At 64.9% G+C, this 54922-nt stretch carries 57 protein-coding genes (1 of these 57 cut by a window edge); 22 read left to right on the forward strand and 35 right to left on the reverse strand.

The genetic code is table 11. The annotated features are described in order from the left end of the window. The first annotated feature begins 145 nt into the window (after nt 1–145). The 4 genes from JQ627_RS23870 (at nt 146) to JQ627_RS23885 (ending at nt 5274) form a co-directional block, all read left to right on the forward strand. Nucleotides 146–922 (forward strand): phosphatase PAP2 family protein, encoded by a 777-nt coding sequence (locus tag JQ627_RS23870; protein ID WP_212486550.1) that lies wholly within the window; start codon nt 146–148, stop codon nt 920–922. A gap of 93 nt (nt 923–1015) precedes the next feature. Next, nucleotides 1016–2353, forward strand: coding sequence for an argininosuccinate synthase (gene argG / locus JQ627_RS23875; protein WP_212486551.1), 1338 nt, complete (start codon nt 1016–1018; stop codon nt 2351–2353). 102 nt (nt 2354–2455) lie between these two features. Further along, nucleotides 2456–4213, forward strand: a complete 1758-nt coding sequence (locus JQ627_RS23880) for an alkaline phosphatase (protein ID WP_212486552.1) — start codon at nt 2456–2458, stop codon at nt 4211–4213. A 104-nt stretch (nt 4214–4317) separates the two neighbouring features. Next, nucleotides 4318–5274: a homocysteine S-methyltransferase family protein gene (locus JQ627_RS23885; protein WP_212486553.1), complete on the forward strand. Its 957-nt coding sequence runs from the start codon at nt 4318–4320 to the stop codon at nt 5272–5274. Between the two features lie 54 nt (nt 5275–5328). Here JQ627_RS23885 and JQ627_RS23890 read toward each other — a convergent pair whose 3' ends face one another. The 10 genes from JQ627_RS23890 to sdhC all read right to left on the reverse strand — a co-directional run bounded on the left by JQ627_RS23890 (nt 5329) and on the right by sdhC (nt 17219). Continuing rightward, nucleotides 5329–7437, reverse strand: a complete 2109-nt coding sequence (locus JQ627_RS23890; protein WP_212486554.1) for an OmpA family protein — start codon at nt 7435–7437, stop codon at nt 5329–5331. A 186-nt stretch (nt 7438–7623) separates the two neighbouring features. Next, nucleotides 7624–7866 (reverse strand): hypothetical protein, encoded by a 243-nt coding sequence (locus JQ627_RS23895; RefSeq protein WP_212486555.1) that lies wholly within the window; start codon nt 7864–7866, stop codon nt 7624–7626. Between the two features lie 84 nt (nt 7867–7950). Beyond that, entirely contained in the window at nt 7951–8337 is a 387-nt protein-coding gene (locus tag JQ627_RS23900; protein WP_212486556.1) for a VOC family protein, read from the reverse strand. Between the two features lie 16 nt (nt 8338–8353). Further along, entirely contained in the window at nt 8354–9184 is an 831-nt protein-coding gene (locus JQ627_RS23905) for an FkbM family methyltransferase (RefSeq protein WP_212486557.1), read from the reverse strand. Between the two features lie 212 nt (nt 9185–9396). Beyond that, nucleotides 9397–11355 (reverse strand): ABC transporter ATP-binding protein/permease, encoded by a 1959-nt coding sequence (locus tag JQ627_RS23910; RefSeq protein ID WP_212486558.1) that lies wholly within the window; start codon nt 11353–11355, stop codon nt 9397–9399. Between the two features lie 52 nt (nt 11356–11407). Then, the gene (locus JQ627_RS23915) at nt 11408–13564 is read right to left on the reverse strand and encodes a hybrid sensor histidine kinase/response regulator (protein WP_212486559.1); all 2157 of its coding nucleotides are present in this window, start codon (nt 13562–13564) and stop codon (nt 11408–11410) included. Between the two features lie 191 nt (nt 13565–13755). Then, nucleotides 13756–14538, reverse strand: a complete 783-nt coding sequence (locus JQ627_RS23920) for a succinate dehydrogenase iron-sulfur subunit (protein WP_008138003.1) — start codon at nt 14536–14538, stop codon at nt 13756–13758. Between the two features lie 42 nt (nt 14539–14580). After that, complete coding sequence (gene sdhA, locus JQ627_RS23925; RefSeq protein ID WP_212486560.1) at nt 14581–16416, reverse strand: succinate dehydrogenase flavoprotein subunit; 1836 nt, start codon at nt 16414–16416, stop codon at nt 14581–14583. Nucleotides 16417–16419: 3 nt separating this feature from the next. Next, on the reverse strand, nt 16420–16824 hold the full coding sequence (gene sdhD, locus JQ627_RS23930; protein ID WP_212486561.1) for a succinate dehydrogenase, hydrophobic membrane anchor protein: 405 nt from the start codon (nt 16822–16824) through the stop codon (nt 16420–16422). Then, nucleotides 16821–17219, reverse strand: a complete 399-nt coding sequence (gene sdhC / locus JQ627_RS23935) for a succinate dehydrogenase, cytochrome b556 subunit (protein WP_212486562.1) — start codon at nt 17217–17219, stop codon at nt 16821–16823. The genes sdhD and sdhC overlap by 4 nt, the downstream gene beginning before the upstream one ends. Nucleotides 17220–17706: 487 nt before the next feature. On the opposite strand from sdhC, the gene JQ627_RS23940 reads away from it, so the two are divergent. Next, nucleotides 17707–18567, forward strand: a complete 861-nt coding sequence (locus JQ627_RS23940; RefSeq protein ID WP_212486563.1) for a sulfite exporter TauE/SafE family protein — start codon at nt 17707–17709, stop codon at nt 18565–18567. Nucleotides 18568–18737: 170 nt separating this feature from the next. Here the strand turns inward: JQ627_RS23940 and JQ627_RS23945 are convergent, their stop codons facing one another. Further along, complete coding sequence (locus JQ627_RS23945; RefSeq protein WP_212486564.1) at nt 18738–20267, reverse strand: malonyl-CoA synthase; 1530 nt, start codon at nt 20265–20267, stop codon at nt 18738–18740. A 95-nt stretch (nt 20268–20362) separates the two neighbouring features. Between JQ627_RS23945 and JQ627_RS23950 the strand changes: the two genes are divergently transcribed. The 4 genes from JQ627_RS23950 (at nt 20363) to JQ627_RS23965 (ending at nt 23697) form a co-directional block, all read left to right on the forward strand. Further along, entirely contained in the window at nt 20363–21124 is a 762-nt protein-coding gene (locus tag JQ627_RS23950) for an SDR family oxidoreductase (RefSeq protein ID WP_212486565.1), read from the forward strand. 351 nt (nt 21125–21475) lie between these two features. Further along, complete coding sequence (locus tag JQ627_RS23955; RefSeq protein ID WP_014490676.1) at nt 21476–22030, forward strand: fasciclin domain-containing protein; 555 nt, start codon at nt 21476–21478, stop codon at nt 22028–22030. A 183-nt stretch (nt 22031–22213) separates the two neighbouring features. Further along, a complete protein-coding gene (locus tag JQ627_RS23960; protein ID WP_212486566.1) occupies nt 22214–22843 on the forward strand; it encodes a cytochrome b/b6 domain-containing protein in 630 nt (209 codons plus the stop codon). Between the two features lie 71 nt (nt 22844–22914). Next, nucleotides 22915–23697 carry a molybdopterin-dependent oxidoreductase gene (locus JQ627_RS23965; RefSeq protein WP_212486567.1) on the forward strand — a complete coding sequence of 261 codons (783 nt, stop codon included), beginning with the start codon at nt 22915–22917 and terminating at the stop codon, nt 23695–23697. A gap of 96 nt (nt 23698–23793) precedes the next feature. On the opposite strand, the gene JQ627_RS23970 is transcribed toward JQ627_RS23965, so the two are convergent. Continuing rightward, a complete protein-coding gene (locus tag JQ627_RS23970) occupies nt 23794–24996 on the reverse strand; it encodes a YbfB/YjiJ family MFS transporter (protein WP_212486568.1) in 1203 nt (400 codons plus the stop codon). Nucleotides 24997–25296: 300 nt separating this feature from the next. On the opposite strand from JQ627_RS23970, the gene leuB reads away from it, so the two are divergent. Further along, the gene (gene leuB / locus JQ627_RS23975; RefSeq protein ID WP_212486569.1) at nt 25297–26409 is read left to right on the forward strand and encodes a 3-isopropylmalate dehydrogenase; all 1113 of its coding nucleotides are present in this window, start codon (nt 25297–25299) and stop codon (nt 26407–26409) included. A gap of 133 nt (nt 26410–26542) precedes the next feature. After that, the gene (locus JQ627_RS23980; protein WP_212486570.1) at nt 26543–27178 is read left to right on the forward strand and encodes a DapH/DapD/GlmU-related protein; all 636 of its coding nucleotides are present in this window, start codon (nt 26543–26545) and stop codon (nt 27176–27178) included. A gap of 75 nt (nt 27179–27253) precedes the next feature. On the opposite strand, the gene JQ627_RS23985 is transcribed toward JQ627_RS23980, so the two are convergent. Next, nucleotides 27254–27640 (reverse strand): hypothetical protein, encoded by a 387-nt coding sequence (locus tag JQ627_RS23985; protein WP_028158592.1) that lies wholly within the window; start codon nt 27638–27640, stop codon nt 27254–27256. Nucleotides 27641–27797: 157 nt separating this feature from the next. Then, entirely contained in the window at nt 27798–28586 is a 789-nt protein-coding gene (locus JQ627_RS23990) for a hypothetical protein (RefSeq protein ID WP_212486571.1), read from the reverse strand. Nucleotides 28587–28702: 116 nt separating this feature from the next. On the opposite strand from JQ627_RS23990, the gene JQ627_RS23995 reads away from it, so the two are divergent. Next, nucleotides 28703–29737 carry an aspartate-semialdehyde dehydrogenase gene (locus tag JQ627_RS23995; RefSeq protein WP_212486572.1) on the forward strand — a complete coding sequence of 345 codons (1035 nt, stop codon included), beginning with the start codon at nt 28703–28705 and terminating at the stop codon, nt 29735–29737. A 217-nt stretch (nt 29738–29954) separates the two neighbouring features. Here the strand turns inward: JQ627_RS23995 and JQ627_RS24000 are convergent, their stop codons facing one another. Beyond that, a complete protein-coding gene (locus JQ627_RS24000; protein ID WP_212486573.1) occupies nt 29955–30599 on the reverse strand; it encodes a carbonic anhydrase in 645 nt (214 codons plus the stop codon). 110 nt (nt 30600–30709) lie between these two features. Here JQ627_RS24000 and JQ627_RS24005 point away from each other — a divergent pair, with 110 nt between their 5' ends. Further along, on the forward strand, nt 30710–31591 hold the full coding sequence (locus tag JQ627_RS24005; RefSeq protein WP_212486574.1) for a CoA ester lyase: 882 nt from the start codon (nt 30710–30712) through the stop codon (nt 31589–31591). Between the two features lie 95 nt (nt 31592–31686). On the opposite strand, the gene JQ627_RS24010 is transcribed toward JQ627_RS24005, so the two are convergent. The 5 genes from JQ627_RS24010 to JQ627_RS24030 form a co-directional block, all read right to left on the reverse strand. Continuing rightward, the gene (locus JQ627_RS24010) at nt 31687–32499 is read right to left on the reverse strand and encodes a Crp/Fnr family transcriptional regulator (protein ID WP_212486575.1); all 813 of its coding nucleotides are present in this window, start codon (nt 32497–32499) and stop codon (nt 31687–31689) included. Between the two features lie 471 nt (nt 32500–32970). After that, the gene (locus tag JQ627_RS24015; protein ID WP_212486576.1) at nt 32971–33390 is read right to left on the reverse strand and encodes a DUF6455 family protein; all 420 of its coding nucleotides are present in this window, start codon (nt 33388–33390) and stop codon (nt 32971–32973) included. Between the two features lie 170 nt (nt 33391–33560). Further along, nucleotides 33561–34346 carry a hypothetical protein gene (locus JQ627_RS24020; RefSeq protein WP_212486577.1) on the reverse strand — a complete coding sequence of 262 codons (786 nt, stop codon included), beginning with the start codon at nt 34344–34346 and terminating at the stop codon, nt 33561–33563. An 80-nt stretch (nt 34347–34426) separates the two neighbouring features. Further along, nucleotides 34427–35032 carry a 3-isopropylmalate dehydratase small subunit gene (gene leuD, locus JQ627_RS24025; protein WP_212486578.1) on the reverse strand — a complete coding sequence of 202 codons (606 nt, stop codon included), beginning with the start codon at nt 35030–35032 and terminating at the stop codon, nt 34427–34429. A gap of 106 nt (nt 35033–35138) precedes the next feature. Next, nucleotides 35139–35708: a pyridoxamine 5'-phosphate oxidase family protein gene (locus tag JQ627_RS24030; RefSeq protein ID WP_212486579.1), complete on the reverse strand. Its 570-nt coding sequence runs from the start codon at nt 35706–35708 to the stop codon at nt 35139–35141. Nucleotides 35709–35809: 101 nt separating this feature from the next. Between JQ627_RS24030 and JQ627_RS24035 the strand changes: the two genes are divergently transcribed. Beyond that, the gene (locus JQ627_RS24035) at nt 35810–36613 is read left to right on the forward strand and encodes a helix-turn-helix transcriptional regulator (protein ID WP_212486580.1); all 804 of its coding nucleotides are present in this window, start codon (nt 35810–35812) and stop codon (nt 36611–36613) included. A gap of 4 nt (nt 36614–36617) precedes the next feature. Here the strand turns inward: JQ627_RS24035 and JQ627_RS24040 are convergent, their stop codons facing one another. After that, a complete protein-coding gene (locus tag JQ627_RS24040) occupies nt 36618–37016 on the reverse strand; it encodes a metallopeptidase family protein (protein WP_212486581.1) in 399 nt (132 codons plus the stop codon). 166 nt (nt 37017–37182) lie between these two features. Here JQ627_RS24040 and JQ627_RS24045 point away from each other — a divergent pair, with 166 nt between their 5' ends. Both JQ627_RS24045 and JQ627_RS24050 read left to right on the forward strand, forming a co-directional pair. After that, nucleotides 37183–37470: a hypothetical protein gene (locus JQ627_RS24045; protein ID WP_212486582.1), complete on the forward strand. Its 288-nt coding sequence runs from the start codon at nt 37183–37185 to the stop codon at nt 37468–37470. 58 nt (nt 37471–37528) lie between these two features. Next, entirely contained in the window at nt 37529–37789 is a 261-nt protein-coding gene (locus tag JQ627_RS24050; RefSeq protein ID WP_212486583.1) for a hypothetical protein, read from the forward strand. Nucleotides 37790–37793: 4 nt separating this feature from the next. On the opposite strand, the gene JQ627_RS24055 is transcribed toward JQ627_RS24050, so the two are convergent. Next, a complete protein-coding gene (locus tag JQ627_RS24055; RefSeq protein WP_212486584.1) occupies nt 37794–38093 on the reverse strand; it encodes a DUF1330 domain-containing protein in 300 nt (99 codons plus the stop codon). A gap of 191 nt (nt 38094–38284) precedes the next feature. On the opposite strand from JQ627_RS24055, the gene JQ627_RS24060 reads away from it, so the two are divergent. Then, nucleotides 38285–38821, forward strand: coding sequence for a hypothetical protein (locus JQ627_RS24060; RefSeq protein WP_212486585.1), 537 nt, complete (start codon nt 38285–38287; stop codon nt 38819–38821). 116 nt (nt 38822–38937) lie between these two features. On the opposite strand, the gene JQ627_RS24065 is transcribed toward JQ627_RS24060, so the two are convergent. The 7 genes from JQ627_RS24065 to ffh all read right to left on the reverse strand — a co-directional run bounded on the left by JQ627_RS24065 (nt 38938) and on the right by ffh (nt 44882). Continuing rightward, on the reverse strand, nt 38938–39147 hold the full coding sequence (locus JQ627_RS24065; protein ID WP_212486586.1) for a hypothetical protein: 210 nt from the start codon (nt 39145–39147) through the stop codon (nt 38938–38940). Between the two features lie 93 nt (nt 39148–39240). Then, on the reverse strand, nt 39241–40647 hold the full coding sequence (leuC, locus tag JQ627_RS24070) for a 3-isopropylmalate dehydratase large subunit (RefSeq protein ID WP_212486587.1): 1407 nt from the start codon (nt 40645–40647) through the stop codon (nt 39241–39243). A gap of 326 nt (nt 40648–40973) precedes the next feature. Beyond that, nucleotides 40974–41354, reverse strand: coding sequence for a 50S ribosomal protein L19 (rplS, locus tag JQ627_RS24075; RefSeq protein WP_212486588.1), 381 nt, complete (start codon nt 41352–41354; stop codon nt 40974–40976). A gap of 108 nt (nt 41355–41462) precedes the next feature. Continuing rightward, nucleotides 41463–42218, reverse strand: a complete 756-nt coding sequence (gene trmD / locus JQ627_RS24080; protein ID WP_212486589.1) for a tRNA (guanosine(37)-N1)-methyltransferase TrmD — start codon at nt 42216–42218, stop codon at nt 41463–41465. A gap of 116 nt (nt 42219–42334) precedes the next feature. Continuing rightward, the gene (gene rimM, locus JQ627_RS24085) at nt 42335–42910 is read right to left on the reverse strand and encodes a ribosome maturation factor RimM (RefSeq protein ID WP_212486590.1); all 576 of its coding nucleotides are present in this window, start codon (nt 42908–42910) and stop codon (nt 42335–42337) included. 9 nt (nt 42911–42919) lie between these two features. Continuing rightward, nucleotides 42920–43252 (reverse strand): 30S ribosomal protein S16, encoded by a 333-nt coding sequence (rpsP, locus tag JQ627_RS24090; protein WP_212486591.1) that lies wholly within the window; start codon nt 43250–43252, stop codon nt 42920–42922. 85 nt (nt 43253–43337) lie between these two features. Further along, the gene (ffh, locus tag JQ627_RS24095) at nt 43338–44882 is read right to left on the reverse strand and encodes a signal recognition particle protein (RefSeq protein WP_212486592.1); all 1545 of its coding nucleotides are present in this window, start codon (nt 44880–44882) and stop codon (nt 43338–43340) included. A gap of 316 nt (nt 44883–45198) precedes the next feature. On the opposite strand from ffh, the gene JQ627_RS24100 reads away from it, so the two are divergent. Further along, a complete protein-coding gene (locus JQ627_RS24100; protein ID WP_212486593.1) occupies nt 45199–46263 on the forward strand; it encodes an MBL fold metallo-hydrolase in 1065 nt (354 codons plus the stop codon). A gap of 80 nt (nt 46264–46343) precedes the next feature. On the opposite strand, the gene JQ627_RS24105 is transcribed toward JQ627_RS24100, so the two are convergent. Further along, nucleotides 46344–47051, reverse strand: coding sequence for an SIMPL domain-containing protein (locus JQ627_RS24105; protein WP_212486594.1), 708 nt, complete (start codon nt 47049–47051; stop codon nt 46344–46346). 5 nt (nt 47052–47056) lie between these two features. After that, on the reverse strand, nt 47057–47794 hold the full coding sequence (locus JQ627_RS24110; protein ID WP_212486595.1) for a GyrI-like domain-containing protein: 738 nt from the start codon (nt 47792–47794) through the stop codon (nt 47057–47059). A gap of 206 nt (nt 47795–48000) precedes the next feature. Here JQ627_RS24110 and dapF point away from each other — a divergent pair, with 206 nt between their 5' ends. Next, nucleotides 48001–48876, forward strand: coding sequence for a diaminopimelate epimerase (gene dapF / locus JQ627_RS24115; protein WP_212486596.1), 876 nt, complete (start codon nt 48001–48003; stop codon nt 48874–48876). Next, the gene (gene mtaB / locus JQ627_RS24120) at nt 48876–50129 is read left to right on the forward strand and encodes a tRNA (N(6)-L-threonylcarbamoyladenosine(37)-C(2))-methylthiotransferase MtaB (RefSeq protein ID WP_212486597.1); all 1254 of its coding nucleotides are present in this window, start codon (nt 48876–48878) and stop codon (nt 50127–50129) included. Before dapF ends, mtaB begins: the two co-directional genes overlap by 1 nt. Nucleotides 50130–50262: 133 nt before the next feature. Here mtaB and JQ627_RS24125 read toward each other — a convergent pair whose 3' ends face one another. Then, entirely contained in the window at nt 50263–51372 is a 1110-nt protein-coding gene (locus JQ627_RS24125) for a DUF2336 domain-containing protein (RefSeq protein WP_212486598.1), read from the reverse strand. Between the two features lie 254 nt (nt 51373–51626). Next, on the reverse strand, nt 51627–52328 hold the full coding sequence (locus tag JQ627_RS24130) for an RluA family pseudouridine synthase (RefSeq protein WP_212486599.1): 702 nt from the start codon (nt 52326–52328) through the stop codon (nt 51627–51629). Between the two features lie 60 nt (nt 52329–52388). Here JQ627_RS24130 and ftsY point away from each other — a divergent pair, with 60 nt between their 5' ends. Both ftsY and JQ627_RS24140 read left to right on the forward strand, forming a co-directional pair. Beyond that, entirely contained in the window at nt 52389–53336 is a 948-nt protein-coding gene (ftsY, locus tag JQ627_RS24135; RefSeq protein ID WP_212486600.1) for a signal recognition particle-docking protein FtsY, read from the forward strand. A gap of 2 nt (nt 53337–53338) precedes the next feature. Further along, on the forward strand, nt 53339–53941 hold the full coding sequence (locus tag JQ627_RS24140; protein WP_028150498.1) for a septation protein A: 603 nt from the start codon (nt 53339–53341) through the stop codon (nt 53939–53941). Between the two features lie 228 nt (nt 53942–54169). On the opposite strand, the gene JQ627_RS24145 is transcribed toward JQ627_RS24140, so the two are convergent. Further along, nucleotides 54170–54763, reverse strand: a complete 594-nt coding sequence (locus JQ627_RS24145; RefSeq protein ID WP_212486601.1) for a DsbE family thiol:disulfide interchange protein — start codon at nt 54761–54763, stop codon at nt 54170–54172. Continuing rightward, nucleotides 54760–54922 carry the 3' portion of a heme exporter protein CcmD gene (ccmD, locus tag JQ627_RS24150; RefSeq protein ID WP_212486686.1) on the reverse strand. It continues 23 nt past the right edge of the window, so 163 of the gene's 186 nt are visible here — the last part of the coding sequence; its start codon lies beyond the right edge, outside the window — the gene reads right to left on this strand; its stop codon occupies nt 54760–54762. Before ccmD ends, JQ627_RS24145 begins: the two co-directional genes overlap by 4 nt.

The following is a 54922-nucleotide window of genomic DNA, read 5'->3' on the forward strand; positions in this document are numbered from 1 at the left end:
CAGCCACAAAATGCTCCAGGCGAGGTGGAATAACGACTTTCTCCTCTCCGTCCTTGCCCATATGCGATAGCCCTACCCCTCCAGGGGAGGATGGGTACTTCCGGTGGGGTTTCCATCCCCCTCCTACTCCGCTAAACCGCGCGCCATGAACCGGACTGGACTCTTCATTGCCCTGGCGCTGTGGCTCGTGATCGGCGTCGTTTTCGGCCTCTATCCCGAGCTCGATCTCAAGCTCGCCGCCCTGTTCTTCGACCCCGAGACGAAGACGTTTCCACTCAAGCTGAACGAATGGGCCGGCTTCGCGCGTGACGCTGCGATGTGGGTCGCCTGGGCCTTCGTGCTGCCGCCGCTGGTCGCGCTCGTGGTCAAGATGATCCGGCCCGACCGTCCCTTGATGGTGTCGGGGCGCGCGATCGTGTTCCTGCTGGTCACGATCATCCTGTCGGCCGGCATCCTCACCAATCTCACCTTCAAGACTTATTGGGGCCGGCCGCGCCCGGTGGTGGTGACGCAGTTTGCCGGCGACCAGCAGTTCGTGCCGTGGTGGGATCCGCGCGGCGGCTGCGCGCGCAACTGCTCGTTCTTCTCGGGCGAGGGCGCGACCGCGTTCTGGACGCTGGCGCCGGCCGCGCTGGCCCCGCCTGCGTGGCGCCCGCTCGCCTATGCCGGCGCGGTCATATTCGGCGCGGTCACCAGCGGGCTGCGGATGGCCTTCGGCGGCCACTTCTTCACCGATGTCTCGATTGCCGGCCTGGTCACCTTCGTCGTGATCTGGTTCGCCTATGCGCTGATCTACCGCTGGCCGCGGACCCGGTTTTCGGACGCGGCGGTCGATGTCGCCCTGACCCGGCTGAACATGCCCGCCTATCGCCTCCGCCAGCGCCTGTTCGGCCGCAAGACGGGGCCAGAGCCTTCGGTTTGAGCCATTAAATGCGTGCCGATCCCTGCGAAATTTGATATTCGCGCGGTCAAGCCCGCCATGACATCAGCCCTTTGAGACCCGATTGGAAGCGCCATGACCACGATCCTGAAAAGCCTGCCCAAGGGTGAGAAAGTCGGCATCGCTTTTTCGGGCGGCCTCGATACCTCCGCAGCGCTGCTCTGGATGAAACAGAAGGGCGCGCGCTGCTACGCCTATACCGCCAATCTCGGCCAGCCCGATGAGGCCGACTACAACGAGATCCCGCGCAAGGCGGAAGCGTTCGGCGCCGAGAAGGCCGTGCTGGTCGATTGCCGCACGCAGCTCGTTCACGAAGGCATCGCCGCGATCCAGTCCGGCGCCTTCCACATCTCGACCGGCGGCATCACCTATTTCAACACCACGCCGCTCGGCCGCGCCGTCACCGGCACGATGCTGGTCGCGGCGATGAAGGAAGACGGCGTCAACATCTGGGGCGACGGCTCGACCTTCAAGGGCAACGACATCGAGCGCTTCTACCGCTACGGCCTGCTGACCAATCCATCCTTGCGCATCTACAAGCCCTGGCTCGACCAGCAGTTCATCGACGAGCTCGGTGGCCGCGCCGAAATGTCGGCATTCATGACCGCGCAGGGTTTTGCCTACAAGATGAGCGCCGAGAAGGCGTATTCGACCGACAGCAACCTGCTCGGCGCCACGCACGAAGCCAAGGACCTCGAAAGCCTCGACAGCGGCATCAAGATCGTCAACCCGATCATGGGCGTGCCGTTCTGGCGCGATGACTGCGCCGTCAAGGCCGAGAAGGTCGTCGTGCGTTTCGAGGAAGGCCAGCCGGTCGCGTTGAACGGCCAGACCTTCTCCGATCCCGTCGCGCTGTTCCTCGAAGCCAATGCGATTGGCGGCCGCCACGGCCTCGGCATGAGCGACCAGATCGAGAACCGCATCATCGAGGCCAAGAGCCGCGGCATCTATGAAGCGCCGGGCATGGCGCTGTTGCACATCGCCTATGAGCGCCTCGTCACGGGCATTCACAACGAGGATACGATCGAGCAATACCGCATCAGCGGTATGCGTCTCGGTCGCCTGCTCTATCAGGGCCGCTGGTTCGACTCGCAGGCCCTGATGCTGCGCGAGACCGCGCAGCGCTGGGTCGCGCGCGCCGTCACCGGCGAGGTGACGCTGGAGCTGCGGCGGGGCAACGACTATTCGATCCTCAACACCGAGAGCCCGAACCTCACCTATGCGCCGGAGCGGCTCAGCATGGAGAAGGTTGAGGACGCAGCCTTCACGCCGGCCGACCGCATCGGCCAGCTCACCATGCGCAATCTCGACATCGCGGACACGCGGACGAAGCTCGGTCTCTATTCGAAGACCGGTTTGCTGTCGGGCAGCGAAGGCTCGCAGATCTTCCGGCTGGAGAGCGACAAGAGCTGAGGCCTTTTGTCGCCCGACCGGGCGACGCGCGACTTAATGACGGTGTCATTCTCGATCGCTAGCTTTCCGTTCCTGTTGGGAACGGATCGCGGAGCATCGCGCATGGTCAAGGGATCGGCACTCGCCTCTTTCATCGTCCTTTGTTGGACATCGTCGCTGTCGGCGCAGACGATCTATCCGATCGATCGTGCCGAAATCCTGGCCGGTGCCCAGTTCGACTTCAAGGTCGAGTTTCCCGGCCCCGTCGATCCGGCCAAGTTGAAGGTGACGGTAAACGGCGCGGACTATGCTGCCGCGTTCGGCCGTGCCGGAACGTTCGTCGATCGCGAGGACGGCAAGGACCAGTCGGCGCTGATCTTGCGCGATGTCACGCTGACGAAGCCGGGCAGCGTCGCGGTTGAGGTGAGCGATGGCACGCATCAGCGCAGCATCGCATGGACGGTCTACGACACGGGGCCACGCAAGGCGAAGAACGTCATCCTGTTCATCGGCGACGGCATGTCGCCGGCGCATCGGGTCGCGGCGCGAATCCTGTCGAAGGGGATTACGGAAGGCAAGAGCCGCGGCAAGCTCGCGATCGACGACATGCCCCAAATGGCGCTGGTGGCGACAGCGGGCTCGGACTCGATCATCACGGACTCCGCGAACTCGGCCAGCGCTTATGCGACCGGCCACAAGAGCGCCGTCAACGCCCTGGGCGTCTATGCTGACCGCACCGCGACTCCGTTCGACGATCCTCGCGTCGAGACCATTACCAGTCTTGCCAGGCGGCGGCACGGCATGGCGATCGGTGTCGTCACCAACACCGAGATCGAAGACGCCACGCCGGCCGCGATGGTTGCGCACACCCGCCGGCGCGCCGCCTATGACGAGATCGTCGAACAGTTCTTCGCGGCGAAGCCGGATGTGCTGATGGGCGGCGGCAGCGCGAATTTTCTGCCGAAGTCCGCGGCCGGCTCCAAACGCAAGGACGAAGCCGACTACATCGCGAAGTTCCGCGACGCAGGCTATCAGGTCGCGACGACCGCGAGCGAGCTCGGCGCTTCTGCCGCAAAGCCGGAGACGAGCAAGCTGCTCGGCCTGTTCGCGACCGGCAACATGGACGGCGTGCTTGACCGCAAATTCCTCAAGGGCGGCGGCGTGAAGAAATTTCCTGAGCAGCCTGATCTGACCGAGCAGGTGCAGGCCGCGCTGAAACTGCTCTCGAAGACCGAGACCGGCTTCTTCCTGATGGTCGAATCCGGACTGATCGACAAATACGCGCACGTCCTCGACATGGAGCGGGCGGTCTACGACACGATCATGCTCGACAATGCGGTGCGCCAGACGCGCGAATGGGCGAAGGCGCGCGGCGACGACACGCTCATCCTGGTGCTGGCGGACCACAATCATCCCAACAGCCTTGTCGGCACGGTGAATGACGACATGGGCACCGTGCCCAACGTGCCGCTGCGCGAGCGCGTCGGCGTCTACGAGCAGGCCGGATTTCCCAACTATCCGGCACCGGATACAGAAGGCTATCCGTCACGCGTCGATGTGAGCCGCCGGCTCGCCATCTTCTCGGCCAGCCTGCCGGACCACTACGAGACGTTCCGGCCGAAGCTCGACAATCCCAACGAGCCGACCGTCAAGGCCGGTGACGACGGGACCTTCAAGGCCAACGATAAATACAAGGACGTCCCCGGCGCGGTGCTGCGCCCGGGCAATCTGTCGGCGATGATCGGCGCCAGCGTGCATTCGGGCGAAGACGTCATCCTGACGGCGGCCGGGCCGGGCAGCGAGCGCGTGCACGGCTCGATGGACAATACCGAGGTGTTTCGCGTGATGGTCGATGCGCTTGGACTCGCCGCAGCGCAGTAGGAGCAGTCGCGTACCGCGCGACATTATGCGGCACCATCTCGCAAGAGACCGGAAGGAGGTTGAAACGACGGAATGAGTGGGGGCTCGCAGCGACGGAGCGACCAATGGCGAAATACAGAGAAAATCTGCCTCAGCGCCGCGGCGGCATCTTCCTGACCGACGGCGGCATGGAGACCACCCTGATCTTTCACAAAGGGCTGGAACTGCCGCACTTCGCGGCCTTCGTGCTGCTCGACCGGGCCGAGGGCCGCGAGCATTTGAAGCAATATTACGAAACCTATCTCGCCATCGCACGGCAGCATGGGCTCGGCTTCGTGCTTGACAGTCCGACCTGGCGCGCCAATCCCGACTGGGGCGCCAAGCTCGGTTACGATGCAGACGGGCTCAAGGCGATCAACATGCACTCTATCCATTTCCTCGAGGAGTTGCGGAGCGCATGGGAGATTTCCGGCCAGTCCTGCGTGATCAACGGTGCGATCGGTCCGCGTGGCGACGGCTATAAGGCCGGCAACATGGACGCGGCGGAGGCGGAAACCTATCACGCCGCCCAGATCGCGGCCTTCGCCGAGGCTGATGCCGACATGGTGACCGCGTTCACGATGAACAGCATCAACGAGGCCATCGGTGTCGTGCGAGCGGCGAAAGGGCAGGCTATTCCTGTCGCCATCTCTTTCACGGTCGAAACCGACGGTCGTCTTGTCAGGGGTGAGACCTTGCGGGATGCGATCGAAGCAGTCGACGGCGCAACGGACAGCGCTTGCGAATACTTCCTGATCAACTGTGCTCATCCGGCGCATTTCGAGAATGCTCTCGGAGTCGGCGAGGCGTGGGTCGAGCGCATCCATGGCGTCAGGGCCAATGCATCGATCAAGAGCCATGCCGAGCTTGACGAGTCCGAGACGCTCGACAGTGGCGATCCCGCCGATCTCGGCCGCCGCTACCAGTCGCTCAGGCGCGCGCTCCCCCGGATGCGCATTCTCGGCGGTTGCTGCGGCACCGATCACCGGCATGTTGCAGCCATCTGCGATGCCTGCATGCCGTTTCAGGCAGTGAGCGCATGATCCAAATGAAATGGCCGGGATCGCTCCCGGCCATTTACGTTCGTGCGTTTCGCCTCAGCGCGGCGGAGGCGGTGCCGCGTTGGCCTGGCCGCCGTTCAGCAGCGGCGTGATGCGGCGGACGGTGACGCGCCGGTTGATCAGGCTCGGCCCCTGCGACTGCTCCTTCAGGTACTGCTCGCCGTAACCTTGCGACGTCAGGTTCTCCGCGGGCACGTTGAACTGCTGCGTCAGCAATTCGGCTGCAGCCTGCGCGCGGCGATCCGACAGCGACAGATTGTCGACGTCGTTGCCGACCGCATCGGTGTGGCCTTCGATCAGGAACACCTCCTGCGGACTGGCCTGGATCGCCTGGTTGATGCCGTCGGCAATCACCTGGAGCCGTGCCGCCTGGTCCGGCGGAATGGTCCACGATCCCGTCTCGAAGTTGATCGTGTTGACGTCGATGCTCGGCATCTGCATGCGAACATTGGGGCTGTAGCGGATCTCGTCGAGCGAGTAGCGGCGATCGATTCGCTGCACCGGCGGGGCACGCATCGTGTCGTAGATCACCTGCGGCGACGCTTCCTGGGCGTCGACGATGTAGCGATCGTAGGGGATGCTCACCACCGGCGGGGGCACGTCGACATAGAAGCCGCCGACCGCCCGCGGATCGCGATAGCTGTTGTCGATGATCACGATCTCGCGTCCGCGCGGGTCCCTGCGGATTCGACGCAGCAGCGAACCGTCCGGACCGACCACGGTGATCACCTCGCTGCCATCGGGACGGACCACGACGGTGCGGGTTTCGCCGCCGACGGTGTCGGTGCGGATGTCGCGGGCGCCGTAGCGGAAGCGATAGAGGTCGTTGCCGCGGACGTAAGCCTGCCCGCCCGGATCGCGGATGATGATGCGGTCCGGCTCGGTGTAGACGGTGCGGCCGCCTTCGACGACTTCGCGCCGCTGGCTGTGCATGTCGGCGATGGTGGCGCCGATCACTGCGCCGGCCACCACGCCCGCACCGATCGCAAGCGGGGTCAGGTCACGCTGCTGCGGACGCGGCGGTGGCGGCAGCGGTGCTGCGACCGTCGGCGCGGCACGGAAGGCCGGTGCAACCGTCGGCGGCGCGTATTGCGCCCTGTTGGGCGGCGGTGCTGCGGCCGGCGTACCGGGGACGACAGTCGGCGCCGCGGCGCCGGCGGGAGGAGCTGGCGGCCGGGGCGGGAGACCGGCCTGGGGCGGTGCAGCCGGGGCTCCGGCAGCGGGCGCGCCGGCCGGAGGCGTTCCACCCTGTTGGCCCGGGGTCGGAGCTGCGCCTGGGGTGGGCGCCGGTCCCGCACCGGGACGTCCGGGCGATGGCGTCGGAGCACCGGGGGCCGGCGTGGCCGTCGGAGCGGGCGCGGCACCGGGGGCCGGTGTCGGTGATCCTGCAGCCGGAGGCGTGCCGGGACGTCCGCCGGGCGGCGGGGCGCCCGGGCGTCCAGTCGGCGGTGCGCCGGGCGTTGCGCCCGGTGCTGGCGTTGCCGTCGGCGCAGGTGTCGCGGTCGGAGCAGGCGTGGCGGTCGGTGCAGCCGCGCCAGGGCGGGCCGCAGGCGCGGCTGGTGAAGGCGTAGCCGCAGGTGCCGGACGTGCGGGTGCCGCTGCGGGCGGCGTTGCTGCTGCCGGCGGAGTCGGCGCGGGACGCGCGGCAGGCGGAGCTGCGGCGGGAGGCGGCGTCGGCGTGTGCTGCTGCGCGGCCGGGGGCGGCGGAGTTGGCGCAGGCGCATGCTGCTGGGGTGCCGCAGCCGGAGGCGGCGACGGCTGCTTGGGAGCTGCCGGCGGAGGCGGAGGTGCCGGACGTGCCGCAGGCGGAGGAGGCGGTGGCGGAGTCGGGCGCGACGGCGCGGCAGCCGGCGGCGGCGCAGCGGGAGGATGTGGAGGTGCTGCCGCGGGCGGCGGCGCCGTGGGGCGCGCGGGAGCTGCGGGCGGTGCTGCGGCAGGAGGAGGTGGCGCGGCAGGACGTGCGCCAGGCGGCGGTCCCTTCGGCGCTTCCTTCGGAGGCTGCTTCGATTTGTCGGTCTCTGGTGGTTGTGTCTGCGCCTGCGCGACCACGAGCGGCGGCGCGCTTTGCGCATGCGATGCGGAGCTTGCGAATTGCATCGCGGTCAGAGCCGTCGTTGCAAGCAGCACGAAACGAAGGTTGGTCATATGGTGGAACTTCCCCGGAAGGTTCTTTGACGAAGTGTCGGGATGAACGGCTACGCGTTAGGCCGGAATGTGGCGGGCGAAGAGGTCGCGGCCCGATTTATTTCTGCACGCAATTCACCTCACTATGGTGACGTTCATTGCGCATTCAGACGCAGGTTGCAATTGCCTCACATGTGATGCTTCGCCTCACATGTGATCGCGCAGCGAACTTGCATCCGTCGCGGGATTCGGCGTGAGCGGTCCGTTCGGTCCGCGCGATGGAATCTCTTCCGGCATGTGGCCGGGCAATTCATCGGGCCGCGGTGGCGCGCCGGGCTCGCGCACCGGCGGCGTGATTTCAGGCTGCGGATTGCCCGGCGGAATTCCTGGCGGCGGCTCGGAGGGGGTGCCCGGTGTTGCCGGCGGAATCTCGGGCGGTTCGATCGGCATCGGCATCATCGAGATCAGTTGTCTGGAGAATGACAACGATAATGCCGCGCCGATGTTCCTTGTCGTGTCGTGCCTGAACGCGCGCTATTCCGGCGCGTGGCAGACCGCCTCGATGTTGTGTCCGTCAGGATCGAGCACGAACGCGCCATAGTAGTTCGCATGATAATGCGGGCGGATGCCGGGCGCGCCGTTGTCGCGGCCGCCGGCCGCAATCGCTGCCTTGTAGAAGGCATCGACCGTGGCGCGGTCCTTGGCGAGAATCGCGATGTGCACCGGCTTGTTCATCGCGCCTTCGGCACCGAACCAGAGGTCCGGCTTGCCGTTGGCGCCAAAGCCTGCGGCTGCAGCGTGGCCGGTCTGCTCCGCATTCACTTCCATGATCAGGCTGTAGTCGAGCGGTGCCAGCGCCTTGGCATAGAACGCTTTCGCGCGCTCGTAGTCGGAGACCGAAAAACCAAGATGGTCGATCATCGCAAATCTCCCTCGCTCACGGTTGGCGCGACAGGAACGTATTGCTCCGCGTCTTGCGCACGATCGCAAAGCCGCGTGCGACCATGTCCGCAATACAATCCTGCTGCCATTCGTTTTGTGACAGATGCTCGATCACCACCGCGCGCGGCCACAACGCTTGCGGCGCGTCGCGGAAGAAGCCGATCAGCACGCGGTCCTCAAACCCTTCGACGTCGATCTTGAGTGAATCGACCTGCGCGACGCTGGCCTCGTCGAGAATGCGCGTCAGCCGCAGCGATGGCACCTTGATCGCCTCGGCGCTGGCCGTGCCGGTGACGACGTGCGTGGCGCCGAGATTGCCGCCGCCGCTCTCGATCATCAGCTCGCCGTCGCTGTCGCCCGCGGCGGCCTGCACCAGGCGCACCTGCGTCGCCTTCGATGCGGCGTGGTTGAACGCGAGCCGTCCAAACGTCAGCGGATGCGGCTCGATCGCGACCACTTTGCCTTTGGTGCCGACCTGCTGCGCCATCACCAGCGCAAAGGTGCCAACATTGGCACCGACGTCGACGAATGTACCGCCTGCGGGCGTGTGCCGGCGCAGGAAGTCGAGCTCGTCGAGATTGTAGTCGGGGTTGAACAGCGCGCCGCGCTCGGTCGCGCTGCCCTGATGGTAGAAGCGGAACGAGGCGCCCTGGTACTGCACGTCGACAGGGCCGCCGCGCAGCAGGTTGACCAGCCGCGACATCCAAGGGCGGAACGCACCGCGCTTCAGCCCCGACTGTTGCGCAAGGCGGATGATCGCAGCCTGCGCCGCGTTCGGCGCAAACGCGCCGAACGGCGCGGATGAAGGGGCGTTGTCGGGCGTCAAGCAGGCGGTCCTCGTTGCAAGCGGCGCATGCATAGCCGGTTTTGCCGGGGACTCCAATCTCGCTGTCGTCCCGGGGCGCGAAGCGAGCCCGGGACCCATAACCACAGGGAGGAGTGTAGCGCGAGATCCCCACTCCGAGTCTTCGCCAAACTCAATCCTGTGGGTATGGGTCCGGATCTGTGCTTCGCTTGTCCGGGACGACAACGCGTGCCTCACGCCGCCTTTTTCGGCGCGGCCTTGCGCTGGCGCAGGAAGCGGCCGAGCAGCTTGCGCTTGCCCTTGCGCGGGATCAGGTCGATGTCGCTGACGAGTTTTGCGCCGCCCTTGCGACGTTCCAGCACGATCTTGCGGCTGTGGAAGGCTTCCAGCTCGACGCGATGGGCGACGCTGACGATGGTCGCCTTCGGCAGCTCGTCGGTAACCATCTTCATCATCTTGTCCTGGCTCTTCTCGTCGAGCGCGGAGGTGGCTTCATCGAGCACGACGATGTCGGGGTTGTGCAGCAGCAGCCGCGCGAAGGCGAGGCGCTGCTTCTCGCCGCCGGACAGCGTCTGGTCCCACGGTCCCTCTTCCTCGATCTTCTCCTTGAGATGATCGAGGCCGACCTTGTGCAGGGCTTCGCCGATCTCCTCGACGGTCCAGTCCTCTTCGGCGCCGGGATAAGCGACAGCGCGGCGCAAGCTGCCAGAGGGCACGTAGGGCCGCTGCGGCAGCATGAACAGCCGTCGGTCCGGATGGAAATTGACGCTGCCGCCGCCCCATGGCCATAGCCCGGCGATGGCGCGCACCAGCGTGCTCTTGCCGGTACCGGATTCACCGGCGACCAGCAGCCGCTCGCCCGGCTCGATCACCACCTCGGTCTCGCCGACCACGGCCGTGCCGTCGTCGAGCGTGACCGAGAGATCCTTCATCTCCAGCATGGCCTCGTTGCTGGTCTCGCCGCGCTTGATGCGGCCGAGGCCGTCGCCCTGCTCGGCGCGCTCGAGGCCGTCGAGCGACATCATCAGCGAGGCGATGCGGCGCGCGCAGGCGTTCCAGTCGGCCAGCCGCGGATAATTGTCGACCAGCCAGCCGAACGCGCTCTGCACGATGGTGAAGGCGGAGGCCGCCTGCATCACCTGTCCGAGCGTCATGCTGCCGTCGAGGAATTTTGGCGCGCAAAGCAAGAGAGGGACCACGGGCGCCACAAGGCTCGATCCCTGCGACACCAGCGTCGTGCGCATATGCTGTCCGGCAAGCCGCGCCCATTGCCGCAGCACGTTGGTAAAATTGCGGTCGATGCCGCCGCGTTCTTCTTCCTCACCGCCGAGCAGCGCGATGCTCTCGCCGTTCTCGCGCACGCGCGTCAGCGTGTAGCGAAAATCAGCCTCGGCCTGATTCTTGTCCTCGGAGACCTGCACGAATTGACGCCCGATCACCAGGATCGAGCCGGAGGCAATCGCAGCATAAAGCATCGCGGCGATGACGAGGAAGCCGGGGATGGTAATAGTCGATCCCGCAAGCGTGACCGTGAGCGCGCCGCCGATGGTCCAGAGCACGACGATGAAAGTGACGGCCGACAACAGCGCCGAGGTCACGCCGGCGAGAAAATCGACCGGGGAATCGGTCGCCACGCGGAGATCCTCGGCGATGCGGTATTCCGGGTTCTTGTGATCGCCGCCGACCAGGTTGAGCTGATAATAACGCCCGTTGGCAAGCCAGCGCGTCAGCACGCTTGCCGTGAGCCAGGCCCGCCAGCGCCGCTGAATGCCCATGCGCGCAAACACCTGGACCACACCGAGTACGATGCTGCCGATCGCGAGCGGGAAGAACACGGCCGTGAGATGGAAGACGGTGCTCGCCTCGCGCTTCTCGATGGCGTCGAAGATCGCGCGATTCCAGACGTTGATGCCGTACTGGAAGCCGACGGTCAGGATGATCAGCACGCCGAGTCCGATCGAGAATGGCCAGGCGAGTCGGTCGCCGTTGCGGCCCCAGAAGCCGCGTGCGCTGATCCAGAAGCGCGTCAGCAGATAGTCCTTGCGAGCCTGTTCGGCCTCTTCGGGTGAGAGCTCGAGGTCGGGTTCGACCAGCTCGGGCGGCGGCGGTGCGATCTCATCGCCGTTCTCGCCGGTGATCTCGACGATGGGCGGCTCTTTGCCCTGTTCGCGCTTTGCGGCCGGCTTGTGCATGCGCGGGTAACGCGAACCAAATCAATCGGTTCCCGTTGGTTCCGTGCCGGCCTCACTCGGCGGCGCCGTCGCGGACCGGCCGGAGCCTCGCGGCCCGATGGAGAACGCGCGACAATTCCTCGATCGAATAGGGCTTTTGCACGAGATCGAAGCCGGCGACGCCATCTTGTGACAGGGCCTGACTGTAGCCCGTGGTCAGCACGATCGGCACGCGGATGCCGCGGTCGCGGATCGCCTGCGCCAGATCCAGCCCGGTCATCCCGGGCATCACCACGTCGGAGAACACGACGTCGAAGCGATCTGCGTCCGCGATGAGATCGGCGAGCGCATCGGTGGCGTTGTCCACCAAAGTGATGCTGTAACCGAGCTCGGTGAGGCCGTCGGCAGCGAAATTGGCGAGCTCGATATTGTCCTCGACCAAGAGCACCGACATGCCGCTGCCGGCCACCGCCGGCGCGGTGTTGGGCGCCTGCCGCTGCGGCAGCAGGTCCGCCGGCACGCGCGGCAGATAGAGCGAGAAGGTACTGCCCTGGCCGACCTCGCTCTCGACCGTCACTTCGCCGCCGGATTGCCGGGCGAAGCCGAACACCTGCGACAGGCCGAGACCGGTGCCCTGGCCGACCTGCTTGGTGGTGAAGAACGGCTCGAAGATGCGTCCCAATCGTGCAGCGGGGATGCCGATGCCGGTGTCGCTGACGGCGACGCTGACGAAGCCATGGCTGCCTGCAAGCTCACGGCTGCCCGAGAGGTGCGCGGGCGCATCAGGCACGGTCGCCGCAGCCTGCACGGCGAAGGTGATCCTGCCTTTGCCCTGCATGGCGTCGCGCGCATTGGTCGCCATGTTGATCAGAGCCGTCTCGAACTGGCCGGCATCGGCCTTGACGAGGCAGGGCTCGGCCGGCAGCCGGATTCCGATCTCGATCGCCGGCCCGAGCAACGTGGCGAGCATGTCGTGCAGCGACTGCATCCGCTCCCCGACGTCGAACACTTCCGGTTTCAGCGTCTGACGCCGCGCAAACGCCAGAAGCTGCGAGGTCAGCTTGCCGGCGCGCGCGACCGCGTCCGCAATGGCCGTGACGTAGCGCTGCCGCCGCTCCTCGGTCAGTTGCGGCCGGTTCAGCAGGTCGACCGAGGCGCGGATCACAGTGAGGAGATTGTTGAAATCGTGCGCGACGCCGCCGGTGAGCTGCCCGAGTGCTTCGAGCCGCTGGCTGTGCTTGAGCGCCTCCTCGGCCTCGCGCCGCGCCGTGGCCTCGGCGTGGAGATGCTGGGTGCGCCGGAACGCGAACGCGAGCAGCAGGAACAGGAGCGCCGTGGCGGGAATGCCGAACACCAGATGCTGGCCCATGGTGGCGAACCAGCGGGCGCGGATCGCCGAGGTCTCGAGCCCGGCGCTGACATAGATCGGATATTCGGCGACGCGCCTGTAGCCGACGCGCCGCTCGATTCCATCCGAAGGCCAGGCGATGGTGATGAGGCCGTGCTCGGGGTGAGCGGCGATCTGCTGCCCGACCGGCCCGGTCGGATCGAGCCGGAAGTCGCGGTCGAGCCGGGGAAAATGGGTGAGCACCACGCCGTCCGTGCGTCCCATGGCGAAGAAGCTGCCGGGATCGGAGCCGATCCTGGCGTAAAAGCTCTCGAAATATTCCGGCAGGACGGAGGCCTGGATGACGCCGATGAAGCTGCCATCGTCGGTTTCGCGACGCCTGCTCACGCTGAAGAAGCGTGCACCCTGATAGGGCGGACGCGGCGTCAGGGCCGTGCCGACGAACGTGCCGATGTTCTGGTCGACATGGGCGTAGAAGTAATCGCGGTCCGCAAAACTCAGATCCTGCGGTGGCGAGGCGAGGCTGTTGACCAGCGATTTTCCGTTCGCGTCGAAGATCCAGGCCGATTTGAGCTGCGGCAACGAATCGGTGAGCCGCTTCAGGCGGCGGTGCAGCGCCGGTTCGCGCGAGCGGATGACCTCGTCGGGAAGGCCGCGCACGACCTCGTTGAGCTCGGCAAGGCTGCGGTCGATGGTCTCGAACACCTTGAGCGCATGTTCATGCGCGACGTCGAGCGTGCGCTCGATCTCGCGATCGGCGATGTCCCTTGTCGATGTGTACGAGATCGCGGAGGTGAAGACGAACAGTGCAATCGGCAGCGCCAGGGATGCCGCCATCATCCACTGCAGCAGTCTCAGCGAGTTGCGTTGCGCGCCCTGCACGGTCGCTCCCGGTCCCCCGACCGGAAGCTTAGCTGAATTTCCCGCCAGGAAGGAAGCGGCTTATGGCGGTAATCTTCGGTTGTACCTGGAAGGCTCACCCGCGGCGCAGGTTTTGGCAAATTCTACTCAAACTGAGGTCGATCGTAGAACGCCCCGGCCGCGGTGGCCGGGGGCCGTAGCATGAAGAGGGCCTAAATCTGGCGCTCGACCATCTTGAGCTTCAGCTCGGCGATGGCTTCGGCAGGGTTGAGGCCCTTCGGGCAGGCCTTGGCGCAGTTCATGATGGTGTGGCAGCGGTAGAGGCGGAACGGATCCTCGAGATTGTCGAGGCGCTCGCCGGTCGCCTCGTCGCGGGAGTCGGAGACCCAGCGGTTGGCCTGGAGCAGCGCGGCGGGACCGAGATAGCGGTCGCTGTTCCACCAATAGCTCGGGCAGGAAGTCGAGCAGCAGGCGCACAGGATGCACTCGTAGAGGCCGTCGAGCTTCTCGCGGTCCTCGTGGCTCTGGCGCCATTCCTTCTGCGGCGTCGGCGAGGTCGTCTTCAGCCACGGCTCGACCGAGGCGTACTGCGCGTAGAAGTTGGTGAGGTCGGGAACGAGGTCCTTCACGACAGGCTGGTGCGGCAGCGGGTTGATCTTCACCGCGCCGTCCTTCACGTCGTGCATCGAGCGGGTGCAGGCCAGCGTGTTCTGGCCGTCGATGTTCATGGCGCAGGAGCCGCAGACACCTTCGCGGCAGGAGCGGCGGAAGGTCAGCGACGGGTCGATGTGGTTCTTGATCCAGATCAGGCCGTCCAGCACCATCGGACCGCAATCATTGGTGTCGACGTAATAGGTGTCGACGCTCGGATTCTTGCCGTCGTCTGGATTCCAGCGATAGACGCGGAATTCGCGAGTTTCAGTCGCGCCCGCGGGCTTCGGCCAGGTCTTGCCGCCGCTGATCTTCGAGTTCTTCGGAAGTGCGAATTCAACCATTTCGATAAAGCTTTCGCTGTTCGCTCAGTACACGCGCGACGTTTAGTAAACGCGAGCTTTGGGCGGGATGTACTGCACGTCGTTGGTCATGGTGTAGTCGTGAACCGGGCGGTACTCGATCTTGACCTTGCCGGTGTCGTCCAGCCAGGCCAGCGTGTGCTTCATCCAGTTCTTGTCGTCGCGCTCGGAGAAGTCTTCGCGGGCGTGCGCGCCGCGGCTCTCGGTGCGGTTGGCGGCCGAGTTCATCGTGACCACCGCCTGCGAGATCAGATTGTCGAACTCCAGCGTCTCGACGAGGTCCGAATTCCACACCAGCGAGCGGTCGGAGACGGCGATGTCGGTGATGCCGCTGTGGACCTTCTCGATCAGGTTCTGGCCTTCGTTCAGGATTTCGCCGGTGCGGAACACCGCGCAATTGTTCTGCATCACGTGCTGCATGCCTTCGCGCAGCTTCGCGGTCGGCGTGCCGCCGGAGGCGTAGCGGTAATGGTCGAGGCGGCCGAGCGCCAGCTCGGACGAGTTCGCCGGCAGCTCGGGCTGCGTGGCGTTCGGCGTCAGCTTCTCGGCGAGACGGAGCGCCGCGGCGCGGCCGAACACGACGAGGTCGATCAGCGAGTTGGAGCCGAGGCGGTTGGCGCCGTGCACGGAGACGCAGGCGGCTTCGCCGATCGCCATCAGGCCGGGGATGACCGCGTTGTCGTCGCCGTCCTTCTTGGTCAGGACCTCGCCGTGATAGTTCGTGGGGATGCCGCCCATGTTGTAGTGCACGGTCGGCACGATCGGGATCGGCTCGCGCGTCACGTCGACATTGGCGAAGATTTTTGCGGATTCGGAGATGCCCGGCAGGCGTTCGGCCAGCACCGCGGGATCGAGATGGTCGAGATGAAGGAAGATGTGGTCCTTCTTCTTGCCGACGCCGCGGCCTTCGCGGATCTCGATGGTCATCGCACGCGAGACGACGTCGCGCGAGGCGAGGTCCTTCGCGGACGGCGCATAGCGCTCCATGAAGCGCTCGCCCTCGGAGTTGACGAGATAGCCGCCTTCGCCGCGCGCACCTTCGGTGACGAGACAGCCCGAACCGTAAATGCCGGTCGGGTGGAACTGCACGAACTCCATGTCCTGCATCGGCAGGCCGGCGCGCAGCACCATGCCGCCGCCGTCGCCGGTGCAGGTGTGCGCCGAGGTGCAGGAGGCGTAGGCGCGGCCATAGCCGCCGGTCGCGAGGATCACGGTCTGGGCGCGGAAGCGGTGCAGCGTGCCGTCGTCGAGCTTGAGCGCGATGACGCCGCGGCAGGTGCCCTGGTCGTCCATGATCAGGTCGATGGCGAAGAATTCGATGAAGAACTCGGCCGCGTGACGCAGCGACTGGCCGTACATCGTGTGCAGCATGGCGTGACCGGTGCGGTCGGCGGCGGCGCAGGTGCGCTGCGCCTGGCCCTTGCCGTAGTCCATGGTCATGCCGCCGAACGGACGCTGGTAGATCTTGCCGTCCTCGGTGCGCGAGAAGGGCACGCCCCAATGCTCGAGTTCGTAGACGGCCTCGGGCGCGTTGCGCACCATGTATTCGATCGCGTCCTGGTCGCCGAGCCAGTCCGACCCCTTCACGGTGTCGTACATGTGCCAGCGCCAGTCATCCTTGTGCATGTTGCCGAGCGAAGCGGAGATACCGCCCTGCGCCGCGACGGTATGCGAGCGGGTCGGAAACACCTTGGTGATGCAGGCTGTGCGCAGGCCGGCCTCGCTGCAACCGACCACGGCGCGCAGGCCCGCGCCGCCGGCGCCGACCACGACGACGTCATAGGTGTGGTCTTCGATCGGGTAGGCTTTTCCGTTGGTGGCGGGAGCGCCGTTGCCCTTGCCATTCGTCTCTGTGGCCATGGGTTACACTCCCGATGAAAGTTGGAGAAGCGCGTAGATGGAGGCGAGCGCAACCGCGGCTGCGAAGAAATTGTTGAGCATGATCGAAACGAGCTTCAGCTTCTCGTTGTGAACGTAGTCCTCGATCACGACCTGCATGCCGATCTTCATGTGCCAGGCGCTGGCGACGATGAAGAGCACCATGATGATGGCGACCGGCAGCGAGCCGAGGATCTGCTTGGCGCCGGCCTGGTTGCTGCCGAGCAGCATCATGATGATCACCAGTACCGGAATCATCAGCAGCGTCATGGCGACGGCCGTGATGCGCTGGCGCCAGAAATCGGACGTGCCGGAATGGGCTGCGCCGAGATTGCGGACGCGGCCGAGCGGGGTGCGCATGCTGCGCTTCGGCGTGTCGGCCGTGCTCATCGTCCACCTCCGATCGCATAGGCGATGATCCAGATCAGGACCGTGAGCACGATACCGCCGATCAGCGCGCCCCAGGTCAGGGCTTCGCGCTCATTGGCCTTGAAGCCGTAGCCGAGGTCCCACACGAAGTGCCGGATACCGCTCAGCATATGGTGCATCAGCGCCCAGGTGTAGCCGAACACGATCAGCCGGCCGATGATGCTGCCGGTGAAGGCCTGGACGTGGCCATAGGCGGCGGGGCCGGAGGCCGCCGCGATCAGCCACCAGGCCAGCAGCAGGGTGCCGACGTAGAGGGCGATACCGGTGGCGCGATGAACGATGGACAGCGCCATCGTCAGCGTCCAGCGGTAGACTTGCATGTGGGGGGAAAGCGGTCGTTCGATCCGTGCGGTCATGGGCTTTTGATGTTTTATTGCGGCCCAGCATGGGGCGCGCGGGGATCGCGAAAGGTCGGCTCTATTTACGGAGTCGATTCCGCCTGCGCAATCTCCAAATCGCCATAAATCGAACGGTGGTTCAGCCTTAGAGCGTTGATGAAACAAGGCCAATCAGGGGCTTGGTATACCAGGGCGTCGGTCCGCCAACGAAAGATTGAATATTAATTCATAAATTGTCTGCTCGCTCCGGTGCATTGAAATTGCTATTGGAACGCCTCTAAACGGACCATGCCGTCCAAACTCTCCAAGGCGTCGGTCAGCCCGGCGCAGGTGTGCTTCCCGGGCCTTTCATGCGGTCCGCTTCGGATATGCGCAGCCTGCATTCCACCCCAGCCGGGAGGCGCAGCGTGTCGACCGCGGGAATCAGATCGCCTAAAGCTCCGAACACAGCTTTCCGAACGGACGTCTCGGAGAAGTTGCGACCAGTCGCCGGGGCAGGTCAGGGGTGATTGCAGGTCTTGATATCAAGGAGATCGTCGAGCTCGCGCTGTTGCTGATCGCAACCGGCGCGCTCTCCGGTTTTTTGGCCGGCGTGTTCGGCATCGGCGGCGGTGCGATCCTCGTGCCGGTGTTCTACGAATGCTTCCGCATCGCAGGCGTGCCGCTCGAGGTACGCATGCCGCTCTGCATCGGCACGTCGCTCGCGGTGATCATCCCGACCTCGATCCGCTCGTTCCAGGCGCACTACAAGCGCGGCGCCGTGGACATGACGATCCTGCGCGTGTGGTGGCTGCCGATCGTGATCGGCGTCGTCGCCGGCAGCGTGATCGCCCGCTACGCGCCGGAGCGGCTGTTCAAGATCGTGTTCGTCTGCGTCGCCTATTCGGCCGCGGCGCGTCTCATCTTCGCGCGCGAAGGCTGGAAGTTCGGCGATGATCTGCCGAAGGGGCCGTTGATGCGCGTCTACGGCTTCTGCGTCGGCATTCTCTCGACGTTGATGGGCATCGGCGGCGGCCTGTTCTCGAACCTGCTGATGACGTTCTACGGCCGGCCAATCCACCAGGCAGTTGCGACCTCGTCGGCGCTCGCGGTGCTGATCTCGATTCCCGGCGCGCTCGGCTACATCTATGCCGGCTGGCCGGCGGCTGCGACCTATCCGGCCGTCGCCGCGCTGCAAATCCCGTTCGCGCTCGGTTACGTCTCGCTGATCGGCGCGGTGCTGGTGATGCCGATGAGCCTCGTCACCGCGCCGCTCGGCGTGAGAGCCGCGCATGCGATGTCGAAGCGGACGTTGGAGGTGGCGTTCGGCTGCTACCTGTTTATCGTCGGCAGCCGGTTTGTGATGAGCCTGGTGGGCGGGCAGTGACAGGTTTGGGGCACGCGCGTCCTACACCCTCAGGGTCATTGCCCGCGAAGGCGGGGAATCCAGTACGCCGCGGCCTCTCGGTTCTATCATAGCCGTCACTGGAATACTGGATGCCCCGCCTTCGCGGGGCATGACAGCGCGTCGTATGGTGGCCCTCGACGGGTCCACCCCTATTTCTTCGCGTAAATATCCTTGTAGGTATCGCGCAGCACGTTCTTCTGCACCTTGCCCATGGTGTTGCGCGGCAGCTCGTCGACGACGAAGACGCGCTTGGGCATCTTGAATTTGGCGAGCCTCCCGTCGAGCGCCTTGAGCACCGCGGTTTCGGTGACGTCGGCGCCCTTGTTGCAAACCAGAACCGCCGTGACGCCCTCGCCAAAGTCGGCATGCGGCACGCCGATGACGGCGGACTCGATCACGCCGGGCATGGCGTCGATCTCGCTCTCGATCTCTTTCGGATAGACGTTGAAGCCGCCGGAAATCACGAGATCCTTGCCGCGGCCGAGGATGTGGACGTAGCCCTTGTCGTCGATCTTGCCGAGGTCGCCGGTGATGAAGAACCCATCGGGCCGGAATTCCGACTTGGTCTTCTCCGGCATGCGCCAATAACCCCTGAACACGTTCGGGCCCTTGACCTCGATCATGCCGATCTCCTCGCGCGGCAATTCCTTGCCCGTGTCGGGCTCGGTCACGCGCACGGAGACGCCGGGGAGAGGAAAGCCGACCGCGCCGGGCACGCGCTCGCCGTCGTAAGGATTCGACGTGTTCATGTTGGTCTCGGTCATGCCGTAGCGCTCGAGCACCGCATGCCCCGTGCGCGCCGACCATTCCCGGTGGGTTTCTGCCAGCAGCGGCGCCGAGCCCGAGATGAACAGGCGCATGTGCTTTGTGGTGTCGCGCGACAGCGCGGAGTTCTGGAGCAGACGGGTATAGAACGTCGGTACGCCCATCAGCACCGTAGCGCGCGTCATCAGCTTGATGATCAGGTCCGGATCGAGCTTCGGCAGGAAGATCATCGACGCCCGCGAGAACAGCGTCACGTTGGTCGCCACGAACAGGCCGTGCGTATGGTAGATCGGCAGCGCGTGGATCAGCACGTCCTTGTCGGTGAAGCGCCAGTAGCCGACGAGGCTCAGCGAATTCGACGCGAGATTGTCGTGCGTCAGCATCGCGCCCTTGGAGCGGCCGGTGGTGCCCGACGTGTAGAGGATCGCGGCGAGGTCATCGTTCGCCCGCGCGACGGTCGTGAAGTCGCTGCTGGCCTTGTCGGCGGCTTCCGTCAGCGAGCCCTTGCCGTCGGGCCCGAGCGTCTCGACCCTGGCCTTCACCTTGGCGGCGATCGGCGCGAGACCCTCGGCCTTGGAGGGATCACAGACCACCAGCGACGGCTCGGCGTCGCCGATGAAGTAATCGAGCTCGTTCAGCGTATAGGCGGTGTTGAGTGGCAGATAGACCGCGCCGGCCCGCACCGTGGCGAGATACAGCACGATATTGGTGACCGATTTCTCCACCTGCACCGCGACGCGGTCGCCGGGCTTCACACCGCGCGCGACCAGCACGTTCGCCATCTGCCCGGCCCGCGCGATCAGATCGCCATAGCTGATGTGGCCGCCATCCTGCGTCTCGATCGCGAGGCGCTTGGGGTCGTCGAGGCCGTCGAACAGGCGGGAAAACAGATTGGCGTTGGCTGCTTGGTTCATGCAAGATTTCCTCGACCGCAAGGCAAACAAGGCCGGTCAAAACCGAGGGCTGGATTAGCAAAAACCGCCCCAATGAAGCAACGGAGACAGTTTGCATGACCAAAAACGGGAAACGCGTGGCCTGGGTGACGGGCGGAGGCAGTGGGATCGGGGAGGCCGGCGCCGAGGCGCTGGCGGCCGACGGCTGGATCGTCGTGGTCTCCGGCCGCCGCAAGGATGCCCTGGATACCGTGGTTGCCAAGATCACTGGGGCGGGCGGGGTGGCCGAGGCCATCGCGCTGGATGTGGCCAACGCGGACCAGGCCCGGAAGGCGGCCGATCAAATCGTCGCGAAGCACGGCCGGATCGACCTGCTCGTGAACAATGCCGGCATCAATGTCCCCAAGCGGAGCTGGAAGGACATGGAACTGGACGGCTGGGACAAGCTGGTCCAGGTCAACCTCAACGGCGTGCTCTATTGCATGCGCGCGGTGCTGCCGGCGATGCGCAAGCAGCAGGATGGCTCGATCATCAATGTCTCGTCCTGGGCGGGCCGCCACGTCTCGAAGATGCCGGGCCCGGCCTACACCACCACCAAGCATGCGGTGCTGGCGCTGACCCATTCCTTCAACATGGATGAATGCGTCAATGGCTTGCGCGCCTGCTGCCTGATGCCGGGCGAGGTGGCAACGCCGATCCTGAAGCTGCGACCGGTGGTGCCGAGCGAAGAAGAGCAGGCGAAGATGCTGCAATCCGAAGATCTCGGCCGCACCATCGCGTTCATCGCGGCGATGCCGCCGCGCGTCTGCATCAACGAGCTCCTGATCAGCCCGACGCACAATCGCGGGTTTATCCAGACGCCGCACAATAGGGATTAGTGCGGGGACACCGCCTTAACGGGCACGCTGCCGCAACGGGCACACTGCTGTAGGGTGGGCAAAGGCGCGAAGCGCCGTGCCCACCATCTCTCTCCGCATTTGCGTTTGGTGGGCACGCTGCGCTTTGCCCACCCTACGGCACCGTTTGCTTGGCGCGCCCCACCCCCACGAACGTCCCCTCGCATAGTTTCACGCATCACAAAGAATTTTTGTCCGAAACCCCATCGCAAACCCTCCCGTAGTTCGGACCAACGACGCGTGACTGCTGCACGTCAAAACTGACGCAGGCGCCGTTGTTGCCCAACTCAAACGCCGGTCATTGCCGGTCACAATTCAATCGGGAGACTCTCCATGTCGAAGCGTATTGCCTATCTCGCTGCCGCCGCCTTCAGCGCCCTGGCCATCACCGCGACTGTGGTCGCGCCGGTCCGCGCCGAGGAGAAGACCGTCATGGTCGGCGGCGCCGCGATGTTCCCGTCCAAGAACATCGTCCAGAACGCGGTCAACTCGAAGGATCACACCACGCTGGTGGCGGCGGTGAAGGCCGCCGGCCTGGTGCCGACGCTGGAAAGCAAGGGCCCGTTCACGGTGTTCGCGCCCACCAACGCCGCCTTCGGCAAGCTGCCGGCCGGCACCGTCGACAATCTGGTCAAGCCCGAGAACAAGGCGACCTTGACCAAGATCCTCACCTACCATGTCGTGCCCGGCAAGCTCGAGGCTTCCGACCTCACCGACGGCAAGAAGATGAAGACCGCCGAAGGCGAGGAACTGACGGTGAAGAAGCAGGACGGCAAGGTCTGGATCGTCGATGCCAAGGGCGGCACCTCGATGGTGACGATCTCCAACGTCAACCAGTCGAACGGCGTCATCCATGTGGTCGACACCGTGCTGATGCCGGCGACGTAACACCGCGAAGTCCGGTTTCATCCCCCAGACCGGATGCGACGAAACGGCGAGCCGGGGGCACCCGGCTCGCTTTATTGTGACCACGATAGCCCATAGGCATCGATTCGATGGCCGGCGGGGCGTAACGAAAGCGGCCGCATCGGCGTATAATCGGTGTCAGACGACGTTCAGGACGGAACCATTATGTCGAGCCTCACAGTCACCGACGAGCAGGTCAGCGCCACCCCGGCCAAAATGATCCAGCCGGCCTGGGTCCGGGTCATGCACTGGATCAATGCTCTCGCCATGGTCCTGATGATCCTGTCGGGCTGGCAGATCTACAACGCCTCGCCGCTGTTCGGCTTCAGTTTTCCGCGCGAGTACACGCTTGGCGGTTGGCTCGGCGGCGGCCTGCTCTGGCATTTTGCGGCGATGTGGCTGTTGATGATCAACGGCCTCGCTTATCTCATTACAGGTTTTGCCACCGGCCGCTTCCGCAAGAAGCTGCTGCCGATCACGCCATCTGGCGTGCTCCAGGACGTCAGGGCTGCGCTGACCTTCAAGCTCGGCCATGACGATCTCACCGTCTACAATTACGTGCAGCGCCTGCTCTATGCCGGCATCATCGTGGTTGGCGTCCTGATCGTGCTGTCGGGCCTGTCGATGTGGAAGCCGGTGCAACTTTATTATCTGGTGATGCTGTTCGGCGATTATCCGACCGCGCGCTACGTCCACTTCTTCTGCATGGCCGCGATCTGCGCGTTCCTCGTCATTCACGTCCTGCTCGCGCTGCTGGTGCCGAAGAGCCTGCGCGCGATGATCATTGGGCGATAGAGCATGATCCGGAAAAGTGGGAACCGGTTTTCCGACAAGATCATGCTCAAAACAGATATGTGAGAATAGCGATGGCCAAGCGTTCGTTCCTGATCCCCGGCGTCGACAAGCGACTGCTGATCAAGGACTCCATCAAGACGATGCCCGATGTCAGCCGCCGCCGCTTCATCGCGGGCGGCGCCAGCCTCGGCGCGCTGACGCTGCTCACCGGCTGCGACGTGATCGACTCATCCTCGGCCGAGGAGATGCTGAAGAGCGTCTCGAAATTCAACGACGCCGTGCAGGCCTTCATCTTCAATCCCGACGCGCTGGCGCCGACCTTCCCGGAGAGCGCGATTACAAAACCGTTCCCGTTCAACGCCTATTACGATCTCGATGACGCCCCCGATATCGACGGCGCCGACTGGAAGCTCGAGGTACGCGGTCTCGTCGACAACAAGAAGTCCTGGACGCTTCCGGAACTGTACAAGCTGCCGCAGGTCACCCAGATCACCCGCCACATCTGCGTCGAGGGCTGGAGCGCGATCGGCAGCTGGACCGGCACGCCCTTGCGCGATTTCCTCAAGCTGATCGGCGCCGACACCCGCGCAAAATATGTCTGGTTCCAGTGCGCCGACAAGGACGGCTACAACTCGCCGCTCGACATGCGCAGCGCGCTGCATCCGCAAACGCAGATGACGTTCAAATACGCGAACGAGATATTGCCCCGTGCCTACGGTTTCCCGATGAAGATCCGCGTGCCGACCAAGCTCGGCTTCAAGAACCCGAAATACGTGGTCTCGATGGAAGTCACCAATGACTACAAGGGTGGTTACTGGGAAGACCAGGGGTACAATTCGTTCAGCGGGAGCTAGCTCCGCTGTCGTAGGGTGGGCAAAGCGCAAGCGTGCCCACCAAACTCCTCGACCGCGCACAGATGGTGGGCACGGCGCTGCGCGCCTTTGCCCACCCTACGGCTCCGATGCTTTGGCCGGCCCCACCTTCCGCTGGCACAATGCCGCCACCGCCCCCAGCGCCAGCAGCGCGGCCGACACATTCAGCGCGTAACTCAGACTCCCCAGCGCATCCGTGATCGCGCCGACCACGATCGGTCCCAACGTCTGCCCGACGCCGAACGAGATCGTCATCGCCGCGATTGCGGTGGGCCACACCTCCGGCGGATAGTTGAAGCGGACGAAGGCGGTGGTCGAGCCGACCACGGCGAAGAAGGCGACGCCGAACACGACCGCGGAGACCGCGAGCCATGCCGGTGAATGGCCGAGGATCGGCAGGGCCGCGCCGAGCGCGTTGGTGCCGAGGATGATGGCGGTTGCGAGCCCGCCGCGATCCAGCGCCAGCACGCCGCGCCAGGCCCAGGGCGTCGCAAAGGCGCTGAGGCCGATCAGGCTCCAGAACGCGGCCTGTGCCGCGGCGCCGCCACCGCCGTCGCGCACATAGGCGATCATGAAGGTCATGTAGGCGATGTAGCCCGCGCCGAACAGGAAGTAGCCGGCGAGATAGATCAGCACCGGAAGAATAGCGAAGGCGGCGTGGCTGCCTTCCGAGAAGCGCACGCCACTTTCGATGCGGATCAGGAACAGGGGCACGGTCATCACCACGGACAGCAGTGTCAGCGCCCACCACACCATCCACCACGAGCCCGGCCCGAAATATTGCAGCGTGAACGGGGCGATCAGTCCCGAGGCGAGAATGCCGATGCCGGGCCCGGCATAGAACAGGCTGAGGAGGAAATTGGCCCGTTCCGGGCGCGACTGCGCGATTGAAGCGGCCAGCGCGCCGCCGGCGACGAAGCCGGCGGCGGCGCCGAAGCCGAGCACGAGGCGCGCGAAGCTCAGTGCGACGAAATTGCCTGTCAGCGCACAGATGGCGAGCGCGGCGACGCAGGCCAGAGTTCCGCCGCGGATCGCGGCCGCCCAGCCGACGCGCTGGATCAGTCGGGAAGCAACGAGCGCGCCCGCGAGGTAGCCGACGGCATTGATGGTGTTCATGAAACCGGCCGCCGAGTAGGACCAGCCGAGATCCTCCCGCATGTCAGGCAGCACCAGCGCATAGGCAAAGCGGCCGATGCCGAGCCCGACCGTCGCCGCCAGCGACAGGGTCAGGATCAGCCGCGCGGGGTGCGCGTCGGGCGGGGGGCGGTCATGGGCGTGCAAAGGGTGCTCCGGCCTGTGCAGTGTGGCAGGCCCCGCCCGTCTTGCACAGCCGCGAGGCGGCAATGGTGTCTTGCCAAGCGCGCAACGCCGCTCTAGCACTCCGGCCGACCGTCATTCCGGGGCGCACGCGAAGCGGGCGAGCCCGGAATCCATAACCCCGGCTGGTGGTTATGGATTCCGGGCCCGCGCCTCCAAGTCGGCTGTTGCCGACTTGGACAATCTAAAGTGCCGAACTCGGGTAAACCCGAGGTCGGTGGCGCGTCCCGGAATGACGAGAGAGGATCGAGAAGGGAAACGAACATGGCGACCCACAAACTGCTGCTGCTCCCCGGCGACGGTATCGGCCCCGAGGTGATGGGCGAGGTGAAGCGGCTGATCGACTGGCTCAATTCGGCAGGGATCGCCAAATTCGAGACCGATACCGGCCTTGTCGGCGGCTCCGCCTATGACGCGCACAAGGTGTCGATCTCCGAGGGCGACATGGCCAAGGCCCTGGCCGCCGACGCCATCATCTTCGGCGCGGTCGGCGGCCCGAAGTGGGATGCCGTTCCTTACGAGGTGCGCCCCGAAGCCGGCCTGCTCCGCCTGCGCAAGGATCTCGCCTTGTTCGCCAACCTCCGCCCTGCGGTGTGCTATCCGGCGCTGGCCGATGCCTCGAGCCTGAAGCGCGAGGCGGTCGAGGGCCTCGACATCGTCATCGTCCGCGAGCTCACCGGCGGCGTCTATTTCGGCGAGCCCAAGACTATCACCGATCTCGGCAACGGCCAGAAGCGGGCCGTCGATACCCAGGTCTACGACACCTATGAGATCGAGCGCATCGGCCGCGTCGCCTTCGAGCTTGCCAGGAAGCGCAAGAACAAGGTGACGTCGATGGAGAAGCGCAACGTCATGAAGTCGGGCGTGCTCTGGAACGAGGTCATGACGGCGGTTCACAAGCGCGAATATCCTGACGTGACGCTCGAGCACCAGCTCGCCGATTCCGGCGGCATGATGCTGGTCAAGGCGCCGAAGCAGTTCGACGTCATCGTCACCGACAACCTGTTCGGCGACATGCTGTCCGACATCGCGGCGATGCTGACCGGTTCGCTCGGCATGCTGCCCTCGGCCTCGCTCGGCGAGGTCGACGTCAAGAGCAAGAAGCGCAAGGCGCTGTACGAGCCGGTGCACGGCTCGGCGCCTGATATCGCAGGCCAAGGCCTCGCCAATCCCATCGCGATGATCTCGTCCTTCGGCATGGCGCTGCGCTACTCCTTCGATATGGGCGACCTCGCCGACAAGGTCGATGCTGCGATCGCCGCCGTGCTGGCCAGCGGCCTGCGCACCGCCGACATCAAGTCGGAAGGTACCAAGGCCGCCTCGACCACGCAGATGGGCGAAGCGATCCTGAAGGAATTGCAGAAGCTGCACGCGTAAGCGGCAAGCACCGCTCTCGTAGGGTGGGCAAAGCGACAGCGTGCCCGCCAATCGATTGTGATTGGAAAGAGATGGTGGGCACGGCGCTTCGCGCCTTTGCCCACCCTACGGCACCTGCTCCTGGAGCCACCTCATGGATACGCCTCGCCCCAAGATCGCGGAGACGATCATCCATGAGACCGTGCGCCAGCGCGAGGCGCGGATCGGGCGCCGCTGCGAAGTCCTCGCCAACACGCGCATCGAATATGCCTCGCTCGGCGACTACTCCTATCTCGGCGAGAACTGCGAGGTCGCCGACGCGGTGATCGGAAAATTCACGGCGATCGCCAACTCGGTGCGGATCGGCGCGCCCAATCATCCGATGGGCCGTCCGTCCCAGCACCGCTTCACCTACGTCCCCGAATATTACGAGGCGAGCGCGACGCGCGACCGCGACTTCTTCGCGGACCGCCGCGGTGACCGCGTGATCGTCGGCAATGACGTCTGGATCGGCCACGCCGCCATCCTGCTGCCGGGCGTCACCATCGGCGACGGCGCGGTGATTGCCGCGGGCGCGGTCGTCAGCCGCGATGTCGAGCCCTACACGATCGTCGGCGGCGTTCCCGCGCGTCCCATCCGCAAGCGCTTCGACGATTCGGTTGCGGAAAGCCTGCGCCGTATCGCCTGGTGGGATTGGCCGGAGGAACTGATCTTCGATCGCCTGGGCGATTTCCGCTCAGAGGCGATCGAAGAATTTTGCCGGCGCTACGACCCGGCAGCCAACGCCTGAAGCGGACGTGTCTCTCACAAACAAAAAAATGGCCGGGCGCCAGCCCGGCCATTTTGATTCGGTCGATCATTCCGCTCAGTACAGCGGGAAATTCCGTGGATAGCCGCCGACGTCGGCCGGCGTGCTCAGCGGCTGGCGATCGATCGGGCGGTTGTTGTTCTCGCGCGCGAAGGTCGGATAGCCGATCGCCGGCGGGAAAGCGTAGTCGGAGAACTTGCGGTCGCCCGGATTGACCTCGGTGCCGCCGTCGAGCCAAGAGCGCTTGCTCACATAAAGGCGGGTGCGACCCTGCTGATAGACCGCGTTGGGACCGCTCGGGCCGTAATAGGGACGGCTGTTGTCATAACGCTGCTTCTTGGTGTCGGCCGAGGCGGGTGTGGCGAGGGCTGAGGACATGGCAACCACGGCGCCGGCCGCAAGCCACATCGCCAGTTTGTTCGCGGCAGAGAAATTCGAGCTCATCACGTCCCCTTCAGGCGGCAAGCCGCCAATCGATTTCATCCCCATACTAGCCCGGCAAGGGTGGCCGCAACTAGGTCAATTGGGTCACACCAGGACGGAATAATCGTGCGTGCCGGCAAAAGTTGCATCAATACCAGCCACTTGAGCTTGATGCGGGTCAAAGCGCCCCGCGCAATTGCGCGTTCGCCGCGCCGAGCAGCCAGTCCGACGAACCCTGGGGAGCGCAGGAGCGGCGCTTCAGCTCCGCATGGGCGAACAATTCCGCCAGCTTCGGCTCGTTGCCCGAGATCAGGAGCGTCAGCCGGTTCAGCGTGCAGGCGATCGCCGCGCGCCGGGCGGGCAGGGTGTCACCCTGGCAGGAGAAGCCGGAGATCTGGAGCGCCGGCTCCTCGCTGCGTTTGAGGTAGCCGAGGCACGCCCGCGCAGCCTCCACCGTGCCGGTGGGCCGGAACAGGGCAACGGGACCGAATTTCGTGTCGATCAGGCCGGCCTGCTCGAGCGGGGTCGCCTCATCCAGGCCCATGTGGACCGCCAGGTCGGCTGTCGCCGGGCGGGCCACGTCGAATTCGCCGCCTTCCCGGTAAATCTCGAGCTCTGCCACGGGCTTGTCCGCCTCGCCGGTCCAGCGCATCACGTCCCGGCGGCCGCCTTCGGGATGCCTGAGAATGACGTAAGAGGCTGTTTTTTCTGATGAATCGAGCCGGCTGAGGGCGAAGGCCGGTTGCGAGCGGTCGGCCACGCTCCACTCCGGCTTCTCGGCGGGTTCGTCGTCACGCAGGCTGGGCAGCTGGCCGAGCGCCGCGAGGGCGAGGATGGCAAACAGGGCCAGCGCCCCCACATAGGCGAACAGGTGCGCCAGTGTGCCGACGACCTCGTCGGCGAAGGCTGCAATCGCCAGATGAATTTGGGTAGGGGTTGCGGCCGTGCTGGCCTCAGGCGATTGCATCCACGGCCTTCAGGCATGGTCCAACGTTGTCTTGAGGCCGGTTCTCGCATAGAAGCGCTGCTCTTCCTGTTTAAGCGTCAGCTTCAGGAACGGGCTTTTTCATCGGAGAGTGAACGATGGGTTACAAAGTCGCAGTCGTCGGCGCGACCGGCAATGTCGGACGGGAAATGCTCAACATCCTCGATGAGCGCCAATTCCCCGCGGACGAGGTCGTGGCCCTTGCGTCACGCCGCAGCGTCGGCGTCGAGGTCTCCTATGGCGACCGCACCCTGAAGGTCAAAGCGCTCGAGCATTACGATTTCTCCGATGTCGATATCTGCCTGATGTCGGCCGGCGGCTCGGTGTCGAAGGAATGGTCGCCGAAGATCGGCGCCGCCGGCACGGTCGTGATCGACAATTCCTCGGCCTGGCGCATGGATCCGGACGTGCCGCTGATCGTGCCCGAGGTGAACGCAGACGCGACGGAAGGCTTCAAGAAGAAGAACATCATCGCCAACCCGAACTGCTCGACCGCGCAGCTCGTGGTCGCGCTGAAGCCGCTGCACGACAAGGCGACGATCAAGCGCGTCGTGGTCTCGACCTATCAATCGGTCTCGGGCGCCGGCAAGGATGCGATGGACGAGTTGTTCTCGCAGACCAAGGCCGTCTACACCAACGACGAGCTGATCGCGAAGAAATTCCCCAAGCGCATCGCCTTCAACGTCATCCCCCACATCGATGTCTTCATGGAGGACGGCTACACCAAGGAAGAGTGGAAGATGATGGCGGAGACCAAGAAGATTCTTGATCCCAAGATCAAGCTCTCCGCGACCTGCGTGCGCGTGCCGGTGTTCGTCGGCCACTCCGAGGCCGTCAACATCGAGTTCGAGAATCCGATCACGGCCGACGAAGCACGCGACATCCTGCGCAAGGCGCCCGGCTGTCTCGTCATCGACAAGCAGGAGCCCGGCGGCTACGCCACGCCGTATGAAGCGGCCGGCGAGGACGCGACCTATATCAGCCGCATCCGCGAGGATGCGACGGTGGAGAACGGCCTCGTGCTGTGGTGCGTGTCGGACAATCTGCGCAAGGGCGCGGCGCTCAACGCCATCCAGATCGCCGAAGTGCTGATCAACCGCAAGCTGATCAGCGCGAAGAAGAAGGCGGCGTAAAAGGAACGTAGGGCGGATTAGCCGAAGGCGTAATCCGCCTCTTTAAGTTTCTGAGTGCTGAGAACCGCTGCGGATTACGCTTCGCTAATCTGCCCTACATCACCGAACTCGGTCTCGTAGGGTGGGCAAAGGCGCATCGCGCCGTGCCCACGATCTTTTCCGATTGCGATAGGTGGTGGGCACGCTTCGCTTTGCCCACCCTACGAGAGCGGCGCTCCTATGCCACGCTCCGCGCGCTCTTGAATTCCTTCGTCGCCTTGTCCAGCACGAACAGCGTTCCCTCCGCGACGCCGAAATAGGCGCCGTGCAGCTGCATCTGGCCGTTCTCGACGGCCTTGCGCACGAACGGGAACGTCATCAGGTTTTCCAGGCTGCGGAACACCGCGGCCTTCTCGATGCGCTCGACGAACTGTGCCATGGTTTCGTGGTCGCGCTGCTCGACCACTTCGCCCGGCTTGATGAACATCTGCATCCACTTGCCGATGAAGTCGCCGGGCGTGAGCGGCTCGATCTTGTCGACGAAGGCGCGGATGCCGCCGCATTGCGCGTGCCCGAGGATGACGATGTGCTTCACCTTCAGCACCGTCACGGCATATTCCAGCGCGGCCGAGACGCCATGCGCATTGCCGTCGGGCTGATACACCGGCACCAGATTGGCGATGTTGCGGACCACGAACAGTTCGCCCGGGCCGACGTCGAAGATGGTCTCCGGCGCGACACGGCTGTCGCAGCAGCCGATCACCATCACTTCCGGGAACTGCCCCTTCACCGACAGCTCGCGATAGCGGCTCTGCTCTGCCGGCAGCCGCTGGGTGGCGAAGGCCTTGTAGCCTTCCAGCAAGTGCTCTGGGAATGTGATCATGACCTATGCCTAATCATATACCGCAGGGGCGAACAAGCCTTTCGAATAGGCAGGCCAGATGCTATCGGCTTCGGTCAGAATAGTACGAGGAAACCGGAAGGAACACTCGCATGACCCGCCCGCGCCGCAGCCATCTGTTCATGCCCGGCTCCAACCCTCGCGCGCTGGAAAAGGCGCGTAATCTCGCCGCCGACGGCCTGATCCTCGATCTCGAGGATTCCGTCGCTCCCGACGCCAAGGCGGCGGCGCGTGACGGCATAGTTGCCGCGATCGCGGCCAAGGGGTTCGGCAAGCGCGAGATCCTGATCCGGACCAACGGCCTCGATACGCCCTGGTGGGCCGATGATGTCGCGATGGCCGCGAAGGCCTCGCCTGACGGCATTCTGGTTCCAAAAGTTTCAAGCATCGAGGATCTCCGGGCGATCGGCGCTCGCCTTGCCGAGCTCGGCGCCGCGCCGACGGTGAAAGTCTGGGCGATGATCGAGACCGCGCGCGCCGTGCTTCATGCCGAGGAGCTGGCCGCCGCGGGCCGCGATCCCAAGACGCGCCTCTCCGGCTTCGTGTTCGGTCCGAACGACATCTCGCGCGAGACGCGCATCAAGATGCTGCCGGGCCGCGCGGCGATGATCCCGATGATCACCCATTGCATTCTGGCGACGCGCGCCCATGGGCTCGAAATCCTCGACGGCCCCTACAGCGACATCGCCAATTCCGACGGTTTCGCCACCGAATGCGCGCAGGGCCGCGACCTCGGCTTCGATGGCAAGACGCTGATCCATCCGTCGCAGATCGAGGCCTGTAACGCGATCTTCACGCCGCCCGAAGAGGAAGTCGCGCGCGCGCGAAAGATCATCGCGGCGTTCGAGCTGCCGGAGAACGTCTCGCGCGGCGCGATCCGGCTCGATGGTGCCATGGTGGAGCGTCTGCACGCCGACATGGCGCGGCGCACGATCGAGATCGCGGACGCGATCGCAGCGATGGGCAAGGGCTGAGGCGTCACCTCGAGAAAGCGATATCCGCTTGTCCCCGCCAGGCGGAAACTGCCGCTTGTGACCCAAGCGGTCATCGCGATGGTAGTCCCGATCGTCTATTTTCCCGACGGCGAAACGGCCCTCGATTCACCGCCGGCTCCGTCGCAGGCGACGATGGCGCTTTCCCGGAACGGCGCATCGAGAGGCTGCGGCGCCGCCAATTCCTCGCAATACATCTGATCGATCTTGCGCTGCATGAGCGCATAGCAATCGCATGCGACCCTCTCGAGCCGCGCCCGATGGATCTCTACAAATCCGCGCCGGTCGGATGGGACGGCGCCGGCCTCGCGCAGCTTGTTCATCGTCAGGGTCACTGTCGTCCGTCGCACCCCAAGCAATTGCGCAAGCGCCTCGTGCGTCACCGGAAGCCGGTCATCAGGAACGCGGTCGTGAAGCTGCAGGAGCCACCGCGCCATGCGGCCATCCACCCGGTGCAACGCGTTGCAGGCGGCTACGTGCTGGAGCTGTAACAACACCGCGCGGGCGTGGACTTGCACGACGTTCCTGATGGCTGCGCTTTGCGCAAAGGCAGCGCGAAATCTGGCGGCGGAAATCAGCGATGCTGTGCCGGCTATGCGAGCAATGGCGGTCACGGATGACGGCGACGGGCCGAGCACCGAGAACGAGGCCAAGGCGCCTTCCCGTCCCATCAAGGTGGTTGCGACAGTTTGCCCGTCCGGCATATCGAGCATGAAGGCGATCGCGCCGCTATGGGGAAAATAAACCGGATCGAGCTCATCGCCCGACCGCACCAGGACGGCATCGGGTTCGAACGAGACCCTCTGGAAGTAGGGCGTGAGCAAACCGAGATCCGCCGGCGGCAACGCCGCCAGGAGCCGATTCCCGATGCCCGCGCGGGAAGCGGTCACGACGCTTTCTTGTGAACGAGCGCCCAATGAACGGCGGTATCCATCTATTTCGTTTGCCATGATCATCCGAAATACGACTTGCCGAAGGGCAACTATCCAAACAGAGCCATTCGTCGAGATCAAGCACGGACAATTGCGGAGACCTCGGCGGCATTCTCGCCGCGCAAACAGGGTCTTGCATACATCATACCATTGGCGCCTTTGCCACTCGGCGAGGTGCCCACGTGGTGATCGACCAATGATGGTTGCTGGTGTGCCGGTGTCCGAGGATACCGAACCTCCGACCAAACGCGATAAGACTTCGCGACCGCATGCAGTCAAAAAGAGAGCGCGGCTGAACCTGGCCTTCCGGGTGCGTGCAAAAAGCTCGTGAAAGGATTTGCCCGGCGCGACGCTCGCGCGCGAAACGGCACGATCTAGGTCAGGATGACATTCCGCCGGCCGAACTGATCTTTCGATCCAGACGACGCGTCAGTGCGGGGCGACGTCGGCCCGATCGAGCGACTCCAGCGTCGAAGCATTGCCGCAATAGCCGTGGTAGTTCTCCGCGGCGGTGCCATCGGCGAGATCGCGGTCGCATTGTCCCTTGTGATTGCAGAGCGAGCAGACGCGCTCCATGTCGCGGAGCAGCAGCGGCTGCGCCTGCCCGAGCCGTTCTGCGCTGATGCCGAGCTGTTCGAGCATCCTCGGCAGCTCGTCGGCGGAGTGCTTGCCGTGACGGACCAGTTCCTCCAGATCGTCGGGCGCGATCCTGAGATCTTGCGCGATCCGGTCGAAATCGGCGCGATCAAGCTGCCGCATCTCGTTCATCTCGCGGCGATGCTTCAGCCAGGCGGCAAAGGACTCGATGAGGTCCTGAACAATGGGATAAGGCCTGCTTGCGGTGCTCATGGAAAGCTCCATTCGGACGGCGGAATGGGAGCGAGATTAGGCACAATGGTGCAGAGGCGCGTTGCGCTGGATCAAATTGAGAATGCGTTCGCGTGTAGCGGTTCGTTTCGTGTCCCCGACGCGGTGCGGCGCGAAGTGCCGCTCCGCAGAGCCGGGGCACGAGAGCCAGGTTACGCGAACCGCTCCGCCGCCCACGCATACAGGCTGCCCGGGATCGGCTTCTCGCCGCCGCGGCCCTTGGGCGAGATGTGCAGGCCGATGATCTCGGGGTCGGTGACGAGGCCGAGATAGCTCGAGGGATCGAAGAACAATTTTGGCTCGGCGTGCACGGCGTAGAACGACTGCTTCGGCAGCGCGCGGCTGAGCTCGCCGGTACGGCGTGCGAGCGCGGTGAGCGCCGCCGGCCCGAAGATCGCGACGCGAATATCCGAGAGGCGGTTCGAGCCGCCGCGCAGGCGACGCATCATGAAAGTGATGCGATGGCGCACCGACAGCCAGTTCGGCGTCAGCTCCTCCTGCTCCATCAGCTCCTCGAAGGCGGCAACGATGCCGTGCTCCGCCGGCAAATAGATCACGGAATTGCCGAGCTGGCGCGGCCGCTCCCAGGCGAAATAGGGTTTTGCCGGGTCGATCTCGACGGGCCTCAAGAGCAGCACGTCGGCATCGAGCCAGAGGCCGAGCTTCTTCGCCATCAGCTTCATGCGGAAGAAGTCGCTGAACTGCAGCGTGGTCCAGTCGCGCCAGCTTCCGTCCGGCTGCGGCGGCCGCAGCCGCTCCGAGAAAGCATGCGGCAGGATCGCCTCGGCATCTGCGTTGTCGACGCCCGCGGGCAGGCCGGGAATGGTGTCGAAACTATAGACCGTGACCTTGTGGCCGGCAGCCAACTGCGAGCGCAGACAGGTCTGGCGCAGTGCGTCCATCGGGCCATGCCAGAAGGTGACGATGTCAGGCAGCATGCGCGAAGCTATACGGGATAATCAGGACAAAGAAAAAACCCCGGCGCTGTCCGCACCGGGGCTCGAACCTTAAGTCGACCTCAAGCCCAGGCGCGTTCGCGCTTGAGCTTGTCCTCGTAGGTGTCGATCGACGTCTTCTTCTCCATCGTGAGACCGATGTCGTCGAGGCCGTTGATCAGGCAGTGCTTGCGGAACGGGTCGATCTCGAACTTGACCTTGCCGCCATCCGGGCCGCGGATCTCCTGGTTCGGCAGGTCGATCGTGAGTGTCGCGTTGGCGCCGCGCTCGGCGTCGTCGAACAGCTTGTCGAGGTCTTCCTGCGAGACGCGGATCGGCAGAATGCCGTTCTTGAAGCAGTTGTTGTAGAAGATGTCGCCGAACGAGGTCGAGATCACGCAGCGGATGCCGAAGTCGAGCAGCGCCCACGGCGCGTGCTCGCGGCTCGAGCCGCAGCCGAAATTGTCGCCGGCGACCAGCACCTTCGCATTGCGATAAGCGGGCTGGTTGAGGACGAAGTCCGGATTCTCGCTGCCGTCGTCCTTGTAGCGCTGCTCGGAGAAGAGCCCCTTGCCAAGGCCGGTGCGCTTGATGGTCTTGAGGTACTGCTTCGGAATGATCATGTCGGTGTCGACATTGATGATCTTCAGCGGCGCCGCGACGCCTTCCAGCGTGGTGAACTTGTCCATTTCAGGCTTCCCGGTTTGAAGTCAGGGGATGGCTATTTAGCCCGGTTGGCACACAAATCCTAGGCCGGATTCGGCAGGCCTAAGGGGCGTAAATCGAGGTTCACCCTCAGCCTGGCGGAGCCATGCTGTCAGGGGCAAAGCCGGTCGGCAGGCCGTCGATGCTCTTCATGTTCTTCAGACCCCAGTATTTTCGCAAATTGTTGACACCCTGCGCCGTCCAGTAGCGCACGAGGCTGCCGCGTTCTTGTCTGTAGTCGAACAGCGGCACGCCCATACCGCATGACGTCTGCACGAGGTCGACCGAGAGGCGCACGATCTGGCGCGCCCCGGCGATGTCCTCGAAGCCAGAGACGAGATCGGCGTATTCAGGCGTGCCGCGCATCAGCGATCGACCCTGGCCATAGAGCCTCAGGATCATCGGGGGACCTTCGAAGGCGCAAAACATGATGGTCAGCCGCTTGTCGTTGTCGGCGATCAGGTGCGCGCGGGTCTCGCTCCCGCTGCCGGTGCAATCGAGATAGGCGACGTCATTGCCTGCGAGCACCCGGAACGAGGACATTCCCTTGGGGGACACGTTGACGCGTCCCTTCGGCGGGGCACTCGCGACGAAGAAGATTTTTTGCCGCTCGATGAACGCCCGGTGCTCGGGTTCGATGCTGGCGAATTGCTTGCCCATGTGTCCGTGCGTCCTTGGCGCGACGACGAAGTCTGGACAAACAGCTAGCACCGACCTAATACCGGTTTAAGAACCTATCTTATGCTGGTATAAAAACCACCATGATCGGACAAGACTTGGACGCCCCGGCTCTCTCGCTCAGCGCGTTCCTGCGGGCGCTCCGGGAGCGCCAGTCTCCGGCAGAATTCGGCCTCGCCGCCGGAGCGCGGCGGCGCACGCCCGGCCTGCGGCGTGAGGAGGTCGCTCAGCTCTGCGGATTGAGCGTCACCTGGTACACGTGGATCGAGCAGGGTCGCGATGTCTCCGTCTCGGCTTCGACACTTGCGCGCCTCGCACGCGGATTGCGCCTGTCACGAGCGGAGCGCAGCTATCTGTTCGAAGTTGGGGGCAAGCGCGATCCCGAGCGTCCCGGCCACAGGGATGATCCGCCTGAGGAGGTGCTGGCTTGCGTCGATGCGATCGATGGGCCGGCCTACATTCTCGATCGCACATGGGGCGCGCGTCGTTGGAATGCGAAAGCGTCCCGGTTGTTTGCCGGATGGCTCGATGCTGACGGCGAAAAAAATCTTCTGCGCTACATCTTCCTCAGGCCCGAGGCGCGAACACTGATCCTCGACTGGACCTCACGCGCGCAACGCGTCGTCGCAGAATTCCGCGCCGCTGTTACAGCCTATTCCGACGATCCCGACATTCGCCGGCTCGTCGAGGAACTGAGAGTTGGAAGCCCCGACTTCGAACGCTGCTGGGAGACGCAGGGGGTTCTGGCACGCGAAGGCGGCGAGCGTGCATTCGATCATCCGACCATGGGACTGCTGCACTATCAGCAGGTGTCGCTCTCTCTCGCGGGCTGGTCCGACTATCGACTGACGATGCTTCTCGCTGCGCCAACCATACGCAACCGATGACGTCCTACTCCGTCTGAGCCTCAATCGCGGCCATATCGTCGTCCGAGAGGCCGAAATGATGGCCGATCTCGTGGATCAGAACGTGGCGGACGATGTGGCCGAGGCTCTCGTCGTGCTCGGCCCAGTAATCCAGGATCGGCCGTCGGTAGAGCCAGACCATGTTGGGCAGTCGCGCCACGTCGCCCAGGCTCTGCTGCGGCAGGCCGACGCCCTGGAACAGGCCGAGCAGGTCGAACTCGCTCTCGCATTCCATCTCGTCCATGACTTCCTCGGTCGGGAAGTCGTCGACACGGAGGATCACGCCCTCACAGAGGCCGCGAAATTCCGCCGGCAGCCGCTCGAAGATGTCGTGCGCCGTCGCTTCCATCTCGGCCAGCGAGGGCGCTTTCAATTCCGTCCACATGGGCTTTTCTTAGCGCGGGTTCCGTGGCGATGCATCCGGCTTTATAGAAGACTACGAAGAGTTGACGCCGCGCGCGAAAACGGGGAGCGTACGGCGCCTCAAGGGGATAGCTCAGGTGGGTGGTGGTGCGATGCGGGCAGGAACAGCAATACTGGTTCTACTTTGCATGGGGTTGTTTTCGACATTTTTTGTCGGCGCAGAGGCCAATGCCCAGACGGCCAGTCCCGAGATCCGGCTGGCCCAGGCGGCGTCGCCCGACGACGTCCCCCCACCGCGCAGGCGGCCTCCGGCGCGCCTGCGGGTCACGCCCTATTACACCCCCGATGGCGTCTATCCGCGCTACAATCCCGGCCCTGATGCGGTCCGCGAATGCAACGTCGCCTATGTGCAGGAACATAGGCCCAGCGGCACCGTGATCACGCCGCATATGAGCTGCTACTGGCGCCGGGGCTGACGCCGGGTTCAACGCCCGCGCCAGCAGCGGGCAGCGCGGAGGCCTCGTGGGGATCGTCATGGCGAGATGGATTGCATTGGCCGTTGCCGTCGCGCTTGGCGCCGGCCTGCCTCGCGCGTCCGCTTCGCACAGGGTGACGATGCCGGAGGCCTCGGCAGGGATCGCGGTTTTCGATGTGCGGCGACACGCGCGACCCCATGACATCGCGCGGCCTGCCGTGCGCCACGATCCACGCTATTACGCGCGGCCGGTCTACTACCGTCCCTATCCCTACGGCGTGCCCGCACCCTTTGTGCTCGGCTACGGGCCGTGGTGGTGACGCACTAACCGGCCGGCGCAAATCCCTTGACTAGCAGCACCGTTGCTTGCGCGCCCGCCTTGCGATCGCGCGAGATTTCTTCGTAGTCCGGCGAATTCGAGAAGGCGAGGAACGCAGCCTCGTCGGGAAACGACATCATGACGAGCTTGTCGAACGGCCACAGGCCCTCGAGCACGCGCGGCTGTTCGTCGGCGGCGAGCAGCCGTCCATTGTACTTTCCGAACACGTCGAAGAACCGCGCCTGATAGCGGTCATAGGCCGCGCGGTCCGTCATCTTCAATTGCGCAATCGCGTAGACAGTCATCTCTCAAATTCCTCTTGCAGAAATCGTAATCGCATATGCGCTTGCGCTGCACGTGGCTGGAAGTCGTTCATTCATGAGGGGTTCACGTCCCTGTCCCTAGTTTAACCGTGGGAGCGACCGTGAATGAACAGGGATGACGCGGGCCGGCAACGAGCGTCGCAACTCCGCTGTCCGGATTCAGGAAGAATTCCATGCTGAGGATATTGGGTCTCAGGGCAAGCCCCATGCGCTTGCTGGGGATTGCGGCCGCCGCGACGCTGATGCTGTCGGCCGGGACCGCGCGTCGTGCTGAAGCGCTGACCTTGATCAATCCGGCAACGTCACCCGCGACGAGGGCTGCGACCGACGACCTCGTCACGCAGGTTCGCCACGGCGGCGGCGGACACGGCGGAGGTTTCCGCGGTGGCGGCTTCCATGGTGGCGGAGGACATATCGGCGGTTTCCGCGGCGGTGGCTTTCATGGCGGCCATATCGGCGGCTTCCGCGCCGCACCCGCCTTTCGCGGTGGCGGCTATCGCTACGGCGGATTTCACCGCTATGGCGGCTATCATCGCTACGGGATCTATCGTCCCCATTACGGCTATCGCCACTTCCATCGGCGCTATTATTACGGCGGCTACTATCCCTACTACCACTATCCGCGCCGCTGCCGGGTGATCTGGACCTATTACGGCCCGCGCCGCGTCTGCCGGTGGCATCGCTGGCACTATCCGTACCGCTATTGGTGATGTGAGTTAAAAGCGGAGCGTCATGGTCGGGCTTGTCCCGGCCATCCACGTTCTTGAGGCTTGTATAGAAAGTTCTTGGATGCCCGGGACAAGCCCGGGCATGACGGAGAAACTAGCTACAGCCAATCCTTCAGCTTCCATGACGCCGACTTCCATCGCGTCAGGTTCTCGAGCTTCCACTGCTTGAACATCGCCGGCGGCCAGCGGCTGAGCTTCGAAGTCTCCTCGACCTCGGGCTTGGCGACGATGGGCAAGGGCGTTGCACGCCGCCGGTGCTGGCGCGTCGCCTCGCCAATCAGATCGACATATTCAGGCTTGTTGGCCATGAGGCGTGTCCTCGCGAAATCGTCGCGAGGACACAGTGTGGGGAAGCCGCTTAACGGCCGTTTGCCACGTTAGATCAAATTGCGGAGAGTGGCTTAGCGCCACTCCCTGACATCGACGAAGTGACCCGCGATCGCCGCTGCTGCCGCCATCGCCGGCGACACCAGATGCGTGCGGCCCTTGAAGCCCTGGCGGCCCTCGAAATTGCGGTTCGAGGTCGAGGCGCAGCGCTCTTCGGGGGCCAGCTTGTCCGGGTTCATGGCGAGGCACATCGAGCAACCCGGCTCGCGCCATTCGAAGCCGGCGTTGATGAAGATCTTGTCCAGACCTTCGGCTTCCGCCTGCTCCTTCACGATGCCGGAGCCCGGCACGACCATGGCGTTGACATGCGCCGAGACATGCTTGCCTTCCGCGATCTTGGCGGCGGCGCGCAGATCCTCGATGCGGCCGTTGGTGCAGGAGCCGATGAAGATGCGGTCGACCTTGATGTCGGTGATCTTCGTGCCCGCGGTGAGGCCCATGTATTTCAGCGCGCGGTGCTTGGAGAGACGCTTGGCCTCGTCCGCGATCTGGTCCGGATCAGGCACGATGCCGGTCACCGAGATCACGTCCTCAGGGCTCGTGCCCCAGGTCACGATCGGCGGCAGCTTGGCAGCATCGAGGCGCAGCTCGTGGTCGAAATGCGCGCCGTCGTCCGAGCGCAGCTTCTCCCAGTAGCGCATCGCCGCATCCCAGTCCGCGCCCTTCGGCGACTTCGGGCGATCGCGCAGGAAGTCGTAGGCCTTCTGGTCGGGCGCAACGAGGCCGGCGCGGGCGCCGCCTTCGATCGACATGTTGCAGACCGTCATGCGGCCTTCCATCGACAATGCCCTGATCGCATCGCCGGCGTATTCCAGCACGTAGCCGGTGCCGCCCGCAGTGCCGATCTCGCCGATGATGGCGAGGATGATGTCCTTGCCCGTCACGCCGTCCGGCAGCTTGCCGTCGACGGTGACGCGCATGTTCTTCGCCTTCTTCTGGATCAGCGTCTGCGTCGCCAGCACGTGCTCGACCTCGGAGGTGCCGATGCCGTGCGCGAGCGCGCCGAACGCGCCATGCGTCGAGGTGTGGCTGTCACCGCAGACGATGGTGGTGCCGGGCAGGGTAAAGCCCTGCTCGGGGCCGATGACGTGGACGACGCCCTGGCGCTTGTCGAACTCGTCGTAATATTCGATGCCGAACTCCTTGGCGTTCTCGGCCAGCGCCTTGATCTGCTCGATGCTTTCAGGATCCGGGTTCGGCTTGGTGCGGTCGGTGGTCGGCACGTTGTGGTCGACGACAGCGAGCGTCTTCTCGGGCGCGTGCACCTTGCGCCCGGTCGCGCGCAGACCTTCGAATGCCTGCGGCGAGGTCACCTCGTGCACCAGATGACGGTCGATATAGAGCAGGCAGGTGCCGTCGTCGGCTTCGTGCACCAGATGGTCGTTCCAGATCTTGTCGTACAATGTGGTCGGCTTGGACATGAGCGTCAGCTCCAGGAATGTTGTGGTGCGGATATGCGCGGTCACGCGCGGGCAACAGAGTCGTCTTCAGCGCAGCCTTTAAGCTGCGGGACTAAGCTCTGACGTTGCCGAGGTCGCGAAGCGTCCGAAGAACCGGCCAGGCAACCGCGAGCGATCGTCGATGACGATGCGCTTGGCGGACGAGAGGCTGGTCAGATCTGGAAACATTCTAGGAATATATAGCAGGCCGATTTGGAAGCGCGAGAGGTTTGACGCGCACGGCTGACGCAACAAAAAAGCGCGGGGTTTGGCCCCGCGCTTTTCGGAAACTTGCCTGGTGGCGAAGATTACTCGCCGACGGCAGCCGCGCGGTCCTGCTTCTCGACGATGCGGGCCGATTTGCCGCGAAGGTTGCGGAGGTAATAGAGCTTGGCGCGACGCACCTTGCCGCGACGCACCACCTTGATCGAGTCGATCATCGGGGAGAGCAGCGGGAACACGCGCTCGACACCCTCGCCATAGGAAATCTTGCGGACGGTGAAGCTCTCGTTGAGGCCACCGCCGGAACGGCCGATGCAGACGCCCTCATAGGCCTGCACGCGGGTGCGGTCGCCTTCGACGACCTTCACGTTGACGATCACGGTGTCGCCGGGACCGAATTCCGGAATGTCCTTGCCGGCGGACAGCTTGTCGAACTGCTCTTGCTCGAGCTGCTTGATCAGGTTCATGGGTAAATCTCCATCGGCGCGCCCAGCCGCAGATCGGGGGCTGCGCGAAATTCGTTGATCCAGCTATTGCGGATGTGGGCGCTCCTATAAGGCAAGCTGGAGCGTTTGTCACCCGTCTGTCTTGTTTTTTGGCGTTTTTTGGCGTCTGGCCCGATTCGGGACTTCGGCCGGGATTTGGGCCCACAAATCAGGCCGCCGGGCCGCCGTCAGGGCCTCCGATTGCGCCCGCCGCCAGGCTGCAACCTTGGCGTGGTCGCCGGAGGTCAGGGTTTCCGGGATCGGAACCCCCTCGAACAGCTGCGGGCGGGTGTATTGGGGGTATTCGAGGAGCCCCTCCGAAAAGCTTTCCTCGGTTCCCGACGCCTCCTTGCCCATCACGCCCGGCAGCAGCCGGACGCAGGCGTCGATCAGGGCCAGGGCAGCGATTTCGCCCCCGGACAGCACGTAATCGCCGATCGAGACCTCCTCCAGATCTCGCCCGTCGATCACTCGTTGGTCGATCCCCTCGAAGCGGCCGCAGACGATCAGGGGGCCGGGACCGCTGGCGAGCTCGGCGACACGGGCCTGGGTCAAAGGCCGACCCCGCGGGCTCATCAGCAATTTCGGCCGTTCCGGGCTGATCTCGGCGGCATCGATGGCCGCCGCGAGAACATCCGCCCGCAGCACCATGCCCGGCCCGCCGCCGGCTGGAGTGTCGTCGACGCTGCGGTGGCGGTCGGTCGCAGACGCCCGGATGTCGCGTGCTTCAATCTCCCAGAGCCCGGAGGCCAGCGCCCGGCCGGCCAGGCTCACGCCGAGCGGCCCCGGAAACATCTCCGGAAACAGCGTCAGCACGGTCACGCGCCAGGGTGAGAGGTTCGTCATCGGATCTCGGTTCTCGTCGTCCCGGACAAGCGAAGCGCAGATCCGGGACCCTTAACCACCGCAGTCAGTTTTGCGATGGCTGGAGCCAGCAGCTTAGCCAAAACCACGTTTCGTGGTTATGGGTCCCCGCCCCCGTGCGCTTTGCGCACTAGGCGGGGATCACTCGGGGACGGATCGTTGTCCTCGTCCTCACCCTCGATCTCCTGCGGCAGCGCGATCACCACGCGTCCGCCGGCAAGATCGACCTCCGGCACCACCGCGTTCGAGAACGGCAGCAACATCGTCGTGCCCTTGAGAGGTGCGATCTCGATGATGTCGCCGGCTCCGAAATTGTGGATCGCGAGCACGCGGCCGAGCGCGTCGCCGTCTGTGGTGACGGCGGCGAGCCCGATCAGGTCGGTGTGGTAATATTCGTCCGCATCGGTCGCGGGCAGCTTTTCGCGCGCGACGTAGAGCTCGATGCCGTTGAGGCGCTCGGCTTCATCGCGGGTCGTGACGCCCTTGAACGTCGCGACCAGATGATCCCTGGCCTCGCGCGCCGTTGCTACCTCGAACTGGCGCTTGCCGTCCTTGGACAGCAGCGGGCCGTAGTGCCTGACGGCAAAGGGATCTTCGGTGAAGGTCCAGAGCTTGACCGCACCGCGCACACCATGCGCGGCGCCGATCCGCGCGACGCAGACCAGCGCCGACATGTCTTAGCCTTAGCCCTTCGCGGCGGCTTCGGCCTGCGCCTTGCGCTCCTTGCGCGGCACAGCCTTCTGCGGATTGTTGCGCGCTTCGCGCTTCTTGACGCCGGCGGCGTCCAGGAAACGCGCCACGCGGTCCGACGGCTGCGCACCCTTGGCGACCCAGGCCTTCACCTTGTCCATGTCGAGCTTGAGGCGGGCGTCGTTGTCCTTCGGCAGCAGCGGGTTGAAATAACCGAGACGCTCGATGAACCGGCCATCGCGGGGGAAGCGCGAATCGGCGACGACGACGTGATAGACGGGACGCTTCTTGGTGCCTGCGCGGGCGAGGCGGATAACGACGGACATTTAGTTCTCCTTCAAAATACGGTTTGTTCGGTTGATTGGTATTCCGCGTTGCGCGAGATGCTGAGGATCCCGTGCGACGAATTCCTCATTTCTTCTTGCCCGGAAAACCGCCGAGGCCCGGCAGCATCGGCTTGCCGCTCAGCCCGGTCAGTCCGGGAACGTTCGGCAGACCGGTGCGCAGACCAGCCGGCAAATCCTTCGGCAGATTCGGAAGGCCACCGCCGCCGCTCTGCATCTTCTCCTGCAACGCCTTCATCTCTTCCGGCGAGGGCGGCTTCATGCCGCCGCCAAAGCCCATCGCCTGCGCGATGCCGGCGAGCGGGCCGCGCTTGCCCGAGCCCATGGCTTTCATCACGTCGGCCATGTTCCGGTGCATCTTGAGCAGCTTGTTGACCTGCTCGACGCTTTGGCCGGAGCCTGCGGCGATGCGCTTCTTGCGGCTGGCCTTGAGCAGGTCGGGATGACGGCGCTCGTCACGCGTCATGGAATCGATCACCGCGACCTGGCGCTTCAGGATCTTGTCGTCGATCCCGGCGGCCGCGATCTGGTTCTTCATCTTGGCGATGCCGGGCATCATGCCCATCAGGCCGCTGATGCCGCCCATATTCGCCATCTGCAACAGCTGCTCGCGCATGTCGTTGAGGTCGAACTGCCCCTTGCGCATCCGCTCGGCGGTACGCGCGGCCTTCTCGGCGTCGATGTTGGCGGCGGCGCGTTCGACCAGCGAGACCACGTCGCCCATGCCGAGGATGCGGCCGGCGATACGATCAGGATGGAAATCTTCCAGCGCGTCGGTCTTTTCACCGGTGCCGATCAGCTTGATCGGCTTGCCGGTGACGGCGCGCATCGACAGCGCCGCGCCGCCGCGGCCGTCGCCGTCCACACGGGTCAGCACGATGCCGGTGAGGCCGACGCGCTGATCGAAGGCGCGGGCAAGGTTCACGGCGTCCTGGCCGGTGAGGCTATCCGCAACCAGCAGCACTTCATGCGGGTTCGCAGCCGCTTTGATCGCGGCCGCTTCTGCCATCATGTCTTCGTCGAGCGTGGTACGGCCGGCGGTGTCGAGCAGCACGATGTCGTAGCCGCCGAGCTTGCCGGCCTCCAGCGCGCGCTTCGCGATCTGCGGCGGCTGCTGTCCCGCCACGATCGGCAAGGTCGGAATGTCGAGGTCGCGGCCGAGTACGGCCAGCTGCTCCATCGCCGCCGGACGATAGACGTCGAGCGAAGCCATCAGCACCTTGCGCTTGTCGCGCTGGACCATGCGGCGGGCGAGCTTTGCGGTGGTGGTCGTCTTACCCGAGCCCTGCAGACCGACCATCATGATCGGCACCGGCGGCACGGAATTGACGTCGATGGTCTGGCTTTCGGCGCCGAGCGTGTTGATCAGCTCGTCATGGACGATCTTGACCACCATCTGGCCGGGCGTGACCGACTTGACGACGGTGGCGCCGATCGCCTGCTCGCGGACGCGTTCGGTGAAGCTGCGCACCACCTCTAACGCGACGTCGGCCTCCAGCAGCGCGCGGCGCACTTCGCGCATCGCGGCGTCGACGTCCTTTTCGGTCAGCGCACCGCGCCCCGTCAGACGATCGAGAATGCCACCAAGCCGTTCCGACAGATTGTCGAACAATGCCGTTGTCCTTGTCCTGCTCGCCAGAAAGGCGATCTTCCAAACACCTTTACGCCCGAGGGCGCACAGCGCTGTCGGGCGTTGACCTCTGGCCTCCAGGGCCAGTCGGCGGGTCGAAAAGAAAGCCTTTCCGAGAAAGTGGCGGGGTTAAACGCCGCTCACGCCCAAAAGTCAAGGAAAGTTAGGGTGCCGGAGCGCCTTTGCCAGGGCAAGGCCCTGAAAACAGGAGGTTTTCGGCGGCGGGTTCCTTTTTTGGGCCGCCCCGCCCATATAGCCGGTGATGATTTCCCTCCGCCACCACGCCTGAAGCCCGCCCGTGCCGATGACTCGCCGTCGCCTGCTTGGATTGCTTGCCGGTGGCGCCGCGCTGGTCGGTGTCCCGTCCCTTTGGATCTCCCGCATGAAAAACTACGACGGCCCCGTCTCCGACCATTTCGACGGCCTGCACTTCTTCGATCCCGACGGGGCGCCGCCAAGAGCGCTCGGGGAGGTGTTCCGCTGGCAGTTCGGGGGCGGCCGGAAGCGCGAGACCTGGCCCGAGTGGGTGCCGAACTCTCACGCCGACACGCCGCCGGCGCGCGTCGAGGGCGACAAGGTGCGGCTCTCCTTCGTCGGTCATGCGAGCTGGCTGATCCAGGGCGGCGGCCTCAACATCCTCGTCGATCCCGTCTGGTCGATGCGGGTCTCGCCGGTGGGGTGGGCCGGGCCGAAGCGGCACAACGATCCCGGCATTGCCTTTGAAAAGTTGCCGAAGGTCGATGTCGTGCTGGTCTCGCACGGACATTACGACCATCTCGACATCGCGACGCTGTCGCGGCTCACCAGGAATTTTGTCCCGCGCGTCGTCACCCCGCTCGGCAATGACGCGACGATGCGCAGTTCCGATTCCACCATCAAGGCGGAAGCGTTCGACTGGCACGATCGCGTCGAGCTTGGCGGTGGCATCGCCGTGACGCTGGTGCCGACCCGGCACTGGACCGCGCGTGGCATGTTCGATCGCAACAAGGCATTGTGGGCGAGTTTCGTGCTGGAGACGCCGGCTGGGAAAATCTACGTCGTCTGCGATTCCGGCTATGGCGATGGCACGCACTTTCGTCGCGTCGCGGAGAAGCACGGGCCGCTGCGCCTGGCGATCCTTCCCATCGGCGCCTACGAGCCGCGCTGGTTCATGCGCGACCAGCACATGAACCCGGAAGATGCCGTGAAGGCGCTGGCGGATTGCGGCGCGCAAGCCGCGCTCGGGCATCATCACGGCACGTTCCAGCTGACGGACGAAGCGATCGACGCACCGGCCAAGGCGCTGGTCGAAGCGCTCGATGCCGCGAAGATTCCGCAAGAGCGATTTGTGGCGATGAAGCCGGGGCAGGTGGTGGAGATTTAGCTCTCTCAGCATACACCGCTCGTGCCTGGACGCAGCGCAGCGTCTCTTCGACGGTGCGCTGCAGAGCCGGGACAAGGGACTTACCTGCCCTCAGGGCGAATGATCGCCCAGCTCACATTCACGGTCACCGACAGCGTTTCCTCGCCCGGCGCGACTGCCGCGGGCGCCGCCATCGGCGCGGTCGCCATTCTTGCCTTGAACAGCGGTACCGGAGCGCCGCCTTCGGATACGCTGAGCGGCGAGCCGAGCGTGACGCCGGTGGCCTTGGCGTAAATCTCGGCCTTGCGGCGGGCGTCCACGACCGCCTGTTCACGGGCATCGTCGAGCAGTTTTGAGGCTTGCGTCACCTCGAAGGAGATGTTGCCGATGTCGTTGGCGCCGGCGCCGACCAGCGTATCGATGATGCCGGCGACCTTGGTCACGTCGCGGATCTTCACGGTGACGCGGTTAGAGGCGCGGAAGCCGACCACGGGCGAAGTGCCGGTGGATTTGTTCTGGCCGTATTGCGGCTGCAAGGACAGCCGCGAGGTCTGATAGTCCTTCTCGGCGATGCCGGCGCCCTTCAGCGCCAGCAGCACCTTGCCCATCGCGGCGTTGTTGGCGTCGGAGGCTTCCTTGGCCGATTTGGCATCGTTGGCAACGCCGGCATCGATCTGCGCGAGATCGGGTGCTGCGGAAATCATGGCTTCGCCGCTCACCGTAATGGCGGACGGAAAATCGTCGGCGAGTGCGGGCGCTGCCAGCAGCGTGGCGGCGAATGCGGCGGCGAGTAAGGCAGGCTTCTTCATCTCTCTCACTTCAATGGCACGAACACGTTGATCACGAGCTTGTCCTCAGCCGTCTTCAGGGGATCGGTGAGGTATTCCTCGACGAAAGTGTCCTTGGCTTCCAGCTTCTTGTCGTCGAGGTGATTGGTGATCGCCTCATAAGTGTTGTCCATGTTGTCGTAGGAGCCGCGATGGACGAATTTCAGCGCCTTGCCTTCCGGTGATTTGCCGATGCTCATGTCCTTGGGCAGGTTCTTCGGGTCCTGCTCGATCGGGATCTCGGCCAGGAAGGTGAAGCCGGTGTCGTCGGTCGAGGTGTAGACGATCATCGAATTGCCGGCGGGCTTGATGCCCTGCTTGTCCAGCAGCGTGTTCAGCGCCTTGAAGGCGTCGATCAGCGTGTCGAAGGCCGAATCCCAATTGGCAGTGCCCTTGACCATCACGACCTTCTTCGGCTCGATCGTGGTCTCCAGGCCAAAGGGATCGGCGGTCTGCACCGGGGCGGGCGTCGTGGCCGCAGCGGGCGGTGGGGCCGTCGGACCGGGTGACGGCGAAGCGCTGGCCGCAGGCGCCGGAGAGGGCGTTGCCGCGGGCGCAGGCGCGGCACTTGCGGCCGGAGAGGGCGAGGCCGACGGAGCCGGCGCAGGGCTGGCCGACGCGGCGGGCGCCGGGCTCGGGGTCTGCGCCAGAGCACCGGGCACGCCAAACGACAAGGTCGCCGCCGGGATCAGCGCAAGCAGTGCGAGACGACAAAAACGGTTCATTCTATTCTCCCCAAGAGCTTATCCGCCAAGGCCTTACGTCCCCAAGGCCTTAAGCCGGCCGCGCGTCCCGGATTGCGCGAACTGCGCCGTTCTAACACGCGAGTGCCGAATTCGTCCCATGACAGATGCGTCATGGCTGTGGCGGTAAATCACTGGCCAAGCCACCAAGGATCGCCATATAAGGCAGGCGAAATTCGGGAATTTTCATGAGCGCGCTGGCCAACCACGCATTTGCCAAGATGAACGGCATCGGCAACGAGATCGTCGTTGTCGACATGCGTGATTCCGCCGCGCCGGTGACGCCGGACGATGCCCGCGCGGTCGCGTCGGCGCGGGGCGGCGTGCCCTACGACCAGCTCATGGTGCTCCAGAAGCCGCGGTTCGACGGTACCGAGGCCTTCATCAGCATCTACAACAATGATGGCTCCGAGGCGGGTGCCTGCGGCAACGGCATGCGCTGCGTGGTGCGGCGCATCTTCGAGAAGACCGGGCAGACCACGGCCACGTTCGAGACGGCTGCGGGCCTGCTCAATTGCTGGCAGGGTCCGGCGCCCGATCTCTACACCGTCGATATGGGCGCGCCGAAGTTCGGCTGGCAGGACATTCCGCTGGCGGAAGAGTTTCGCGACACACGCTACATCGAATTGCAGATCGGGCCGATCGACAATCCGATCCTGCATTCGCCTTCCGTGGTGAGCATGGGCAATCCGCATGCGATCTTCTGGGTCGAGGACGTCAACGCCTACGATCTCGAGCGCTTCGGTCCGCTGCTGGAAAATCATCCGATATTCCCCGAACGTGCCAACATCACGCTCGCCCATATCGTCGATCCCCAGCACATCACGATCCGCACCTGGGAGCGCGGCGCGGGCCTGACCAGAGCATGCGGTTCGGCGGCCTGTGCGACCGCGGTTGCTGCCGCGCGGCTGAAGCGCACCGAGCGCAATGTCGAGATCACGCTGCCCGGCGGCAAGCTCGGGATCGAATGGCGTGAACGCGACGACCATGTGCTGATGACGGGCCCCGCGACCTTCGAATACGAAGGCAATTTCGATCCGGCGCTGTTCGCGCCGGTCGGCTGATGGCCATCGACATCGTCACCTTCGGCTGCCGCCTCAATGCCTTCGAGGCCGAATTGATCCGGCGCGAGGCCGAGGGCGTGGGCCTCTCCGACACGATCGTCATCAACAGTTGCGCCGTCACCAACGAAGCGGTGGCGCAGGCGCGCCAGTCGATCCGTAAATTGAAGCGCGAACGGCCGGGTGCGCGCATCGTCGTCACCGGCTGTGCGGCGCAGACGCAGAGCCGGATGTTCGCAGACATGGCCGAGGTCGATCGCGTCCTCGGCAATGACGACAAGATGCGCAGTGAAGCCTGGCGCGATGCGCGTGCCGCATTCGATCTCGGTGCGAGCGAAAAAATCGCCGTCAGCGATATCATGGCGGTGAAGGAGATGGCGCCGCATCTGATCGATGGCTTTGCGAGCGGCCTGCCGCGCGTGTTCGTGCAGGTGCAGAACGGCTGCGACCATCGCTGCACGTTCTGCATCATCCCCTACGGCCGCGGCAATTCACGCTCGGTGCCGATGGGCGCGGTGGTCGATCAGGTGCGGGTGCTTGTTGCGCGCGGCCATGCCGAGATCGTTCTGACCGGTGTGGACCTCACCAGCTATGGCGCCGACCTGCCGGGTACGCCAAAACTCGGCATGCTGACGAAGCAGATCTTGCGGCATGTGCCGGAGCTGAAGCGCCTGCGCATCTCCTCGATCGATTCGATCGAGGCCGACAACGACCTGCTTGATGCCATCGCCGACGATGCGCGCCTGATGCCGCATCTGCACCTGTCGCTGCAATCCGGCGACGACATGATCTTGAAGCGCATGAAACGGCGGCATTCGCGCAACGACGCGATCGCGTTCTGCGACCACGTGCGGCGCTTGCGCCCGGACATCGCCTTCGGCGCCGACATCATCGCGGGCTTTCCGACCGAGACCGAGGAGATGTTTTCCCGCTCGCTGGATCTCGTGGAGGAGTGCGGTCTGACGTTCCTGCACGTCTTTCCGTATTCCCCACGACCCGGCACGCCGGCCGCGCGGATGCCTCAGGTCGCAGGCGGCGCGATCAAGGAGCGGGCGAAGCGGCTGCGTGCGGCGGGCGAAGCGGCATTACGGCGGCGGCTGCAAGAGGAAGTGGGTACGACGCGCGATGTGCTGATCGAGAGCGACAGCCAGGGCCGTACGGAGCATTATCTGCCGGTGGCGATCGCGGGCGAACGTGTTGGCCGTGTGGTGCCGCTGGTGATTGCCGGCAGCGATGGCGAGCGGCTGACAGTATAGGCAGTGTCGTCGCCCGGCTTGACCGGGCGACCCAGTACGCCGCGGCTCCTCGGTTCTATCGCTGCCGTCTCTGGAATACTGGATTGCCCGCTTTCGCGGGCAATGACAGCGGAGTGTGTGATGAGCAGCAAACCTACAACGCCCTGACCTGCCAGAACCGCAGCGTCCGCCGCGCATTCTCCGGCGTCATCCTCGCATAATGCCCCTGCGCCCTCGCGATGTCCGCGGGTTTCATCGCGCCGGTGGCAAAGCGACTCTCGAGTACGGCGGCGGTCGTTTCCCAGCTGAGCTGGGCCGCCTTGCACGGCACCAGCAGGCCGTCTTCGCGCAGGCTTTGCATCAGCGGGCGAATCACTTCGACGGTCGATCCGGACAACGCCGCCAATGCCGCTACGGCTTCCTCGTAGCGCCGCTGCGCGGCGAAGCCGAACAATGTGGCCTCGCTGAGCTGGCCGGTCGCCTTGAGATTCGCAATCGCCCGCTTGGCGCCTTCGAAATCCCGGACGCCCGACATCTCGCGCTCGACACCGACGGTGACGGCGGCGATCGCGCCCTGGATCTCCTCGAACAGATGCGGCGGTGCGCGCGACAGCAGCCGGGTCCGCACGGCATCCGTGGCCGAGCGCAGCAACTGGCGGCGCAAGTCGGACGGCAGGTCGACGCGGACGCCGACGCTCACGGCGAGCTCGGGATCGGCCTCGGCCTGCCCGACGATGACGGCAAATCCATTGCCCGAAACGCGCGCGCCGGGATTGGCGGCAAGGCGCCGGCTGACGCTGGGATAGCGGCGCGCCAGCAGCGCGTCGGTCACGATCTCCTTGAGCCACCAGCGGCCGGCGACCGCGAGCAGATGCGTCTCGCCCTTGGATGATGCGATCTTCACCAGCTCGCCATCGTCGAGGCGCGCGGATTCCTGGAGCACGGGACCGGCGATGCGGATCTCGTCATTGTTGGCGAGGCGGCGGATCACGGACGGCGGCGCCTGCGCGATCGGCGCGAGCTGCGCGCTGATCTCGGCCAGCGCCACGCGCGCGCCCATGTCGGCGATGGCGCGCAGCTCGATGGTGCCGATCAGGCGCTCGAGCACGTCGTCGAACAGTGCGATCTGCTCGTCGTCAAAGCTTCCGGCGGAGGAGAGGAACAGCTCGGTGACGCGGCGGGCCGTTTCCAGGCCCTTTTCCGCCGAGCCAAGCCGAATCGCGGATTCGACCTCGTCGATGATCGATAGCTCGGCCGTGGACATGACGCGTTGCTCGTCCTGAGCGGATTGACGGAAGCTTGTTCTAAGCAGCCGTTATCATTAGAGGCGAGCACTGAACGTTTCGTAAACCATGGCCCGGTAGCGGGGTGCTGTTCCTCGTCCTGAGGAGCCCGCAAAGCGGCGTCTCGAAGGCTGGCCGCGGGCGATATCGGGGCCTTTCATGGTTCTCCCGGCGATGCGGAGCATCGTCCGGAGACGGCCGCTACGCGGCCTCCTCGCCATGAGCGTCCAAAAGACTATTCCCCATTCCACCCGCAGGTGCGGAGTTTTTCGTGCATGTGGGGCGGGGCCGGCGCCACGACGCGGATCGGCTCCTTGTTCCGGGAGATCGGCACCACGATCTCGCGGGAATGCAGATGCAGAAGCGGCTCGCCGAAGCGCGGGCCGTTGCCGTAAATATTATCGCCGAAGATCGGCCAGCCGGTCGCGGACGAATGCACCCGCAATTGATGGGTCCGCCCGGTCACGGGTTCCATGGCGAGCCAGGTGAAGCCGTCGCCCCGGCCCATCACCTTCCAGTTGGTGATCGCCTTCTGACCCTCCGGGTCGGGCTTCTGCCACCAGCCGCGTTCGGCATTGAGCCGGCCGAGCGGCATGTCGACGGTGCCTTCGTCCTCGGCAGGGCCGCCCTCGACCACGGTCCAGTAGGTCTTGCCGATCTTGCCGTGCTTGAAGAGGAGGCCGAGCGAGGCGGTCGCCTTGCGATGGCGGCCGAGCACGAGGCACCCGGAGGTGTCCTTGTCCAGCCGGTGGGCCAGCACCGGCGGCCGCGGCAGGCCGAACCGCAGCGCATCGAAGGAGTCCTCCAGATTGGCGCCGCCCTTGGGACCGCGATGCACCGGCAGGCCGGCCGGCTTGTCGATGATCAGCATCAGCCCGTCGCGATGGAGCACGCGCGCCAGGATTTCATCGGCCGTCAATTGGGGAACATCGAGCAATCGCAGGACTTTCGGTCAAGACTTTCGTTTGGGAGCCGGAACGGCTAACACACCCCCGCCATGAACGATACCACGTCAGATCCCCCCAAGCTGAGCTGGTGGCGCCGCCTGTCCAACGGGCTGAAGCGCACCTCGTCCTCGCTCGGGACCGCGGTCGCCGACCTCGTCACCAAGCGCAAGCTCGACCGCGCCATGCTCGACGACATCGAGGACGTGCTGCTGCGCGCCGACCTCGGCACCTCGGTCGCGGTGCGGATCGCGGACGCCGTCGGGACCGGGCGCTATGACAAGGCGATCTCGGCGGACGAGGTCAAGGACGTCGTCGCCATCGAGGTCGAGAAGGTGCTGGCGCCGGTCGCCAAGCCGCTCGAGATCGATACCGGTAAGAAGCCGTTCGTCATCCTCGTGGTCGGCGTCAACGGCTCCGGCAAGACCACCACCATCGGAAAACTCTCGCAGAAATTCTCGTCCGAAGGCCGCAAGGTGATGCTGGCCGCCGGCGACACGTTTCGTGCGGCGGCCATCGAGCAGCTCAAGGTGTGGGGCGAGCGCACGAAGACACCGGTCGTCGCGGGCGCGCAGGGCTCGGATTCGGCGAGCCTTGCCTTCAATGCGCTGACGGCGGCGAAGGAGCAGAGCGTCGACGTCCTCCTGATCGACACCGCCGGCCGCCTGCAGAACAAGGCCGAGCTGATGAACGAGCTCGAAAAGGTCGTGCGCGTGATCCGCAAGGTGGACGACACTGCGCCGCATGCCGTCTTGCTGGTGCTTGATGCTACGGTCGGTCAGAACGCACTGTCGCAGGTCGAGGCCTTCCATCGCACCGCCGGGGTCACCGGCCTCGTGATGACGAAGCTCGACGGCACCGCGCGCGGCGGCATTCTGGTGGCACTCGCGGAGAAATTCAAACTGCCGGTGTATTTCATCGGCGTCGGCGAAGGCGTCGACGATCTCGCGCCGTTCACCGCACGCGATTTCGCCCGTGCGATCGCCGGAATCGAAAGTTGAGAATGGACAAGACCCAGCCGCATCCGCTGTTCAAGCTTGCGACCGAGCTCGGTCCGCTGCTCGTCTTCTTCTTCGTGAATGCGAAGTTCAATTTGTTCGCCGCGACCGGCGCCTTCATGGTCGCGATCGTCGCGGCGATGATCGCGTCCTATGTGGTGACGCGCCACATCCCAATCATGGCGATCGTCACAGGCGTGATCGTGCTGGTGTTCGGCACGCTGACGCTGGTGCTGCACGACGAGACCTTCATAAAGGTCAAGCCGACCATCATCTACGGCCTGTTCGCGGCGATCCTCGGCGGCGGCCTGCTGTTCGGCCGCTCCTTCATCGCCGTGATGTTCGACCAGATGTTCAACCTGACGCCGCAGGGCTGGCGCATCCTCACGCTGCGCTGGGCGCTGTTCTTCGCCGGTATGGCGGTGCTCAACGAGATCGTCTGGCGCACCCAGAGCACGGATTTCTGGGTGAACTTCAAGGTGTTCGGCGTCACGCCGATCACGATGATCTTCGCCATCGCCCAGATGCCGCTAACCAAGCGCTACGGGATCGAGCCGGCGTCGCTGGAGGCGAGCGAGGCCGAGGCGGGCGATGTGAGGAAGGGGTGAGTTGCTCTCGGTTCCTCATTGCGCGCTGAGACCAGCCACAAACTCAACTGTCATCGCCCGACTTGATCGGGCGATCCAGTATTCCAGAGACAGCAGTGAGATATGGAGAGGCCGCGGCGTACTGGATGCCCCGGCGGAGCCTGTCATCGGGCTCGCCGAAGGCGAGACCCGGTGGCGGGGCATGACAGCGGTGTGTGGGGCGGCGCCTTCGTTCGCACGAGCGCAGAGCTAGCTCCCCGCCTTCAACGCCTTCTCCATCTGCGGCAGCAGCACCGTGCGCAAATTGTCCGGCGTGATCGGCCCGACCAGCTTGTAGACGATGGTGCCTTCGCGCCCGACGACGAACGTCTCCGGCACGCCATAGACGCCCCATTCGATCGAGGCGCGGCCGTTGGCATCGACGCCGACGCGGCGGAACGGGTTGCCATAGCGGCCGAGGAAACGGCGCGCGTTGTCGGCCGCGTCCTTGTAGTTGATGCCGACGAGCTGGAAGCGCTTGTCCTTGGCGAGCTCGGTCAGGAGCGGCGCCTCGTCATGGCAGGGCACGCACCAGGAAGCCCAGACATTGACGAGGCTGACCTTGCCCTTGAACGCGGCGGGATCGAGGCCCGGCACCTGCGCGTTGTCGGCCTGCAATCCCTCGAGCTGCGGCAGCGTGGTCTGCGGGGCCGGCCGCCCGATCAGCGCGGAGGGAATCCGCGAGGGATCGCCGCTGCCGAGCCGGAACCAGAACAGTAGCGCCAGGGCGATGAAGGCGACCAGCGGCAGCACCATCAGGAAGGTGCGGCGCTGCGGCCGAGCGGAGGTTTGTTGGTCACTCATGACCGATCCGTCGCGCTGCGGCCGGAACGGCGGGTAACGCCGCTGCGGTCGAGCTCGCGCAGGCGCTCCGTCTGGCTGCGATAGTCGAGCACGATCCAGCCGATCAGGATCACGACGACGAACGCCGCAGCCGCGTAAGACGTCACGATGAAGGACGCG

It is taken from the genome of Bradyrhizobium liaoningense, assembly GCF_018130785.1.
Classification (GTDB): domain Bacteria; phylum Pseudomonadota; class Alphaproteobacteria; order Rhizobiales; family Xanthobacteraceae; genus Bradyrhizobium; species Bradyrhizobium liaoningense_A.

Excerpts from the sequence above, each read along its gene's own strand:
- JQ627_RS23870 (WP_212486550.1), top strand. The coding sequence starts at position 146 with ATGAACCGGACTGGACTCTTCATTGCCCTGGCGCTGTGGCTCGTGATC.
- argG (WP_212486551.1), top strand. The coding sequence starts at position 1,016 with ATGACCACGATCCTGAAAAGCCTGCCCAAGGGTGAGAAAGTCGGCATC.
- JQ627_RS23880 (WP_212486552.1), top strand. The coding sequence starts at position 2,456 with ATGGTCAAGGGATCGGCACTCGCCTCTTTCATCGTCCTTTGTTGGACA.
- JQ627_RS23885 (WP_212486553.1), top strand. The coding sequence starts at position 4,318 with ATGGCGAAATACAGAGAAAATCTGCCTCAGCGCCGCGGCGGCATCTTC.
- JQ627_RS23890 (WP_212486554.1), bottom strand. The coding sequence starts at position 7,437 with ATGACCAACCTTCGTTTCGTGCTGCTTGCAACGACGGCTCTGACCGCG.
- JQ627_RS23895 (WP_212486555.1), bottom strand. The coding sequence starts at position 7,866 with ATGCCGATCGAACCGCCCGAGATTCCGCCGGCAACACCGGGCACCCCC.
- JQ627_RS23900 (WP_212486556.1), bottom strand. The coding sequence starts at position 8,337 with ATGATCGACCATCTTGGTTTTTCGGTCTCCGACTACGAGCGCGCGAAA.
- JQ627_RS23910 (WP_212486558.1), bottom strand. The coding sequence starts at position 11,355 with ATGCACAAGCCGGCCGCAAAGCGCGAACAGGGCAAAGAGCCGCCCATC.
- JQ627_RS23920 (WP_008138003.1), bottom strand. The coding sequence starts at position 14,538 with ATGGTTGAATTCGCACTTCCGAAGAACTCGAAGATCAGCGGCGGCAAG.
- sdhA (WP_212486560.1), bottom strand. The coding sequence starts at position 16,416 with ATGGCCACAGAGACGAATGGCAAGGGCAACGGCGCTCCCGCCACCAAC.
- sdhD (WP_212486561.1), bottom strand. The coding sequence starts at position 16,824 with ATGAGCACGGCCGACACGCCGAAGCGCAGCATGCGCACCCCGCTCGGC.
- sdhC (WP_212486562.1), bottom strand. The coding sequence starts at position 17,219 with ATGACCGCACGGATCGAACGACCGCTTTCCCCCCACATGCAAGTCTAC.
- JQ627_RS23945 (WP_212486564.1), bottom strand. The coding sequence starts at position 20,267 with ATGAACCAAGCAGCCAACGCCAATCTGTTTTCCCGCCTGTTCGACGGC.
- JQ627_RS23950 (WP_212486565.1), top strand. The coding sequence starts at position 20,363 with ATGACCAAAAACGGGAAACGCGTGGCCTGGGTGACGGGCGGAGGCAGT.
- JQ627_RS23955 (WP_014490676.1), top strand. The coding sequence starts at position 21,476 with ATGTCGAAGCGTATTGCCTATCTCGCTGCCGCCGCCTTCAGCGCCCTG.
- JQ627_RS23960 (WP_212486566.1), top strand. The coding sequence starts at position 22,214 with ATGTCGAGCCTCACAGTCACCGACGAGCAGGTCAGCGCCACCCCGGCC.
- JQ627_RS23965 (WP_212486567.1), top strand. The coding sequence starts at position 22,915 with ATGGCCAAGCGTTCGTTCCTGATCCCCGGCGTCGACAAGCGACTGCTG.
- leuB (WP_212486569.1), top strand. The coding sequence starts at position 25,297 with ATGGCGACCCACAAACTGCTGCTGCTCCCCGGCGACGGTATCGGCCCC.
- JQ627_RS23980 (WP_212486570.1), top strand. The coding sequence starts at position 26,543 with ATGGATACGCCTCGCCCCAAGATCGCGGAGACGATCATCCATGAGACC.
- JQ627_RS23985 (WP_028158592.1), bottom strand. The coding sequence starts at position 27,640 with ATGAGCTCGAATTTCTCTGCCGCGAACAAACTGGCGATGTGGCTTGCG.
- JQ627_RS23990 (WP_212486571.1), bottom strand. The coding sequence starts at position 28,586 with ATGCAATCGCCTGAGGCCAGCACGGCCGCAACCCCTACCCAAATTCAT.
- JQ627_RS23995 (WP_212486572.1), top strand. The coding sequence starts at position 28,703 with ATGGGTTACAAAGTCGCAGTCGTCGGCGCGACCGGCAATGTCGGACGG.
- JQ627_RS24000 (WP_212486573.1), bottom strand. The coding sequence starts at position 30,599 with ATGATCACATTCCCAGAGCACTTGCTGGAAGGCTACAAGGCCTTCGCC.
- JQ627_RS24005 (WP_212486574.1), top strand. The coding sequence starts at position 30,710 with ATGACCCGCCCGCGCCGCAGCCATCTGTTCATGCCCGGCTCCAACCCT.
- JQ627_RS24015 (WP_212486576.1), bottom strand. The coding sequence starts at position 33,390 with ATGAGCACCGCAAGCAGGCCTTATCCCATTGTTCAGGACCTCATCGAG.
- JQ627_RS24020 (WP_212486577.1), bottom strand. The coding sequence starts at position 34,346 with ATGCTGCCTGACATCGTCACCTTCTGGCATGGCCCGATGGACGCACTG.
- leuD (WP_212486578.1), bottom strand. The coding sequence starts at position 35,032 with ATGGACAAGTTCACCACGCTGGAAGGCGTCGCGGCGCCGCTGAAGATC.
- JQ627_RS24030 (WP_212486579.1), bottom strand. The coding sequence starts at position 35,708 with ATGGGCAAGCAATTCGCCAGCATCGAACCCGAGCACCGGGCGTTCATC.
- JQ627_RS24035 (WP_212486580.1), top strand. The coding sequence starts at position 35,810 with ATGATCGGACAAGACTTGGACGCCCCGGCTCTCTCGCTCAGCGCGTTC.
- JQ627_RS24040 (WP_212486581.1), bottom strand. The coding sequence starts at position 37,016 with ATGTGGACGGAATTGAAAGCGCCCTCGCTGGCCGAGATGGAAGCGACG.
- JQ627_RS24045 (WP_212486582.1), top strand. The coding sequence starts at position 37,183 with ATGGGGTTGTTTTCGACATTTTTTGTCGGCGCAGAGGCCAATGCCCAG.
- JQ627_RS24050 (WP_212486583.1), top strand. The coding sequence starts at position 37,529 with ATGGCGAGATGGATTGCATTGGCCGTTGCCGTCGCGCTTGGCGCCGGC.
- JQ627_RS24055 (WP_212486584.1), bottom strand. The coding sequence starts at position 38,093 with ATGACTGTCTACGCGATTGCGCAATTGAAGATGACGGACCGCGCGGCC.
- JQ627_RS24060 (WP_212486585.1), top strand. The coding sequence starts at position 38,285 with ATGCTGAGGATATTGGGTCTCAGGGCAAGCCCCATGCGCTTGCTGGGG.
- JQ627_RS24065 (WP_212486586.1), bottom strand. The coding sequence starts at position 39,147 with ATGGCCAACAAGCCTGAATATGTCGATCTGATTGGCGAGGCGACGCGC.
- leuC (WP_212486587.1), bottom strand. The coding sequence starts at position 40,647 with ATGTCCAAGCCGACCACATTGTACGACAAGATCTGGAACGACCATCTG.
- rplS (WP_212486588.1), bottom strand. The coding sequence starts at position 41,354 with ATGAACCTGATCAAGCAGCTCGAGCAAGAGCAGTTCGACAAGCTGTCC.
- trmD (WP_212486589.1), bottom strand. The coding sequence starts at position 42,218 with ATGACGAACCTCTCACCCTGGCGCGTGACCGTGCTGACGCTGTTTCCG.
- rimM (WP_212486590.1), bottom strand. The coding sequence starts at position 42,910 with ATGTCGGCGCTGGTCTGCGTCGCGCGGATCGGCGCCGCGCATGGTGTG.
- rpsP (WP_212486591.1), bottom strand. The coding sequence starts at position 43,252 with ATGTCCGTCGTTATCCGCCTCGCCCGCGCAGGCACCAAGAAGCGTCCC.
- JQ627_RS24105 (WP_212486594.1), bottom strand. The coding sequence starts at position 47,051 with ATGAAGAAGCCTGCCTTACTCGCCGCCGCATTCGCCGCCACGCTGCTG.
- JQ627_RS24110 (WP_212486595.1), bottom strand. The coding sequence starts at position 47,794 with ATGAACCGTTTTTGTCGTCTCGCACTGCTTGCGCTGATCCCGGCGGCG.
- dapF (WP_212486596.1), top strand. The coding sequence starts at position 48,001 with ATGAGCGCGCTGGCCAACCACGCATTTGCCAAGATGAACGGCATCGGC.
- mtaB (WP_212486597.1), top strand. The coding sequence starts at position 48,876 with ATGGCCATCGACATCGTCACCTTCGGCTGCCGCCTCAATGCCTTCGAG.
- JQ627_RS24125 (WP_212486598.1), bottom strand. The coding sequence starts at position 51,372 with ATGTCCACGGCCGAGCTATCGATCATCGACGAGGTCGAATCCGCGATT.
- ftsY (WP_212486600.1), top strand. The coding sequence starts at position 52,389 with ATGAACGATACCACGTCAGATCCCCCCAAGCTGAGCTGGTGGCGCCGC.
- JQ627_RS24140 (WP_028150498.1), top strand. The coding sequence starts at position 53,339 with ATGGACAAGACCCAGCCGCATCCGCTGTTCAAGCTTGCGACCGAGCTC.
- JQ627_RS24145 (WP_212486601.1), bottom strand. The coding sequence starts at position 54,763 with ATGAGTGACCAACAAACCTCCGCTCGGCCGCAGCGCCGCACCTTCCTG.